At 67.9% G+C, this 55604-nt stretch carries 58 protein-coding genes and 1 tRNA gene (2 of these 59 only partly in view); 32 read left to right on the top strand and 27 right to left on the bottom strand.

Annotation, left to right across the window (positions count from 1 at the left end; genetic code table 11):
• A protein-coding gene (locus tag ALI144C_RS29150) for an endonuclease/exonuclease/phosphatase family protein (RefSeq protein WP_143230934.1) crosses the window boundary here: on the top strand, positions 1 to 335 show its final stretch. Its footprint begins 631 nt before the window's first position; the window shows 335 of its 966 coding nt (coding positions 632-966); the start codon falls outside the window, past its left edge; the stop codon is at positions 333 to 335.
• Here ALI144C_RS29150 and ALI144C_RS29145 read toward each other — a convergent pair.
• Positions 322 to 1134, bottom strand: a complete 813-nt coding sequence (locus tag ALI144C_RS29145) for an SIR2 family NAD-dependent protein deacylase (protein WP_076990363.1) — start codon at positions 1132 to 1134, stop codon at positions 322 to 324. The genes ALI144C_RS29150 and ALI144C_RS29145 overlap by 14 nt on opposite strands.
• A complete protein-coding gene (locus ALI144C_RS29140) occupies positions 1131 to 1439 on the bottom strand; it encodes an antibiotic biosynthesis monooxygenase family protein (RefSeq protein WP_076990362.1) in 309 nt (102 codons plus the stop codon). The genes ALI144C_RS29145 and ALI144C_RS29140 overlap by 4 nt, the downstream gene beginning before the upstream one ends.
• Positions 1440 to 1475: 36 nt before the next feature.
• On the opposite strand from ALI144C_RS29140, the gene ALI144C_RS29135 reads away from it, so the two are divergent.
• Positions 1476 to 1997 (top strand): 2'-5' RNA ligase family protein, encoded by a 522-nt coding sequence (locus tag ALI144C_RS29135; RefSeq protein ID WP_076990361.1) that lies wholly within the window; start codon positions 1476 to 1478, stop codon positions 1995 to 1997.
• On the opposite strand, the gene ALI144C_RS29130 is transcribed toward ALI144C_RS29135, so the two are convergent.
• Positions 1990 to 2733 carry an alpha/beta fold hydrolase gene (locus tag ALI144C_RS29130; RefSeq protein WP_076990360.1) on the bottom strand — a complete coding sequence of 248 codons (744 nt, stop codon included), beginning with the start codon at positions 2731 to 2733 and terminating at the stop codon, positions 1990 to 1992. The genes ALI144C_RS29135 and ALI144C_RS29130 overlap by 8 nt on opposite strands.
• Before the next feature lie 40 nt (positions 2734 to 2773).
• Between ALI144C_RS29130 and ALI144C_RS29125 the strand changes: the two genes are divergently transcribed.
• On the top strand, positions 2774 to 4237 hold the full coding sequence (locus ALI144C_RS29125) for a M1 family metallopeptidase (protein WP_076990359.1): 1464 nt from the start codon (positions 2774 to 2776) through the stop codon (positions 4235 to 4237).
• 40 nt (positions 4238 to 4277) lie between these two features.
• Here the strand turns inward: ALI144C_RS29125 and ALI144C_RS29120 are convergent, their stop codons facing one another.
• The 3 genes from ALI144C_RS29120 to ALI144C_RS53600 all read right to left on the bottom strand — a co-directional run bounded on the left by ALI144C_RS29120 (position 4278) and on the right by ALI144C_RS53600 (position 6090).
• Positions 4278 to 5147, bottom strand: coding sequence for an A/G-specific adenine glycosylase (locus ALI144C_RS29120; RefSeq protein ID WP_076990358.1), 870 nt, complete (start codon positions 5145 to 5147; stop codon positions 4278 to 4280).
• A 14-nt stretch (positions 5148 to 5161) separates the two neighbouring features.
• On the bottom strand, positions 5162 to 5653 hold the full coding sequence (locus ALI144C_RS29115) for a beta-class carbonic anhydrase (protein ID WP_076990357.1): 492 nt from the start codon (positions 5651 to 5653) through the stop codon (positions 5162 to 5164).
• Between the two features lie 149 nt (positions 5654 to 5802).
• Positions 5803 to 6090: a hypothetical protein gene (locus ALI144C_RS53600; RefSeq protein ID WP_083753474.1), complete on the bottom strand. Its 288-nt coding sequence runs from the start codon at positions 6088 to 6090 to the stop codon at positions 5803 to 5805.
• Here ALI144C_RS53600 and ALI144C_RS53595 point away from each other — a divergent pair.
• On the top strand, positions 6089 to 6460 hold the full coding sequence (locus tag ALI144C_RS53595; protein ID WP_083753473.1) for a hypothetical protein: 372 nt from the start codon (positions 6089 to 6091) through the stop codon (positions 6458 to 6460). The two genes, ALI144C_RS53600 and ALI144C_RS53595, sit on opposite strands and share 2 nt — an antisense overlap.
• Positions 6461 to 6478: 18 nt before the next feature.
• Here ALI144C_RS53595 and ALI144C_RS29105 read toward each other — a convergent pair whose 3' ends face one another.
• A complete protein-coding gene (locus ALI144C_RS29105) occupies positions 6479 to 7579 on the bottom strand; it encodes a LacI family DNA-binding transcriptional regulator (RefSeq protein WP_076990355.1) in 1101 nt (366 codons plus the stop codon).
• A 268-nt stretch (positions 7580 to 7847) separates the two neighbouring features.
• Between ALI144C_RS29105 and ALI144C_RS29100 the strand changes: the two genes are divergently transcribed.
• The 4 genes from ALI144C_RS29100 to ALI144C_RS29085 all read left to right on the top strand — a co-directional run bounded on the left by ALI144C_RS29100 (position 7848) and on the right by ALI144C_RS29085 (position 11626).
• Positions 7848 to 8948 carry an ABC transporter ATP-binding protein gene (locus ALI144C_RS29100; RefSeq protein WP_076990354.1) on the top strand — a complete coding sequence of 367 codons (1101 nt, stop codon included), beginning with the start codon at positions 7848 to 7850 and terminating at the stop codon, positions 8946 to 8948.
• 151 nt (positions 8949 to 9099) lie between these two features.
• Positions 9100 to 9993, top strand: coding sequence for a metal ABC transporter solute-binding protein, Zn/Mn family (locus ALI144C_RS29095; RefSeq protein ID WP_076990353.1), 894 nt, complete (start codon positions 9100 to 9102; stop codon positions 9991 to 9993).
• Positions 9972 to 10793 carry a metal ABC transporter ATP-binding protein gene (locus ALI144C_RS29090; protein ID WP_076990352.1) on the top strand — a complete coding sequence of 274 codons (822 nt, stop codon included), beginning with the start codon at positions 9972 to 9974 and terminating at the stop codon, positions 10791 to 10793. Before ALI144C_RS29095 ends, ALI144C_RS29090 begins: the two co-directional genes overlap by 22 nt.
• Positions 10793 to 11626, top strand: coding sequence for a metal ABC transporter permease (locus tag ALI144C_RS29085; protein WP_076990351.1), 834 nt, complete (start codon positions 10793 to 10795; stop codon positions 11624 to 11626). Before ALI144C_RS29090 ends, ALI144C_RS29085 begins: the two co-directional genes overlap by 1 nt.
• Position 11627: 1 nt before the next feature.
• On the opposite strand, the gene ALI144C_RS29080 is transcribed toward ALI144C_RS29085, so the two are convergent.
• A complete protein-coding gene (locus ALI144C_RS29080; protein ID WP_076990529.1) occupies positions 11628 to 12815 on the bottom strand; it encodes a DUF445 domain-containing protein in 1188 nt (395 codons plus the stop codon).
• Between the two features lie 157 nt (positions 12816 to 12972).
• Between ALI144C_RS29080 and ALI144C_RS29075 the strand changes: the two genes are divergently transcribed.
• The 3 genes from ALI144C_RS29075 to ALI144C_RS29065 are packed head-to-tail and all read left to right on the top strand — an operon-like array spanning position 12973 to position 15939.
• Entirely contained in the window at positions 12973 to 13911 is a 939-nt protein-coding gene (locus ALI144C_RS29075; protein ID WP_076990350.1) for an oxygenase MpaB family protein, read from the top strand.
• Positions 13912 to 13959: 48 nt separating this feature from the next.
• On the top strand, positions 13960 to 15135 hold the full coding sequence (locus ALI144C_RS29070; RefSeq protein WP_076990528.1) for a DUF445 domain-containing protein: 1176 nt from the start codon (positions 13960 to 13962) through the stop codon (positions 15133 to 15135).
• Positions 15136 to 15192: 57 nt separating this feature from the next.
• A complete protein-coding gene (locus tag ALI144C_RS29065; protein WP_076990349.1) occupies positions 15193 to 15939 on the top strand; it encodes an SDR family NAD(P)-dependent oxidoreductase in 747 nt (248 codons plus the stop codon).
• Positions 15940 to 15953: 14 nt separating this feature from the next.
• Here the strand turns inward: ALI144C_RS29065 and ALI144C_RS29060 are convergent, their stop codons facing one another.
• The 8 genes from ALI144C_RS29060 to ALI144C_RS29025 all read right to left on the bottom strand — a co-directional run bounded on the left by ALI144C_RS29060 (position 15954) and on the right by ALI144C_RS29025 (position 22659).
• Positions 15954 to 17387 carry an MBOAT family O-acyltransferase gene (locus ALI144C_RS29060; RefSeq protein ID WP_076990348.1) on the bottom strand — a complete coding sequence of 478 codons (1434 nt, stop codon included), beginning with the start codon at positions 17385 to 17387 and terminating at the stop codon, positions 15954 to 15956.
• Positions 17388 to 17560: 173 nt separating this feature from the next.
• Positions 17561 to 18523, bottom strand: a complete 963-nt coding sequence (gene rlmB, locus ALI144C_RS29055) for a 23S rRNA (guanosine(2251)-2'-O)-methyltransferase RlmB (RefSeq protein ID WP_076990347.1) — start codon at positions 18521 to 18523, stop codon at positions 17561 to 17563.
• 1 nt (position 18524) lies between these two features.
• Positions 18525 to 19916 (bottom strand): cysteine--tRNA ligase, encoded by a 1392-nt coding sequence (gene cysS / locus ALI144C_RS29050; protein ID WP_076990346.1) that lies wholly within the window; start codon positions 19914 to 19916, stop codon positions 18525 to 18527.
• Between the two features lie 31 nt (positions 19917 to 19947).
• Positions 19948 to 20613 (bottom strand): HAD family hydrolase, encoded by a 666-nt coding sequence (locus ALI144C_RS29045; protein WP_076990345.1) that lies wholly within the window; start codon positions 20611 to 20613, stop codon positions 19948 to 19950.
• A 54-nt stretch (positions 20614 to 20667) separates the two neighbouring features.
• Entirely contained in the window at positions 20668 to 21063 is a 396-nt protein-coding gene (locus tag ALI144C_RS29040) for a PPOX class F420-dependent oxidoreductase (RefSeq protein WP_076990344.1), read from the bottom strand.
• 10 nt (positions 21064 to 21073) lie between these two features.
• Complete coding sequence (gene ispF, locus ALI144C_RS29035) at positions 21074 to 21577, bottom strand: 2-C-methyl-D-erythritol 2,4-cyclodiphosphate synthase (RefSeq protein ID WP_076990343.1); 504 nt, start codon at positions 21575 to 21577, stop codon at positions 21074 to 21076.
• Positions 21574 to 22092, bottom strand: a complete 519-nt coding sequence (locus ALI144C_RS29030; protein WP_269086710.1) for an IspD/TarI family cytidylyltransferase — start codon at positions 22090 to 22092, stop codon at positions 21574 to 21576. Before ALI144C_RS29030 ends, ispF begins: the two co-directional genes overlap by 4 nt.
• Positions 22093 to 22164: 72 nt before the next feature.
• A complete protein-coding gene (locus tag ALI144C_RS29025; RefSeq protein WP_033392499.1) occupies positions 22165 to 22659 on the bottom strand; it encodes a CarD family transcriptional regulator in 495 nt (164 codons plus the stop codon).
• 275 nt (positions 22660 to 22934) lie between these two features.
• On the opposite strand from ALI144C_RS29025, the gene ALI144C_RS55790 reads away from it, so the two are divergent.
• A complete protein-coding gene (locus ALI144C_RS55790; protein ID WP_076990341.1) occupies positions 22935 to 23720 on the top strand; it encodes a hypothetical protein in 786 nt (261 codons plus the stop codon).
• Positions 23721 to 24144: 424 nt separating this feature from the next.
• The gene (gene radA / locus ALI144C_RS29015) at positions 24145 to 25512 is read left to right on the top strand and encodes a DNA repair protein RadA (RefSeq protein WP_076990340.1); all 1368 of its coding nucleotides are present in this window, start codon (positions 24145 to 24147) and stop codon (positions 25510 to 25512) included.
• Here radA and ALI144C_RS29010 read toward each other — a convergent pair.
• From ALI144C_RS29010 to ALI144C_RS28980, 7 genes are all read right to left on the bottom strand, one after another.
• The gene (locus ALI144C_RS29010; protein WP_076990339.1) at positions 25502 to 26725 is read right to left on the bottom strand and encodes a hypothetical protein; all 1224 of its coding nucleotides are present in this window, start codon (positions 26723 to 26725) and stop codon (positions 25502 to 25504) included. The genes radA and ALI144C_RS29010 overlap by 11 nt on opposite strands.
• A complete protein-coding gene (locus ALI144C_RS29005) occupies positions 26722 to 27312 on the bottom strand; it encodes an RNA polymerase sigma factor (protein ID WP_083753504.1) in 591 nt (196 codons plus the stop codon). The genes ALI144C_RS29010 and ALI144C_RS29005 overlap by 4 nt, the downstream gene beginning before the upstream one ends.
• An 88-nt stretch (positions 27313 to 27400) precedes the next feature.
• Entirely contained in the window at positions 27401 to 28489 is a 1089-nt protein-coding gene (locus ALI144C_RS29000) for a CU044_5270 family protein (protein WP_076990338.1), read from the bottom strand.
• Complete coding sequence (locus ALI144C_RS28995) at positions 28486 to 29052, bottom strand: RNA polymerase sigma factor (RefSeq protein WP_076990337.1); 567 nt, start codon at positions 29050 to 29052, stop codon at positions 28486 to 28488. The genes ALI144C_RS29000 and ALI144C_RS28995 overlap by 4 nt, the downstream gene beginning before the upstream one ends.
• Positions 29053 to 29103: 51 nt before the next feature.
• Positions 29104 to 31632, bottom strand: a complete 2529-nt coding sequence (gene otsB / locus ALI144C_RS28990) for a trehalose-phosphatase (protein WP_076990336.1) — start codon at positions 31630 to 31632, stop codon at positions 29104 to 29106.
• 67 nt (positions 31633 to 31699) lie between these two features.
• Entirely contained in the window at positions 31700 to 33124 is a 1425-nt protein-coding gene (locus ALI144C_RS28985) for an alpha,alpha-trehalose-phosphate synthase (UDP-forming) (RefSeq protein ID WP_237774360.1), read from the bottom strand.
• 99 nt (positions 33125 to 33223) lie between these two features.
• Entirely contained in the window at positions 33224 to 34600 is a 1377-nt protein-coding gene (locus ALI144C_RS28980; protein WP_237774378.1) for a threonine/serine ThrE exporter family protein, read from the bottom strand.
• A gap of 132 nt (positions 34601 to 34732) precedes the next feature.
• On the opposite strand from ALI144C_RS28980, the gene ALI144C_RS28975 reads away from it, so the two are divergent.
• A tRNA-Thr gene (locus ALI144C_RS28975) sits at positions 34733 to 34808 on the top strand.
• 90 nt (positions 34809 to 34898) lie between these two features.
• Positions 34899 to 35108, top strand: a complete 210-nt coding sequence (locus tag ALI144C_RS28970; RefSeq protein WP_076990333.1) for a hypothetical protein — start codon at positions 34899 to 34901, stop codon at positions 35106 to 35108.
• Positions 35109 to 35283: 175 nt separating this feature from the next.
• Here the strand turns inward: ALI144C_RS28970 and ALI144C_RS28965 are convergent, their stop codons facing one another.
• Entirely contained in the window at positions 35284 to 36552 is a 1269-nt protein-coding gene (locus ALI144C_RS28965; RefSeq protein ID WP_076990332.1) for an RNA polymerase sigma factor, read from the bottom strand.
• Positions 36549 to 36887 (bottom strand): YciI family protein, encoded by a 339-nt coding sequence (locus ALI144C_RS28960; RefSeq protein ID WP_076990331.1) that lies wholly within the window; start codon positions 36885 to 36887, stop codon positions 36549 to 36551. Before ALI144C_RS28960 ends, ALI144C_RS28965 begins: the two co-directional genes overlap by 4 nt.
• Before the next feature lie 167 nt (positions 36888 to 37054).
• Between ALI144C_RS28960 and ALI144C_RS28955 the strand changes: the two genes are divergently transcribed.
• The 12 genes from ALI144C_RS28955 to ALI144C_RS28900 all read left to right on the top strand — a co-directional run bounded on the left by ALI144C_RS28955 (position 37055) and on the right by ALI144C_RS28900 (position 50543).
• Positions 37055 to 37858 carry an alpha/beta fold hydrolase gene (locus ALI144C_RS28955; protein WP_237774359.1) on the top strand — a complete coding sequence of 268 codons (804 nt, stop codon included), beginning with the start codon at positions 37055 to 37057 and terminating at the stop codon, positions 37856 to 37858.
• A gap of 475 nt (positions 37859 to 38333) precedes the next feature.
• Positions 38334 to 39341 carry a metallophosphoesterase family protein gene (locus tag ALI144C_RS28950; RefSeq protein WP_076990330.1) on the top strand — a complete coding sequence of 336 codons (1008 nt, stop codon included), beginning with the start codon at positions 38334 to 38336 and terminating at the stop codon, positions 39339 to 39341.
• Between the two features lie 264 nt (positions 39342 to 39605).
• The gene (locus ALI144C_RS28945; RefSeq protein WP_143230932.1) at positions 39606 to 40331 is read left to right on the top strand and encodes an Abi-alpha family protein; all 726 of its coding nucleotides are present in this window, start codon (positions 39606 to 39608) and stop codon (positions 40329 to 40331) included.
• The gene (locus tag ALI144C_RS28940; RefSeq protein ID WP_076990329.1) at positions 40328 to 41566 is read left to right on the top strand and encodes a DUF445 family protein; all 1239 of its coding nucleotides are present in this window, start codon (positions 40328 to 40330) and stop codon (positions 41564 to 41566) included. The genes ALI144C_RS28945 and ALI144C_RS28940 overlap by 4 nt, the downstream gene beginning before the upstream one ends.
• Before the next feature lie 93 nt (positions 41567 to 41659).
• On the top strand, positions 41660 to 42370 hold the full coding sequence (locus ALI144C_RS28935) for a Crp/Fnr family transcriptional regulator (protein WP_168211370.1): 711 nt from the start codon (positions 41660 to 41662) through the stop codon (positions 42368 to 42370).
• A gap of 154 nt (positions 42371 to 42524) precedes the next feature.
• Positions 42525 to 43259 (top strand): hypothetical protein, encoded by a 735-nt coding sequence (locus ALI144C_RS28930; RefSeq protein ID WP_076990328.1) that lies wholly within the window; start codon positions 42525 to 42527, stop codon positions 43257 to 43259.
• 63 nt (positions 43260 to 43322) lie between these two features.
• Complete coding sequence (gene mgrA / locus ALI144C_RS28925) at positions 43323 to 44351, top strand: L-glyceraldehyde 3-phosphate reductase (RefSeq protein ID WP_076990327.1); 1029 nt, start codon at positions 43323 to 43325, stop codon at positions 44349 to 44351.
• 163 nt (positions 44352 to 44514) lie between these two features.
• A complete protein-coding gene (gene ectA, locus ALI144C_RS28920) occupies positions 44515 to 45030 on the top strand; it encodes a diaminobutyrate acetyltransferase (RefSeq protein WP_076990326.1) in 516 nt (171 codons plus the stop codon).
• Between the two features lie 29 nt (positions 45031 to 45059).
• Entirely contained in the window at positions 45060 to 46313 is a 1254-nt protein-coding gene (gene ectB, locus ALI144C_RS28915) for a diaminobutyrate--2-oxoglutarate transaminase (RefSeq protein WP_076990325.1), read from the top strand.
• Complete coding sequence (locus ALI144C_RS28910) at positions 46310 to 46705, top strand: ectoine synthase (RefSeq protein WP_076990324.1); 396 nt, start codon at positions 46310 to 46312, stop codon at positions 46703 to 46705. The genes ectB and ALI144C_RS28910 overlap by 4 nt, the downstream gene beginning before the upstream one ends.
• On the top strand, positions 46702 to 47613 hold the full coding sequence (gene thpD / locus ALI144C_RS28905; protein ID WP_076990323.1) for an ectoine hydroxylase: 912 nt from the start codon (positions 46702 to 46704) through the stop codon (positions 47611 to 47613). The genes ALI144C_RS28910 and thpD overlap by 4 nt, the downstream gene beginning before the upstream one ends.
• A 296-nt stretch (positions 47614 to 47909) precedes the next feature.
• Entirely contained in the window at positions 47910 to 50543 is a 2634-nt protein-coding gene (locus ALI144C_RS28900) for an AfsR/SARP family transcriptional regulator (protein WP_076990322.1), read from the top strand.
• A 93-nt stretch (positions 50544 to 50636) separates the two neighbouring features.
• Here the strand turns inward: ALI144C_RS28900 and ALI144C_RS28895 are convergent, their stop codons facing one another.
• The gene (locus ALI144C_RS28895; RefSeq protein WP_330359618.1) at positions 50637 to 51422 is read right to left on the bottom strand and encodes an SGNH/GDSL hydrolase family protein; all 786 of its coding nucleotides are present in this window, start codon (positions 51420 to 51422) and stop codon (positions 50637 to 50639) included.
• 211 nt (positions 51423 to 51633) lie between these two features.
• On the opposite strand from ALI144C_RS28895, the gene ALI144C_RS55785 reads away from it, so the two are divergent.
• The 5 genes from ALI144C_RS55785 to ALI144C_RS28870 all read left to right on the top strand — a co-directional run bounded on the left by ALI144C_RS55785 (position 51634) and on the right by ALI144C_RS28870 (position 55463).
• Positions 51634 to 52110, top strand: coding sequence for a hypothetical protein (locus ALI144C_RS55785; RefSeq protein ID WP_076990320.1), 477 nt, complete (start codon positions 51634 to 51636; stop codon positions 52108 to 52110).
• Between the two features lie 47 nt (positions 52111 to 52157).
• Complete coding sequence (locus ALI144C_RS55780; protein ID WP_269086708.1) at positions 52158 to 52661, top strand: DUF3558 domain-containing protein; 504 nt, start codon at positions 52158 to 52160, stop codon at positions 52659 to 52661.
• A 145-nt stretch (positions 52662 to 52806) separates the two neighbouring features.
• A complete protein-coding gene (locus ALI144C_RS58500) occupies positions 52807 to 53985 on the top strand; it encodes a hypothetical protein (RefSeq protein ID WP_076990318.1) in 1179 nt (392 codons plus the stop codon).
• Entirely contained in the window at positions 53982 to 54725 is a 744-nt protein-coding gene (locus tag ALI144C_RS28875; RefSeq protein ID WP_076990317.1) for an ESX secretion-associated protein EspG, read from the top strand. Before ALI144C_RS58500 ends, ALI144C_RS28875 begins: the two co-directional genes overlap by 4 nt.
• A gap of 24 nt (positions 54726 to 54749) precedes the next feature.
• Complete coding sequence (locus ALI144C_RS28870; protein ID WP_083753467.1) at positions 54750 to 55463, top strand: DUF3159 domain-containing protein; 714 nt, start codon at positions 54750 to 54752, stop codon at positions 55461 to 55463.
• Here the strand turns inward: ALI144C_RS28870 and ALI144C_RS28865 are convergent.
• Positions 55364 to 55604, bottom strand: the end of a protein-coding gene (locus ALI144C_RS28865) for an N-acetylglucosamine kinase (protein WP_076990316.1). The gene runs 713 nt beyond the window's last position; only the last 241 of its 954 coding nucleotides appear in the window; the start codon falls outside the window, past its right edge — the gene reads right to left on this strand; it ends in the stop codon at positions 55364 to 55366. The genes ALI144C_RS28870 and ALI144C_RS28865 overlap by 100 nt on opposite strands.

Here is a 55604-nt window from a genome sequence, read left to right as displayed (position 1 = left end):
CCGTGCCGGGGGTGGACGACGCGGCCACCTGGAAGGCGGAACTGGCCGAGATGCCCGGCGCGACCACCAAGGACAAGCCGAGGATGCTGATCGGCGATTTCAACGCCACGCTCGACCACCCGGACCTGCGGGACGTGATCAGCCGCGGCTACGTCGACGTGGCGCAGCAGCACGGCAGCGGGCTGACGCCGACGTGGCCGGCGGGGATCTGGCCGCCGCCGGTCACGCTCGACCACTTCCTCGTCGACTCGCGCTGTGCCGTCGTCGACTACCAGGTGTTCGACCTGCCGGGCAGCGACCACCGGGCCGCGGTGGCCGTGCTCAACCTGCCTTGACCAGCTCGTCCAGTGCGGTCAGCGCGGCGAGTGCGCCGAGCGGCAACGAGACCCCGCGGCCGTGCCGGATCTCCGGTTCGCGCGGGTTGACCCGGATCAGCGCGCCGGTGCGGGCCGACGCCAGTTCGGACATCCGGCGGACGGTCGGGACCGCGTTGCCCGCGCCGAGTTCGATCACCACGAGGTTGTCCTGCCGCGTCCGCCAGCGCGACACCTCCGCCAGCACCGCCTCGCTGCGCGCGGGCTGCCAGTCGTAGTCGCCGAACATCAGGATGTTCGGCCTGGCAAGGGTTCCGCACGCCGGGCAGCTGGGTAGGTCGCCGCCCGCCCGCATGCTGTCCTCGTCGATGCCGACGTCCGGCCCGGCAGGCCAGATCGGCTGTCCACAGTGGTCGAAGCACTGCAGGTGGTGGATCGAGCCGTGCACCTCGGCGACATGGTCGTCGGCGAACCCGGCGCGCTGGAACTGGCCGTCCACATTGGAGGTGAACACCCTGGTCGGTTTGCCCCAGGCGCGGATGATCCCAAACCCCTGGTGCGGTTGGGTTTCCCGGTACAGCCGCAGCCGGTGGCCGTAGAAACCCCATGCCAGCCCGGGATCTTCACGGAAGTGCACCGGGTCGGCGAGCTCGTGGAAGCTCATGCCGAGTCGCTCGTACGGCGGGTACGCGCGCCAGAAGCCTTCGTCACCGCGGAAATCCGGTAAGCCGGAGTCCACACCCATCCCGGCACCCGCGCACACCAGTAACGCACTCGCGCCGCGGATCAGGTCCGCGGCGCGTTCCAGCTCTGAACTCACTCCGGTTTGATCATCTCGACGACCTCGAACTCCAGCAGGCTCGACCCGGTGGCGACCGGCTTGTCGCTCGGCGGGCCCGAGTGCGCCTTCATCGACGGACCCGCACGCCACGCGTTGAACGCCTCGTCGCTCTCCCAGTGCGTCACCACGAAGTAGCGGGTGTCACCGCTGACCGGGCGCAGCAACTCGAACCCGAGAAAGCCGGGGGAGTCCTTGATGGTGCTGGCCCTGGCCGCGAACCGCTTCTCCAGTTCGGTGCCGTCGCCCTCGGGGACCTCGATCGCGTTGATCTTCACGACTGCCATGTGCCCCAGCGTACTGACACGGCATGATGGGCAGCTATGGCTCACACGGTGGCTGTGTTCTTCGACGACGAGGCGGAACGCGCGGTCAGGGCGCTGTGGCGCAGGCTCGACCAGGCCGGAGTGCCGAGCCTGGCCGGCCACCCGAACGGCCGCTGGGCGCCGCGTGTGACGTTCGCCGCCGCCAAGCAGATCCCGCGCGGAGCCCGTGACCTGCTCAAGGACGAACTGCGCACGCTGGCCATCCCCAACCTGTGGCTGTCCAACCTCGGCACGTTCCCGAGCACGGAGAACGTGCTGATGCTCGGCGCGGTCGTCGACGCGGAGCTGCTGGCCGTACACTCCGCGATCCACGACGTGCTCGCCGGGCGCGTGCAGTCGCCGCAGGCCTACTGGCTGCCCGGCTCGTGGACGCCGCACTGCACGCTCGCCCAAGGCGTCGAGCACCACAAGCTGACCGAGGGCTTCGCCGCGCTGCACCCCGTCGACCGGATCGAGGCGCGCGTGGACCACGTCGTGATCGTGGACACGCAGACCGCCGAGGTCGAGATCGTCAAGTGAGTGATGACAGGAACGCTTCCACCGCGCCCCGGTAGATCTCCGGCTGGTCGCGGTGCACCACGTGCCCCGAGCCGGGGACGACGATGTGCTTGCCGCCACCGGGTGAACGCAGCGGCATCTCGCTCATCTGGCCGGGCGGCATGGCGCTGGTCTCCGCCTCGATCGCCAGCATCGGGCACTGGACCTTCTCGACCAGGTCCCAGTAGTCCCGTTCGCCCCATTCGTTCGCGATCGGGTAGAGCCGCTCCAGGTCGGCGATCAGGTGGTAGCCGTCCGCGCGTTCCTCGAAGCACTCGACGAAGTGGTCGCCGTACCGGCCGAAGAACTCCTTGACGTGCGCGAGCGCCTGGAACGGCACCGGCCACGACTCGAAGTACGACTTCCACTCGTCCACGGTCTTGCCGGTCTGGTCGGGGGCCATGTCCTCGACCACGATGCCCTTGACCAGCTCGGGATGGGTCGCGGCCAGCGCCCACGCGTGCAGGCCGCCCATCGAGTGCCCGATCACCACCGACGGGCCGAGCTCACGCACGACCTCGGCCGCGTCGGCCACGAAGTCCTCGGTACGCCCGGTCTGGACGGGGTTGCGGCCGTGCGCGCGGGCGTCGATGCCGACGACGCGGCCGTAGCGGGTCAGCCACTGCGCGACCGGCCACCAGATGGTCGCCCGGCCCATCAGCCCGTGCAGCAGCAGGATGCCCTGGCCACGGCCACCGAACTCGACCACATTCCGCATTCGACCTCATCCTCACACCGCGTTCGTTACGTTAGGCCGCATGGACCACCCACGCCGCCGTTTCGCCGCGATCCTCGTCGCGACATCCATCTTGGTCGTGGGGTGCACCAGCTCACCACCGGACAACTCGGCGCAGCAGCCGCAACCGCAGCCGCAGCCGGGCCAGCCCCCCGCCGCCTCTTCGGCGGACGGCGCCGGTGACCCGTACTACCCGAAGGACGGCAACGGCGGGTACGACGTCGCCGACTACAACGTCTCGATCAGCTACGACCCGGCGACCGGGATCCTCGACGGCGACACGACCATCTCCGCCAAGGCCACAGCCGAGCTGACGAAGTTCAACCTCGACCTGATCGGCTTCGAGGTCACGGCGGTCGACGTGGACGGCAAACCCGCGAAGGCCGGCCGTGAGGGCGAGCACGAGCTCGTGATCACGCCGCCGTCGCCGGTGGCCAAGGACGCCACGTTCAGCACCCGCGTGCGCTACAAGGGCAAGCCGGAGATGCAGGACGACGGTCAGCTCGGCACGAACGGCTGGCAGAAGACCAAGTCCGGCGGGGCGTTCGTGGCGGGCGAGCCGCACTCGGCGACGTTCTGGTTCCCCGCCAACGACCACCCGCGCGACAAGGCCACGTTCCGGCTCAGCGCGCGCGTGCCGTCGGCCTGGTCGGTGGTGTCCATCGGCCGCGAGGAGCCCAGCACCACCGACAACGGCTGGACCACGTTCCGCTGGGTCGAGCAGACGCGGCTGGCCACGTACCTGACCACGGTCGCGATCGACAAGTGGACGTTCGACCGCTCGGCGCTGTCCGACGGCACACCGGTGGTCAGCGCGTACGCACCCGGGGTGGAGAACAAGAAACAGCTCGAATCGCGGCTGCCCGAAATCCTGGAGTTCCTCAGCTCGAAATTCGGCCCGTACCCGCAGAAAGCGGCGGGCGGGATCTACCTGAACGAGGACATCGGGTTCGCACTGGAAACGCAGGGCAGGCCCATCTACGCCAAATGGTCGAACCTCGAGACCGTCGTGCACGAGAACGCGCACCAGTGGTTCGGCGATTCCGTGTCGGTGGACACGTGGGCGGATATCTGCCTGAACGAGTGTTTCGCCAGTTATGCGCAATGGCTGTGGGCGGAGGCGAAGGACAGCAAGCAGAACCTGGACCAGCGTTACCGCTCGGCCGTCGACAAGGTGCGCACCCGTGAGGCGTACTGGGCCAACAAGCTGTACGGAATGGGCGCGGGCAACGAGTTCCACGGCGTGTACGACAAGGGCATCCTCGCGATGCACGCCCTGCGCAGGCAGCTCGGCGAGGACGCCTTCAACCGGGTGCTGAAGGAATGGCCTGCCACGCGCAAGGACAGCAACGCGTCCTGGCCGCAGTTCGAGGAGTTCGTGCAGAAGATCGCCAACCAGGACCTGCGCGGCTTCTTCGACGCCTGGTTTCGCGGCGACAAGATCCCCGCCGACCAGTACCTCTACCCCGGCTCCCTGCGCGGCTGAGCTCGGGAGTGTTACCGGGGTTCCAACCCGGATAAAACACTCACGAGTGTTCGCCTGGGAGGGCGAAGAGGCCGCTGGTTGTCTGCTCCATCAGGCCGTCGACCAGCAGTGAGTCCAGGCAGCGGTCGCGTTGTGACGAATCCGCCCACACCGCGTCCAGCCTGGCGCGTTCGACCGGGCCGTCGGTGCCCCGCAGGACGTCCAGCAGCAGGCCGCGGACCTGGCGGTCGGTTCCGGCGAACCGCTGCACCGGCTTGAGCGGGCCCGCGTACTCGGGCCTGCCTGCCAGCTGCCACGCGCAGTCTGCCAACAGTGGACAGTCGACGCAGCGCGGGTTCTTCGCCGTGCACACCAAGGCGCCGAGTTCCATCAGCGCGATGGACATCGTCGCGGCCGGTTGGTCCTCGTGGGGGAGGAGTTTCTCCACGTCCGCCATGTCGCGGGCGTTCGACGCCGGGCCCGCGTCGCCCGCGCCGTGCACCGCGCGGGCGACCACGCGCCGGACGTTCGTGTCGACGACCGGCGCGCGCTGACCGTAGGCGAAAACCGCCACCGCGCGGGCGGTGTACGCCCCGATTCCCGGCAACGCGAGCAGCGTGTCTACATCGGACGGAACCACGTCGCCGTGGTCACGGGCGATCACGCCCGCGGCCTCGTGCAGCCGCAGCGCCCTGCGGGGGTAGCCGAGTTTCCCCCACGCCCGCACGACTTCACCCTGCGAGACGGCGGCGAGCCCGGACGGCAGCGGCCACCGCGCCATCCACTCCAGCCAGATCGGCTCGACCCGGGAGACCGGCGTCTGCTGCAGCATGATCTCGCTGACCAGCACGCCCCACGCGGTCGTGCCCGGCCGGCGCCACGGCAGGTCACGCTTGTTGTTCAGGTACCAGTCGATCAACAGTTCGTCCATCGACTGGAATTCTCTCAGACGACCTCGGTGAGCTCGCCGGTGTGCACGTCGTAGACGAAGCCGCGGACCGTGTCGGTGTGCGGGAGGTAGATCGCGTGCCGCACCCGGTTCATCGACGTCCGGACGCTGTCCTTGACCTCGCGGAACGCCTCGACCGACCACGTCGGCCGCAGCCCGCTGGCTTCTTCGAGCTCGTCCTTGAAGCCGTCCTCGGTGACCGTCTGCAGCCCGCAGTTGCTGTGCTGGACGATCATCACCTCGCGGGTGCCGAGTTTGCGCTGGCTCAGCGCCAGCGACCGGATCACGTCGTCGGTGACCACACCGCCCGCGTTGCGCAGCACGTGCGCCTCGCCCTCGGCCAGCCCGAAAATGGCGAAGACCCGGATGCGGGCGTCCATGCAAGTCAGCAACGCGACGCGCATCGACGGCTGCGGTGTGGAGCGGTCGCCGAGCTGACGCTCAGTGAGTCCGGCATTACGGCGCAACAACTCATCGATGGCACTCATACCCTCGATGGAACCCGAGTCGGCCCGGCGGCGCAATTGTCTGTAGATGGACATCACGCGACGAACTCAACCCGATCTAGTGAAGGTAAGATCCACAACTCACGCGAGCCGTGGAGTTAGTTTTCCCACATGAATGAGCCAACGTCTATCTATTGGCGTCGGCGCATGGTCGCTATCGGCGGCGTGGTTGTCGCGCTTATGGTGCTCGGCTGGGCCGCCGGTGGATTCTTCGGCGACGGGACAGAGGTCGAGGACACGAACGCGAGCGCGTGGAATTCACAGCCGCCGTCCAGCCCGCCACCGCCGCCCCCGCCGGGGTCGACGGCCGGGTCGTCGACCAGCTCGGCGCCCGCTCCGACGGTGAGCACCCCGGCGACGACCACGTCACCGCCCCCGCCTCCGCCGGACCCCACTCTGCCGTGCGCGGACACAGCCATGCAGGTCACCGTGGAACTGGGCGCGCCCCAGTACAGAGTCGGCCAGCGGCCGGTGCTGAGACTCGTGATCGCCAACGCCGGTGCCGTGCCGTGTACCCGCGACATCAGCCGGGCGCTGCGCGAGGTCCTCGTGACCTCTGTGGACGGTGTGAACCGGCTGTGGTCGAGCAAGGACTGCTACGGCTCGAGCCAGCCGGACCTGCGGATCATGCAGGCGGGCGAACGCCAGCAGTTCGAGGTGAAGTGGGCGGGCAGGACGTCCGCGCCCGGGTGCCCGGCGAAACGCACGACAGTCCAGGCGGGCACGTACAGCGTGATCGGCAAACTGGGCCCGCTGACGAGCCCGGCCGTGCCGCTGGCGTTGGTCTAGGTCGCTTCAAGACACGACTTAGGGCCCGAACCACCGCTCCTCGGCGGTCCGGGGAGCGGCGGCGGTCGTGCCGGTCAGGAACTCGGTCTCCAGAGTGATGCTGCGGGGCCGGGTCCGCTCGGACGGGCTCAGCAGCAGGCGGCCCGCGGCCTTGCCCTTCTCCAGCACGGGCTGGCGGACGGTCGTCAGGCCGACGCGCTCGGCCTCGGCGATGCCGTCGAACCCGGTGACCGTCAGGTCCTGCGGGACGCGCAGGCCCCGGCGCCGCGCCTCGGCGAGCGCGCCAAGGGCGAGGATGTCCGAGGTGCAGATCAGCGCGGTCAGTTGGGAGTCCGAGTCCAGCAGTTGGGCCGCGGCCGACGCGCCCATCGCGCTGCTGTGGTCGAAACGCTCGACGACCGGGACCGAAGCCCACTCCACGCCGACCGTCGCGAACGCCGCCGCCAGCCCGCCGAGCCGGGTGCGCTGGACGTGGAAGTGGGCGTTCTGCTGGCGGTCGACGGGCGCGAACCCGTCGTTGCGGTCGCGGGCCAGCCGCATGCAGACCACGCCGATGCGGCGGTGGCCGAGTGCGATCAGCTTCTTGGCCAGTTCGGTGATGGCCGTGCCGTCGTCGATGCCGACGCGGTCGACGCCTTCGATGTGCGGCTGGTCGGCGATCACTGTCGGTACAGGGCGGGAGAGCACGGCGGCCAGGTGCGGGTCGTCGTCGGGCACCGAGTAGACGACGAAACCGTCCACTCCGGCCCGGTGCACTGCCGCGACGTCTTCGCGCTCGGGGTTCACCGGCACCAGGTGCAGGCCCTGGCCCGCGCCTTCGCACGCCAGCGCGAGCCCTTCGAGGAAACCGAGGGCGGCCGGGTCGCGGAAGGCGTACGAGAGGTTCTCGGTGAGCAGCAGGCCCACCGCTCCGGCCTTGCGGGTGCGCAGTGATCGGGCCACCGGGTCGGGACCCGGGTAGCCCAGCCGTCTGGCGGTCTCGAGGACCCTTCTGCGAAGCTCTGGAGACAGCTGGTCGGGCCGGTTGTAGGCATTCGACACCGTTGTCCGGGAGACCCCCAGTTCGGCCGCCAGCGAGGCCAGCGTCGCCGGTCGCCGTACATGTATTGACCGCGCCATGCGGTGACGGTAACGGTTCAGAACCAATTGCAGAAGTCCGCCGAGGGGTGACTAGATCACTTCGTTGTTTCCCGAGGTCCCGGCCGCGAAATTCCACCTGTTGGTCTAGACCATTTGAAAGGCTCATCGAGCCTGGTAGGAACCTCGCGTAGCAGTGGGTAACCGGTTACTTTGGTCTACACCACTTCGATACGCGCTGATGGCTGACGTTTTCCCAAAACCCAGCTACGGTGAGCGAGAACACAGCAGTAACCGAAGGGAACAACACATGGCCGAGGTCTCGTACGTGGGCGCGTCCAGGGTGTTCGCCGGCAGTCCGCCGGTGCGCGCCGTGGACCAGCTAGACCTGGATGTCGCCGACGGCGAGTTCCTGGTTCTGGTCGGACCGTCCGGGTCTGGCAAGTCGACGGCGTTGCGGATGCTCGCCGGGCTCGAGGACGTCGACGAGGGGACGATCCAGATCGGCAGCAAGGACGTCACCAACGTGCCGCCCAAGGGCAGGGACATCGCCATGGTGTTCCAGTCCTACGCGCTCTACCCGCACATGACGGTCGCCGAGAACATGGGCTTCGCGTTGAAGCTGCGCGGCACCCCCAAGCCGCAGATCAAGGAGAAGGTGGCCGAGGCGGCCGCCATGCTCGACCTCACCAAGTACCTCGACCGCAAGCCGAAGGCCCTCTCGGGTGGCCAGCGGCAGCGTGTCGCCATGGGTCGCGCGATCGTGCGTGAGCCGAGCGTCTTCCTGATGGACGAGCCGCTGTCCAACCTGGACGCCAAGCTGCGCGTGGAGACCCGCGCCAACATCGCGGCACTGCAGCAGCGCCTCGGCACGACCACCATCTACGTCACCCACGACCAGGTCGAGGCCATGACGATGGGACACCGCGTCGCGGTGCTCAAGGACGGCCTGCTGCAGCAGTGCGACACCCCGCGCGCTCTGTACGACAAGCCCGCCAACGCTTTCGTGGCCGGGTTCATCGGCTCACCCGCGATGAACCTCAAGACCGTGCCGCTGGCCTCCGAGGGCGCCAAGCTCGACGGTGTCGTCGTCCCGCTGGAGCGCGCCGCGCTGTCCGCCGCACAGAGCGCGGGCCTGACCACCGTGACGTTCGGCATCCGTCCGGAGTCGCTGCGCCTGGCCAGTGTCGAGGAGCAGGGCATCGACATGACCGTCGAGCTGGTCGAGGAGCTCGGTGCCGACGCGCTCGTGCACGGCGCTGTGAAGATCGGTGACGGCTCCGAGCGCTTCGTCGTGCGTGTCGACGGCCGTACGCCGCCGCAGCTGGGCCAGAACGTCAAGATCGCGGTGCGCGACGCCAGCGAGGTGCACCTGTTCCACCCGGAGACGGGCGAGCGTCTCGTCGGCTGAAACAGCCTGACAGACCCCTGAGCGACCCCCGCCGACCTGGCGGGGGTCGCTTTCTGTAGTGGGCATCACTCGAATGGCGGAATCCTTTCGGCCGACGTGTTGTAGTCTGGGTGAAGACGACAACGGTTTCCATTTCCATGCAGGAGTACGCATGAGCGCCCGACTCATTGGTTCGATAGCGGCAGTGGCTCTGGTAGTGGCGGGTTGCGGGTCGTCACCGGGCGCCGATCCCCAGCAGCCAGGCGGCAAGGTCGCCGTGGTCGCCTCGACGAACGTGTGGGGCAGCGTGGCGCAGGCGGTGGGCGGCGACCAGGTCGACGTCAAGTCGATCCTCAAGGACCCGTCGGCCGACCCGCACTCGTACTCCAGCAGCGCGACCGACGCGACCGAGCTGAAGAACGCCAAGGTCGCGGTCTACAACGGCGGCGGCTACGACGACTTCTTCACCGGGATGGTGAACGAGTCCGGCAAGGACGCTCGCAAGGTCGTCGCGTTCGACCTCTCCGGCAAGCCGGAGGGCGGCAACGAGCACGTCTGGTACGACCTGCCGACGGTCAAGAAGGTCGCCGACAAGATCGCCGAGGAGCTCGGCGCCGTCGCACCGGACCGCAAGGACGCGTTCACCAAGAACGCGCAGGCGTTCAACGGCAAGCTCGACGAGCTGACCGCCAAGGCAGCGCGGATCGGCAAGGCCAAGCCCGGACTCCAGGTCGTCGTCACCGAGCCGGTGCCCGAGTACCTGCTGCAGGCCGCGGGCGTGAAGGACGCGACGCCGGAGGCGTTCACCAAGGCCGTCGAGGAGGAGACCGACCCGCCTGCCACGGCCATCGCGCAGACGACCGACTTGGTCAAGAACAAGCAGGTCGCCGCGCTGGTCAATAATGAGCAGACCGAGACGCCGGTGACCAACCAGCTGGGAGACGCCGCGAAGGCGGCCGGGATCCCGGTCGTGCAGGTCACCGAGACCTTGCCTGAGGGTGTCGGCGGCTACGTCGACTGGATGACGAAGCAGGTGGATGACCTATCCAGCGCGCTGACGAGGTAACCAAGACGCAGGCGCCCTCGCGCGTCGCTCTGCGGGGCGCGCAGCTGTCCTACGGCAAGCGTGAACTCTGGTCCGGCCTGGACCTGCGGCTCGAGCAAGGCGAGTTCGTCGCCGTGCTCGGACCGAACGGCTCAGGAAAGACAAGCCTGTTGCGCGTGCTGCTCGGCTTGCAGAAGCTCACCGGTGGCACGATCGACATGCCGGAAGGCACGGGCATCGGCTACATCCCGCAGCAGCGGGCGCTCGACCCGACGATCACACTGCGTGGTCGTGACCTGGTGTCCCTGGGCTACGACGGACACCGCTGGGGCGTCGGCCTCAAGGGCAGGCGCGACCGAAATCGCCGCGTGGACGAGGCGATCGAAGCGGTCGGCGCGGAGCAGTTCGCCAACCGGCCCGTCGGCCTGCTCAGCGGCGGCGAACAGCAACGACTGCGAGTAGCCCAGGCGCTTGTCTGCGACCCCGACGTGCTGCTCTGCGACGAGCCACTGCTGTCGCTCGACCTCGCGCACCAACAGGCCGTCAGCCAGCTGATCGACAAGCGCCGCCGGGACGCGGGAACGTCGGTGCTGTTCGTGACACACGAGATCAACCCGATCCTCCCGCTGGTCGACCGAGTGCTCTACCTGGTGGACGGGAGGTTCCGGATCGGCACGCCGGACGAGGTGATGACCACCGAGGCGCTGACCGAGCTCTACCGGACGAGGATCGACGTGGTCAGGGTCCGCGGGCAGATCATCGTGGTCGGCGCGCAAGGAGTGGTCGAGTCCGACCAGCCACATCACGTGCAGGTGGACTGATGGACAAGTTCTTCGACTTCGACAAGACCATCGAAGTGCTGCAGTACGACTTCGTGCGCAACGCGCTGATCGCCGCGGCGATCCTCGGGCTGCTCGCCGGAGTGCTGGGGCCGTTGATAGTCAGCCGCAACATGGCGTTCTCGGTGCACGGAACCAGCGAGCTGGCCGTGACGGGCGGAGCGGCGGCGTTGCTGCTGGGAATAGGTGTCGGCTACGGCGCGCTGGCCGGATCGATCATCGCGGCACTGGTGCTCGGCGTACTGGCACGCAGGGGTTCCGAGCACGACTCGGTGATCGGCGTGGTGCTGGCCTTCGGTCTCGGCCTCGGTGTGCTGTTCCTGTGGATGTACCCGGGACGCGCGTCGAACAGGTTCGGCCTGCTGTTCGGCCAGATAGTCAGCACGGACTCGACATCGATCGTGCTGCTGTCGGTGTGCGCGGTGGTGGTGCTCGCGGTGCTGGCGGTCATCTACCGGCCGTTGATGTTCGCGTCGGTGGACCCGGACGTGGCGAAGGCACGCGGTGTGCCGACAGGTGTGCTGTCGCCGATCTTCGCCGTGCTGGTCGGTGTCGCGACCGCGTTGGGCGTGCAGACCGTGGGCGCGTTGCTGGTGTTGGCATTGATGGTGACACCTGCGGCCGCTGCCTGCCGGATAACCGCAAGCCCTTTGCGGGCAACGATTCTCTCGGTGGTGTTCGCCGAAGTGGCGGTGCTCGGCGGAATCGTGCTGTCACTCTCGCCCGGTGTGCCGGTCAGCGCGTTCGTCACGGCGATCTCGTTCCTGATCTACGTCGGTGCACGAGTGTTCTCGAAGGTCCGCGCCGCGGCCTGAGCTAGTGCAGTAGCAGGACCTGCACCTCGCCGACAGCGAATCCGATGATCGCGCCGACCGCGATGAGCTTCCACTCGTCGCGGCGGAACGCGGGCCGCAGCAGTTCCTCGTACTCGACGCGGGTCAGGTCACGCATCTTGGTGGCGATCGTGTTGCCCACGTCGAGCGTTTCGGTCAGGTAGTCCTCGGCGTGCTTGATCGTGTCGGGCAGGCGTTCGATCGCCAGTGCTGCCGCTTCCTGCTTCATCGCGTCGAGACGGCGCTGACCGATCGCGGTGGCCACCAGTGGTTTGGCGAGCCTGGCCTGGTTGTCCACCGCCTCACGGACGACTCGTTCCACCAGTGTCCTCAGCCGGTCCGCTCTTGGTCCATTGAGGATGGATTCGAGGATGTTCGGCACCGTCACGACTTCGCGGGCCACCAGCGCCCCGTACTGCTCGGCCACCTCGTCCCGGCGCTTCTGGAAGACGCCCTGGAGCCCGAGTCTGCGCTCTCTCGGGAAGAACACCAGTTTGATCGCCAGCCAGTCGGTGAACCAGCCGATGCACATCCCGAACAGCGGCAGCACCAGCGGTTGTTTCGTCAGGGCCCACACCAGGGTCTGCACGACACCGAGCGCGAACCCGAACCAGATTCCACTGCGGGCGATGAACGCCATCTCCGGCCTGGACACGTCCTTGATCAGCCGGACCATCAGCGCGGGATCGCGGCGCAGCACGTCGACCGCGAGTTCCTTGATGTCCAGCACCTGGTCGACGGTGTCCTGCAGCGTCTCGACGATCCTGCGGACCGCGTCCGGTGCCCCGGCCTGGACCTGCTTGACGATCACGTCCTGGGCCAGCACCGGCAGCGTCTCCCACAGCCCCGGGTGGTGCTTGGCCATCACCGTGCGGGTGATCGCGTCCACTTCGATCAGCAGCGCGGTCTCGAGCTCTTCGGCGAGCCGGACCGCGTCGACCCGGGCGAACACCTCACGCGCGTCGACGAGCCGGGTGGTCAGCATCTCGGCGGCGATCCGGATCATCCGTTCCGCGTTGCGCGGGACCACCCCTTGCCAGCCAAGGAAAGTGTGCGGGATGCCGACGAACCGCAGCGGCCGGAACATCATCTCGATGGCGATCCGTTTGGTGACGTAGCCCAGCGCCGCCGCGACGAACGGCATCGCCACGTACACCACCCAGTCGGCCATGGTGATCACCGTAGCGACTCGGCCTCACGGCAGCCTTCCGGCGGCATGTACACCCCCGCGTGTCACCGTTGACACAACCGTTCTCGATCCGTTGACACCACCCGGCACGGATGAGACATTGAAACAAACATGGCCACTTTGTCTCAGGGAGGCCTCAGTGCTGGTTTCACGACTGCTGGATCTCGGCGACCTGGTGACGATGGGCAACCTCAAGCGGGGCATAGCTGTGACCTGGGCCAAGTCGCTCAACGCGGACCAACTGCCCGGCGAGCAGTACACCGGCCCACCAGGCGACCCCGGGTTGTTCGGCCCCGAGTCGGTCATGTGGTATGTCCACGACGACCCGTCCGGAGTGGTCGGTGGCGTGATGGGCCTGATCCTCGGCTCCCTGCACGAGCCCACCATGCACGGCACCAACAGGCACTCGGTGTACAAGGACGACCCGCTCGGCAGGCTCGGGCGCACGGTCTCGTTCGTCAACACCATGTGCTGGGCCAGTACCCCGGTTGCCGAGAAGATGGCGCAGACCGTGCGCCGCATGCACAAACACGTGCACGGCACAATGCCCGACGGTCGTCCGTACGACGCGTCCGCGTCCCCGCACCTGATCTGGACCGGCGTGACCCAGGCATACGGGATCATCCAGGCCCACCTGCGCTACCACCCGGACCCGGTGTCAGCGGCCGACGTCGACCGGTACTTCGCGGAGTACGCCGTGATCACCGAGATGCTCGGCGCGACGGACGTGCCCAAGACCGCAGCGGACGTGGAAACGTACTTCGAGCAGATGCGCCCGCAGTTGACCTTCTCCGAGGAGACGGCCGAGGTCGTCGACTTCTTCACCGGCCCGATCGGCCGCACCCCGGTCGCCCGCGCGGGCAGCAAACTGCTCAACAAGGCCGCGTTCGACCTGCTGCCGCCATGGGCCAAACGCCTCTACCGGTTGCCGGACGACCCGGTCGACCAGGCGGTCAGACGCCGTTCACTCAAGGTGTTGCTGCAGATGCTGCGCGACAGCGTCGGCGAGTCGCAGATCAAAACCGAAGCACTCGCCCGTGCCCGGGCCCGCACGCGGGTACTGTCACACACCGGGTAGCACGCGGAGGAGGCCGTCCTGATTCCACAGTGGGTGGTCTACGTCTCGATGCCGTTCATCGCGGCGGTGATCGGCTACGTCACCAAGCGCGTCGCGATCGAGATGATGTACCGGCCACTGGAGTTCGTCGGCGTCAGGGGCACGTTCATCGGCTGGCAGGGCGTGATCCCGCGCAACGCGCACCGGATGGCCAGCGTCGCGATGGAACTGCTGACCACCAACCTGATCCGGCCGAAGGAGATCTTCGCGCGGCTCGACCCCGAGCGCGTCGCCGAGGAGTTGCGTGAGCCGCTGCTGCGCGCGGTCGAGGACGTGACCCGTGAGCTGATGGCCGAATACCAGCCGCAGCTGTGGGAGATGCTGCCGACGGGCGCGCAGGAACGGCTGATCCGGCAGATCCAGGCGGACGCCCCGCGCGTGGTCGAGAACCTGATGCGCCAGATCGCGGGCAACATCGAGGAAGTACTCGACGTCCGCGACATGGCCGTACGAAACCTCGTGCGCGACAAGGCATTGCTCAACCGGCTGATCAGGGGCACCGCCCAGCCGGAGATGCGATTCATCGCGCACTCGGGGATATATTTCGGTTTCGTCATCGGTCTCGTGCAGCTCGGCGCGTGGGCGTTGACGCACAACCCGTGGATCATGCCGATCTTCGGTGGGCTGACCGGGTGGCTGACCGACTGGCTCGCCCTGAAGATGATCTTCTTCCCGCGTGCGCCGAAGAAGTTCCTGTTCCTCACGTGGCAGGGGATGTTCCAGCGCCGCCGGATGGAGGTCGCCCGCGACTACGGCGACATGATCGCCCGCGAGGTGCTGACCGTCCAGAACGTCCTCGAAGCCGTGCTGACCGGCCCGAAGTCGGACAAGCTCTTCCTGTTGGTGCAGCGCGAGGTCCAGCGCGCGATCGACACGCAGGTCAGCCTCGTCAAGCCGTTGGTCGTGCTGACTGTGGGCTCACGCCGGTACCAGGAGATGAAGAAGCGGGCCGCCGCCCGGGCCATCGAGCTGCTGCCGGCGACCGTGCAGCACGTCGAGGAGTACGCCAGCAACGCGTTGGACGTACGCAACACGATCATCACGCAGATGCAGCAGCTCACCCCGATCCAGTACGAAGGCCTGCTGCGGCCCGCGTTCCGGCAGGACGAGTGGAAGCTGATCGCGGTGGGCGCGGTGATCGGCTTCCTCGTCGGTGAGCTCCAGGTGCTGTTCCTGCTGCACTGAAACGCCGTGGCGGAAAGGCGCCAGCACTCCTTGCCTGAGCAAGCTTCTATTGAGGACATGAACACAGCAGCAGGCAAGGTCGCACTGATCACGGGCGGCAGCAGGGGAATCGGCGCGGCGACCGCGATCCGGCTCGCCGAGGACGGCGCCGACATCGCGTTCACCTACTCGCAGAGCGCGGACCGGGCCGCCGAGGTGGTCGATCGGATCAAGGCAGTCGGCCGTCGCGCACTGGCGATCCAGGCCGACAGCGCGTCGTCGGCAGCCGTGCGGGACGCGGTTTCCCAGACCGTCGCGGAGTTCGGGCGGCTCGACATCCTCGTCAACAACGCGGGCATCGGCGTGCTCGCGCCCATCCACGAACTGACGCTCGCGGATGTCGACCGCACCTTGGACATCAACGTGAAAGGCGCGTTCGTCGCATCACAGGCAGCCGCCGAGCACATGGCCGACGGCGGCAGGATCATCACGATCGGCAGTTGCGTCGGGCCACGCGTGGCCGGACCGGGGGCGTCGCTCTACTCGCTCAGCAAGACCGCGTTGGTCGGCCTGACCAAGGGCCTGGCACGGGACCTCGGCGGACGGGGGATCACCGCGAACCTGATCAACCCCGGCCCGATCGACACCGAGATGAACCCGGCCGGTGCCGAGAACCCCACGGCCGACTGGCAGCGCGGCTATGTCGCGCTCGGCAAGTACGGCGAGACCGAGGACATCGCAGCCGCGGTGTCCTACCTGGCAGGCGAATCCGGCCGATACGTCTCCGGCGCCGAACTCGCCGTCGACGGCGGTTTCGCCGTGTAAGAGCTCGTGAGTGCCTAGAATTGGTTGTACAGGAACGGGCTGAACGTTCCGGAGGCGACCAGGATGGCGGCGTAGGCCAGACCCACGGTCATCACGCCGACGCGCACGATGGTGGCGGGCCTGCTGCGGGAGGACTCGATCAGCGGTCCCGTCACCGGCTGCGCGGGCATGAACAGGATCGCCAGCGCGGCGATCATGACCAGCAGGCGCTGGTTGGTCAGCGCGCTCTCGGCGATGTCGGTCAGCCCGTCGAAGTCCGGCAGGAACATGTGGCCGACCATGGCCGACGCGCTGGTCATGTCGTCCGCGCGGAAGTACACCCAGCCGATCACCACGAGGAACATCGTCAGCGCGCGGCGGGCGATCCGGGGGCCGCGGCGGGCCGGGGCGTGCTCGAGGTTGAAGCCCCGCTCGACGATCAGCAGCGCGCCGTGGAACAGCCCCCACACGAGGAACGTCCAGTTCGCGCCGTGCCAGAACCCGGTCAGTACGAACACGACGCACAGGTTGCGGTACGTCTTCGCGGCGCCGTGCCGGTTGCCGCCCAGCGGGATGTACACGTAGTCGCGGAACCACCGCGACAGCGACATGTGCCAGCGCCGCCAGAACTCGGTGATGGTCACCGACGAGTACGGCCGGGCGAAGTTCTCCGGCAGCCGGAAACCGAGCATCCGCCCGAGGCCGATGGCCATGTCCGAGTAGCCGGAGAAGTCGAAGTACAGCTGCAGCGTGTACGCGATCGCGCCGAGCCACGCGATCGAGAACGTCATCTGGTCGTCCGGCGTGGCGAAACAGGCGCTCACGAACGGCGACAGCGAGTCCGCGATGATCACTTTCTTGCACATGCCCAGCGCGAAGCGGGGAAAGCCCGACGCGATGTCGTCGAGCCGGTGGCTGCGCTGCTGCGGCAGCTGGTCGGCGATCTCCCTGTACCGCACGATCGGGCCCGCGACCAACTGCGGGAACATCGCGATGTACGCCACGAACGACACCGGGTTTCGTGCCGCGTGCCGTTCACCGCGGTAGATGTCCACCGCGTACGAGATGTGGTGGAACGTGTAGAACGAGATGCCGATCGGCAGCGCCAGGTGCGTGACCGGGAAGTCGCCGCCGAAGACCCGCGCCAGCGCGGCGAGCTGCTCGGTGGCGAACCCGGCGTACTTCCAGATCGCCAGGATCGCCAGGTCGAACGCGATCACCGAGAACAGGATCGTTCGTCGCCGCCTGCGGTTGCGATCCCACTGGTCCGGTTCGATGAACGGCCCGGCGACGAAGTTGACCACCATCGTGGTCAGCAGCAGCCAGGTGTCCGCGCCCGCGGCGGTCGCGTAGAAGAACAGGCTCGCGACCGCGATGATGCCGTTCCGCCAGCTGCGTGGCGCCACCAGGATGGCGACCAGTACCACTGGCATGAAGTACCAGAGGAACAGCGGCGTGGCGAAGGACATCGACAACCTCGTTGGTAGGACAGGGCCTCGGTGACCCTATCCGACCAAATGGGTGAACGGTGCGGTGTTGGATAGCCTCGCTGTGCGCGGGTGGGCCGTGGGTGGGTGCAACAAAGGCCACATTGGTTGCACCCAGCGCACCGAAGGCCACATTGGTTGCACAGGTCAGCGTGCTAGACGCGTCCCGCCATTCGGCGCCTGCGGGCCACTTCGGCGAGGACGACGCTGGTGGCGACCGAGGCGTTCAGCGACTCGACGTTCGCGGCCATCGGGATCGACACCGTCTCGTCGCAGCGCTCACGGACGAGCCTGCTCAGGCCGCGTCCCTCGGAGCCGACGACGACCACGAGCGGGCCGTTGGCCAGTTCCAGGTCGTCGATGGTGATGGAGCCGTCCGCGTCGAGGCCGACGACCATCAGGCCGGTGTCGGCCCAGTCCTTCAGCGTCCGCGTGAGGTTCGTCGCAACGGCAACCGGCAGCTTGGCCGCCATGCCCGCGCTCGTCCGCCACGCCACAGCGGTGATGCTGGCGCTGCGCCGCTGGGGCACGACCACGCCGTGCGCGCCGAACGCGGCGGCGGAGCGGATCACGGCACCGAGGTTGCGCGGGTCCGTGACGCCGTCCAGCGCCACGAGCAGCGCGTCCTCGCCGGAGTTCTTCGCCGCTTCGAGCAGGTCGTCCGGGTGGGCGTACTCGTAGGGCGGGATCTGCAGCGAGATGCCCTGGTGCACGGCGTTGTTCGTGAGCTTGTCCAGCTCGGGCCGGGAGACCTCCAGCACCGAGATGCCACGGTCGGCCGCCATCCGGACCGCCTCGGTGACGCGGTCGTCCGCGTCCACGCCGAGCGCCACGTACAGCGCGGTCGCGGGGACCTCGGCACGCAGGCACTCGAGGACCGGGTTGCGCCCGGCCACCAGTTCCGACGTGGGGCCGCTGTCGCGGCGGTTGTCCTGGCGCTTCTGCTGTGTCGGCGCGCCGGGCTTGCGGTACGCCTTGTGGTTCGGGCGCTCGTGCGCCTTGGGCGTCGGGCCCTTGCCTTCCAGGCCCTTGCGCCGCTGGCCACCTGAGCCGACAACCGCGCCCTTCTTGGTACCCGCCTTGCGCATCGCGCCTTTACGCCTTGAGTTGCCGGCCACGCTAACTGTCCTTCAATGTCCAGAGTGGACCGTCGGGGGTGTCCTCGACGGTGATGCCGGCGGTGAGCAGGCGGTCGCGCACCGCGTCGGCGGCGGCGAAGTCGCGCTCCTTGCGGGCCCGCTGCCGCTCCTCCAGCAGGGCGTCGACGAGCGACGCCAGCGCGTTGCGGTGCGCGGCGTCCGTTGTGGACTCCTCCGACCACTTGTCCGACAACGGATCGAGCCCGAGGACGCCCATCATCGCGCGCACGGCCGAAGCCGATGCGCTGGCCTCGTTGTCCTGATTGGACGACAACGCGATGTTGCCTTCCCTGACCACCTTGTGCACGACCGCGATCGCCGCGGGTGTGCCGAGGTCGTCGTCCATCGCCGCCGCGAACTCCGCGGGCACGGCGCCCGGCTCGACCGCGCCGAGCCTGCCGGTCACGTTGCGCACGAACGTCTCGATCCGCCCGTACGCCGCGACCGCCTCGTGCAGCGCGTCCATGGAGTAGTCGATCATCGACCGGTAGTGCGGCGTCACCAGGTAGTACCGCAGTTCGGGCGCGCGGACCTGGTCGAGCATCGCCGGGATGGAGACGACGTTGCCCAACGACTTGGCCATCTTCTCGCCCGCCATGGTCACCCACGCGTTGTGCAGCCAGTACCGGGCGAACCCGTCCCCGGCCGCGTGCGACTGGGCCTGCTCGTTCTCGTGGTGCGGGAAGATCAGGTCGATCCCGCCGCCGTGGATGTCGAACTCGCCGCCGAGGTAGGCCGTGGCCATCGCCGAGCACTCCAGGTGCCAGCCGGGACGGCCCGGTCCCCACGGCGTCGGCCACGACGGCTCGCCGGGCTTGGCGGACTTCCACAACGTGAAGTCGCGGCTGTCGCGCTTGCCCGTCGCCGCGCTCTCGCCCTGCTGGACCTCTTCCAGCTTCTGCCCGGACAACGCGCCGTACTGGGGGAACGTGCCGACCGCGAAGTAGACGTCACCGGCGGCGGCGTACGCGTGCCCCTTGTCGATCAGCCGCTGCATCAGCTCGACCATCTGGGTCATGTGCCCGGTCGCGCGCGGCATGTACGACGGCGGCAAGCAGCCGAGCGCCTCGTACGCGTCCTCGAACGCGCGCTCGTGCGTCTGCGCCCACTCCCACCACGGCCTGCCCGCGTCGGCGGCCTTGGCCAGGATCTTGTCGTCGATGTCCGTGACGTTGCGAACCATCGTCACGTCCAGCCCGCCATGGGCCAGCCACCGGCGCAGGACGTCGTAGTTGAGGGCGCCGCGGACATGACCTATGTGCGGAATGCCCTGCACAGTGGCCCCACACACGTAGATGGACGCCGTTCCGTTCCGCGCGGGGTGGAACTCCCGCGTGCTCCGGGTCGCCGTGTCATACAGGTGAAGGCTCACGCACAGATGGTACGGGAGCGCCCGAACGGGTTTACCAACCGTTCTCCGCGAGAACATCCAGCAGGGCGTGGGGGCGCTGCCCGATCGGCAACGGGTCGACGAACGCGACCGCACAGCCGATCTTGGCCGCGCCGCCGTCGGCTTCCTCGCTGTCGCCGATCATCAGCACCTGCTCCGGCGCCACCCCGAGGCGCTGGCACGCCACGGTGAACAACCGGGCGTCCGGCTTGATCGAACCCTCCTGATAGGACAGTACGAACTCGCTGACCAGGTCGGCTATCCCGATCCGTTCGAACGTCGGCCGGATGTCCCACGCGATGTTGGACACCACGCCGACCGGGATCCCGGCGTCGGCCAGCTTCCGCACCGCCGCCGCTGTGTCCGGGTACGGCTCCCAGTTGGCGGTGTCCAGCATCCGGTCGTAGAGCAGCTCCGGGTTGCCCACACCGGACGCGGTCAGCACCGCGAGGTAGAGCTCCCGGTGCAGCGGCGGGTCGAGGTCACGACGCTCCCAGCCGTCGTACAGGTGCTCCGGCAGTCCCTCCGGACGGCCGGTCGGCGCCGTCATCCGGCGCATGATCTCGGCCTGCCGCTCGCCGTCGAGCAGGTTGCCGTCCCTGTCGGTCAGCCCGGTCAGGTCCGGCTCCAACCGGAACAGCGTGCCGGAGAAGTCGAAGAGCACCGCGTTGATCGTCATGGTTTCCAGGCTATGCGCCGGGCGGTCGCGACCGCCCGGCCTTTTCGGCACGATTCAGAGCGCGTAGCCGGTCAGCTTCGCCGGGGTGATCCGCACGATCACGCGGACGTTGTCCGTGCCCTGGTCACCCGTGTACTCGTCACCGGTGTACTTGTGGGACAGGGCGTTGATCAGCTCGGGCCCGCCTTCCTCGGTGAACGTCACCGTGCCGCGCGCCTCGAAGTAGTTGTACGGGTTCTCGTGGTCGACGACCGTGATGCTCACCCGCGGGTCGCGGCGCAGGTTGCGGTCCTTCAACCGGCCCTTCACCGTCGACACGAGCAGGTCGTCGCCGTCGCGGCCGACCCACACGACGGAGGTCTGCGGGCTGCCGTCGGCGTTGATGGTCGCGATCGTCGCGAAGTTCTTGCCGTCCACGATGGTCTTGACTTTGTCTGGGAGTGAGGCCATGGCGGTAAGCCTATGGCGCTTGTTCGTCGTCCACAGAAGTTCCCACACTGGGGACGACCAGCGCACTCGCGATGGCCGCGATGCCCTCACCACGCCCGGTCAGGCCCAGTCCGTCGGTCGTCGTCCCGGATACCGACACGGGCCCGCCGACGGCTTCGGACAGCACCCGTTCGGCCTCCGCGCGGCGCTTGCCGATCCGGGGCTGGTTGCCGATGACCTGCACCGAGGCGTTGCCGACCTGGAACCCGGCGTCGTCGAGCCTGCGGCGGACCTCTGTGAGCAACTCAACGCCGTGCGCACCGGCCCAGCGCGGGTCACCCGTGCCGAACACAGCACCCAGGTCACCGAGACCGGCGGCGCTGAGCAATGCGTCACACAACGCGTGCGCGGCGACGTCGCCATCGGAATGACCTTCGCAACCGTCGACGCCGTCCCACAACAAGCCCGCCATCCAGCAGTCACGACCTGAGGCGATGGGATGGACGTCAGCGGCGGTTCCTACCCGTGGGATCACGGGGTCACGCTAGCGACGTCGATCTCCGTCCGGATGCGCAGCCCGTGGGGGTGACCGTCGACTGTGGTCAGCGGCACGCCCGGGTTGCGCGGGTCCTCAGCCTGGCGGAGCACCTCGATCGGCGCACCGAGCGGCGACTGCATCACCCGCAGCTCGGAGCGGTCCCTGGTGCCGAGGATCCGGCCGTCCGGGCCGACCTGTTTGACCGTGTCGGTCAGCGGCAGGACGGGGACGACGGCCTGCGCGCCACGCTCGAGTTCGGCGACGACCGCCGCGACGACCTCGGGTGGGGTGGCGGCGCGTTCGACGTCGTGGACCAGCGCGAATCTGACGTCCGGGAACATCTCGACGGCTCTGGTGAGCGCGTCATGTGGACTGCCGACGACAACCGTGCAGCCGTCGATCGTGATATCAATGGGGTCAGGCGTACAAACAAAAACGTGCCGCACGCACCCAGCCTGCTGCAAGGTGCGTACGGCACGTTCTGTCAATGGCATGCCTTGTACGGAAATCACGCCGGTCGCCGGCACGACCGCAAGCGCGACGGAACTCTTCCGCACTGTGTGTTTCCCGTACTGCGGGGTGGACTAGACCGCCGCGGCTGTGGCCAGGACCTCGTCGAGGAGGACCTCGGCCTTGTCCTCGTCGGTGCCCTCGGCCAGTGCCAATTCGCTCACCAGTATCTGTCGAGCCTTGGCCAGCATCCGCTTCTCACCCGCGGATAGACCACGGTCCTTCTCACGCCGCCAGAGGTCTCGCACCACTTCGGCAACCTTGTTCACATCGCCGGAGGCGAGCTTCTCCAGGTTGGCCTTATACCGCCGTGACCAGTTGGTCGGCTCCTCGGTGTGAGGAGCACGCAAAACATCGAAGACGCGGTTGAGACCCTCTTGGCCGACGACGTCACGCACGCCTACGATCTCGGCGTTGTCAGCGGGTACGCGAACCGTGAGATCACCCTGCGCGACCTTGAGAACGAGGTACTTCTTCTCCTCGCCCTTGATCACGCGTGTCTCGATTGCTTCGATGAGAGCGGCACCGTGGTGCGGGTAGACGACGGTCTCTCCGACCTTGAAAACCATGTGTCCTCTGCCCCTTTCGCTGACCCCATTCTAACACGTCCCGCAATCCCCATCAGCTCGGTGTGAGACGGGTAAGCGCAGGTCAGCGGCCCGAGGATGGACCGGCTGGGGGTTGACAAAATACGTCTCCCCATGCATCGAAGTGACAATTAACGATCTTGATGGGATACTGCGCGATCCTTTGTGGACATCAACTCGGCGAGGCCCCCGCGAGCGGCCGGTGACCGCCGGATACCCTTCCGGCAGACGCGTTTTCACCAGGAGGGACCGGCAACGTGAGTCGTCAACGGCACAGCCTGCGCTTCACCGCCGCGACGGTAGGGGTGACGGCAGGAGTCGCGCTCGCTCTCGCGGGGTGCGGCGCCGGCCAGATCTCGCAGACCGCCGGCATGGAACCCGCGGTGAACGGCAGCCAGGGCAACGTCGGCCTCGTGGCCGTCCGCGACGTCCAGTTCGCCTACCCGGACCACGGCGTGTACGAGAAGGGCGAGAGCGCGGCGCTGACCGGCACGCTGGTCAACAGCGCGCAGAGCGACGACGAGATCGTCTCGGTCACCAGCTCGGTCGGCCAGGCCAGCATCAGCGGGGACAAGAAGCTGGCCGCGGGCCGTGCGCTGATCATCGAGGTGCCCCCGGGTGGCGTGCGCCCCTCGTCGTCCTCGTCGTCGGCGCCGACCACCACCTCCGGTCCGGCCACCACCTCCGGTCCGGCCACCTCCGGCTCCCCTTCGGGCTCGGTGAGCCCGGGTACCCCGACGTCCGGTGCTGCCTCCGGCTCGCCGACGTCCGGTGCTGCCTCCGGCTCGCCGACCTCCGGTGCTGCCTCGGGCTCGGCCACGTCCGGCTCGGCGACCACCACGTCCCGGCCGACCACCACGTCGTCCCAGCCGACCGAGATCGGCAAGGTGACGGTCGTGCTGACCGGGCTGACCGAGGACATCCGCTCCGGCAAGACCGTCGAGATCACCTTCACGTTCCGCAGCGGCTCGGTGACCATCCCGGTGCCCGTCGCGGTCCCGACCACACCCCGCAAGCCCGCGGCAGGCGGCGAAGGGCACTGACCGAGCATTCTCGGTGAACGCCCGGCACCCCACGGTGCCGGGCGTTTCGCTTGTACCGGCCCTGGTCGGCTGGTTTGGTCGCGCTGGTCGTTGACGCCTCGCAACGCGCCCGACATCGCCCCAGCCACGCTGATCAGCAGGTCACGGCGAAGATGTCGGTTGCGTGGGGCGGGGTGGCAATGACCGGCTTTTGGCGACCAAACCCGTCCGAGCGGAGCGAGGGCCGTCAACACTGTTTGGTCGCGCTGGTCGTTGACGCCTCGCAACGCGCCCGACATCGCCCCAGCCACGCTGATCAGCAGGTCACGGCGAAGATGTCGGGTGCGTGGGGCGGGGTGGCAATGACCGGCTTTTGGCGACCAAACCCGCCCGAGCGGAGCGAGGGCAATCCAACACTGTCGGTGGTGGGCGCTAGGTTCTGCGGGTGGTCAAGAAGTCGGGTCCGGCGTACCGGTGTGGTGAGTGCGGTGTCGTCGTCAACAAGTGGTTCGGGCGGTGCCCCGAGTGCCAGGCGTGGGGGACGATCGAGGAGGTCGCCGCCGCCAAGCCCGCGTTGGCGAAGGTCGTCGCCGGTGCGCCAGCGTCGCCCGCGAGGCCGATAGCCGAGGTCGACGTCGAGTCCGCGCGGGCGCAGAAGACCGGCGTGCCCGAGCTGGACCGGGTGCTCGGCGGGGGACTGGTGCCCGGTGCTGTCGTCCTGCTGGCCGGTGAGCCCGGGGTCGGCAAGTCGACCCTGCTGCTCGAGGTCGCCTACCAGTGGGTCGCCAGGGAGGACTCGCCCGGTCGCGCCCTCTACATCACCGGCGAGGAGTCCGCGGGCCAGGTGCGGCTGCGCGCCGAACGGACCGGGAACGTGCACAGCGAGATGTTCCTGGCGGCCGAAAGCGATCTGGCGACCGTCATCGGGCACGTCGACGCGGTCAAACCGGCCATGCTGGTGATCGACTCCGTGCAGACCATGTCGTCTCCCGCCGTGGAGAGCTCCGCCGGTGGCGTCACCCAGGTCAGGGCCGTCACCGCCGCGCTGGTGGCGTTGGCCAAGGAGCGCAGCCTCCCGGTCATCCTCGTCGGGCACGTCACCAAGGAAGGCTCGGTCGCCGGGCCCCGGGTGCTGGAACACCTCGTCGACGTCGTCCTGCACTTCGAAGGCGACAAGTACTCCTCGCTGCGGCTCGTGCGCGGGGTGAAGAACCGGTTCGGAGCCGCCGACGAGGTCGGCTGTTTCGAGATGGTCGAGGAAGGCATCGTCGGTGTGCCGGACCCGTCCGGGATCTTCATGAGCAACCGGGTCGAAGGCGTGCCGGGTACCGCGGTGACCGTCATCCTCGAGGGCAAACGTGCCCTGCTCGGCGAAGTCCAGGCGCTCGTGTCCAGTACCGAGGCGCCGATGCCGCGACGCGCGGTCAACGGTCTTGAGGCGTCCAGGGTCGCCAAGGTGCTCGCCGTGCTCGAACGGCGGGCCAGCCTGCCCTTGGGCAAGTCCGATGTGTTCACCGCGACCGTCGGCGGCATGCGGATCATCGAACCGGCCGGTGACCTCGCCCTCGCCATGGCGGTCGCCAGCGCCAAGCTCGACATCCCGCTGCCCAACGACATGGTCATCATCGGCGAGGTCGGTCTCGCCGGTGAGGTCCGCCGGGTCGGCAGCGTCGGCAGGCGGCTCGCCGAGGCCGCGAGGCTCGGTTTCAAACGCGCGCTGATCCCGCCGGACTCGGGCCGCCTGCCCAAGGAGATCAAGGCGACGGTCGTCCCGGACCTGCGGACGTTGGTGGACACCCTTTCTAAGAGGTAGCCCCGACCCTGTCCACGACGGACCAGTGGACGATTGTCTCGTCGGTGGGCTTGTTGGGCGGGTAGAGCTGGGTGCTCCTGGTCCCGATCAGCTGGCCGGTCGCGCCGTCGACGAGCACCTCCTGCAGGTGGTCGATGAACCGGTCGTCGATCTGCAGCGACACCGCGGGGCGGCCGTCCCGTGTCTTGGCGTTCCAGTCGATCCGCAGCCAAGGGTGGTACGCCAGCGCCTGCAACAGGCTGCGTCGCAGGTCGGCTGGGAGCGGACGGCCGAGCAGTTCGCCGACGAGGTCCAGCGCTTCCGCGGTCGGGTCGTACGAGTCTGCCGAGTCGTTCACCAGGCGCTGGTAGAGGGCCTTGGGATCACGCGGCAGACCCGCGACGAACTCCGGTGTCGGGTTCCGCCAGCTGGTGTACGGCGGGAAGTAGACGCCGCCGACGGCCTCGAATGTGCCCTCCTGCCTGGACCGTCCGGAGATCATGCTCGACAGCGGCGCCTCGCCGTCGATCGGCCCGTTCTCCATGCCGGTCGCGACGTCCCGGTCGAGCCGCCACACCCCGGACCGGTCAGCCGGGACCCATTCGTTCCAGTACCCGCCCAAGCCGGGCGTTCCGGTGAGTTGCTGGTTCCTGTTGACCTCGATGGGCTTGCCCCACTCCTGCCGGGCCATGAACAGGTACTGGCCGGGGGAGACAGGAAGGTCGGCGACGTTGACCGCGAGCTCACCCGCCGCGTTGTAGACCACCGTCGGCGCCGGCAACCGGACACCGGTGTGGCTTTGCGGCCCGCCTTTGGCCGCGGCCGGGCGGCGTGGCGGCGCCGGGTACGACGTGCTCGGCCTCGGCGTCGACAGCGGCACCGGAGCCTGGGTGACCGCGGAAGGCGTCTGCGCGACCGACATCTGGTGGACCCCGGGGACGGGGCCCTTGTCGCCACTTGACTTGACCACCAGGGTCGTCCCGACTGCCAGAACCGCGCACGCAGCGGCGGCAGTCAGCCACAGACCAGGGCGCCGAGATCGTGGAACGGACTGCCCGCGCCCGCCGACCACCTCGAACCGCACCGCCAACGGCTCCGGCTCGGGCAGTGGTTCGATGGCCGGTTCGACCGCCGCCTCCAGCCGGATCTTGCCGAGCAGGAACATCTCCTCGCTCATCTCCGGCACGTCGTCGCGGAACCCGGCCAGCGCCTCGTCCAGTTCCAGGTCGTTCATCGCTCTGCTCCCAGGTGTCGGCGGAGTGCGGAGCGGGCGCGGTGCAGCCGCGTCCGGACGGTGACCGCGTCGATCTTCAGCGCCTCGGCGACCTCGACCGGTTTCAGACCGGCCCACGCCACGAGCAGCAACACGTCCCGTTCCTCCTGGCGCAAGTCGGCGAGCGCGGTGCCCAGCCTGCGTGCTTCCACGCTGGCGTCAGCCCTGGACACGGCCACGGTGTCGGTGCCGTCGGCGGCGTGTGCCCGGCCCACGTCACGGGCAGCCGCCCGCAACCCCCGAACCTCACTGCGGGCGTGCCGTCTCAACAGGTTCGTGGCGATGCCGAAGAGCCACGCGCGGACAGTCGCCCGTTCAGGCTCGTACCGGCTGCGTTGTTCCCACGCGAGCAGGAACGTGTCGGCCACGAGATCGTCAGCTGTCGCCGGATCCAACCGTCGCGCGAGGTATCGGTGCAGACCACGCGCGTGGTCGTCGTAGAGCCGCGCGAGCACCCTGCCCGCGTCGGGGCCTTGGAGATCCGGCCGTTCCACGCTCGCCATCGTCACAACGGCTATTGCCCGCAGCCACCGAAAGCGTTCCGACATGGGGGCGAACGAAAAGGTCCGCACGCCCCCGACAGGCATGCGGACCCGGCTGGATCAGCCGTTGTATCGATTCAACTGCCCTATCGGTTCACTGGCCGGGTTTGTCACCCATCTTCTCCACGACCCCGATCTTCACCGCTGTGGAAGTCACCGTGCCCGGCGGTGTTCCCCCCTCGGCCGCCTTGATCTGCGTCTGCCGGGTGCCGATGTACTGCCCGGTCTTCGGATCGACGAGCAGCTCCCACTTGACGCCCTCGGCTTCGATCCCCAGGGCGACACCCCTTCGCCCGTCCAGGTTGACGGCGTCCTTGTCGCTGATCACGAGTCCAGGGGTCAACGCCAGTGCGCGGTACAGGTTGGCCCGGATGCCCGCCGGTGCCACGCCGGGCTTGACCAGATGCGAAACCTGCTGGAAGACCTGCGACTCGAAGAAGTTCGCAGGCATCCCTGGTGGGTACGAGCGTGCCGAAACTTCCTTGTAGATCACGTCGTAGAGCTGGCGAGGGTCGGTCGGCAGCGAGGCGAGGAACTGGGGGGTCGGCCTGTACCAGGAGCCTGCCACTTCGCACGGCTTCTCGCTCTGGCTGATGGTGAAGTCGCCGCATCTGGCCCGCTGGTCCGGCAGCGGGGAATTCGTGATCGCAGGCGCCTGCTCCGGGCGACCGACGATCCACTTGCGGTTGCCCGTCTCCCGCATCCGCCACAACCACTCCTGGGTGCGGTCCGCGGGAATCCACGTCTCGTTGAACCGCTCGTCCAGGTAGAAGAAGTTGTTCGCCGGAGCGGACGGGCTGAAGAACCCCATCCCGCCCCAGTTGTGCTCCTCGACGTACAAGTACTGGCCCGGCCCGACCACCGGATCCGACGCGCCGATCTTGTCAGCCGCGTTGATGAGCAACTCCGCCGCCGCGGCGGTGGGCACCGATGACTCGTCACCGAACGGGACCACCTGCAGGCTTGCGAAGGCGGCCGCGATGACCGCCACCGCAGCCGCCCACCTCCCCCAATGACGCCTCGCCTTCGGCGGCTGGACAGCCTGCGGTGCCCCCGACGCGGCCAGCAGTTCGGCCCGTGCCCTGGCGAGCGCGGTGTCACCGGGTGGCACATCGGCGTTCAACACCGCCAACGCCCGGTCGAGTTCTTCCTCCGACCACACCTCGTGCACGTTTTCGTTCATGCTTCACCGCCCTTGCGCAGTTGCTTGCGGACGCGGTGCAGCCGTGACCGCACGGTGCCCGCGGGAATGTCGAGTGCTTCGGCGACCTCGTTGGTGTCCAGGCCCGCCCAGGAGATCAACAGCAGGACGTCCCGGTCGCCGGGGGACAGGTCGGCCAGCGCGCCCGCGAGTCGCTGGGCGGCGGCCTGCGCGTCGACGCGTTCGGCGACGCGGCCCGCGTGCCCGTCGACCGGTGTTTCCGCCGAATGCGCCTTCAGGTGACGGACTTCGTCGCGCAAGTGCCGTCGCATCAGGTTCGTGGCGATCCCGTACAGCCATGACCGCACGGCCGCGCGGGCCGGGTCGTAGCGGTGTCGCTGGTGCAGAGCCACCAGGAACGTCTCGCTGACGATGTCGTCCGCTGCTGTCTCGCCGATCCGGCGCACCAGATAGTGCCGCAACGCGGCGGCGTGGGTGTCGAACAGCCACTCAAAGACCAAGCCGGGATCGGGCCCGCTCAAGTCGGGCCGATCCCGGCCAAGGGGCGGCTGCCCATCGGCTTCGGTGTTGGTCAAAGTCCTCACACCGACTATTGCCGACGGGCAGCCTTCGTGTTCACGTCACCGCTTCATGTGTCACTGGGCGCTCAGCAGTTGGGCGCAGCGGATCAGACCCAGGTGGCTGTACGCCTGCGGGTGGTTGCCCAGCGACCGTTCCGCGATCGGGTCGTACTCCTCCGGCAGCAGACCGGTCGGTCCGGCGCAGTCCACCATCTGCGCGAACAGGTCCTCGGCCTCGGTGCGACGGCCGCACATCAGGTACGCCTCGATCATCCACGCGGCGCACAGGTGGAAGCCGCCCTCGTTGCCGGGCAGGCCGTCGTCGCGGTGGTAGCGGTACACAGTGGACCCACTGCGCAGCTCGGCCTCGATCGCGGTGACCGTCGAGGCGAACCGCTCGTCCGACGGGTCGATCAGACCGGCGAGCCCGACGAACAACGACGCCGCGTCCAGGTCCGTACCGTCGTAGGCGGTGGTGAACGACTTGACCTCGTCGTTCCAGCCCTTGGTCAGGATGTCCTGTGCGATCTTGTCGCGCAGCGCGTGCCAGTCCGGGCTCGGCGTGCGGCCGTACGTCTCCGCCAGCGTGATGGCGCGGTCGATGGTCAGCCAGCACATCACCTTGGAGTACACGTGGTGGCGCGGGCGGTGCCGCTCCTCCCAGATGCCGTGGTCCGGTTCTTCCCACCGGCGTGCGACGGCCTCGGCCATCGCGTTGGTCATCTTCCAGTCGTCGTCGGTGAGCTTGCCCCTGGCCAGCGACAGCGCCGCGACCAGGTCGACGACCGGACCGAACACGTCGAGCTGGACCTGCTGGTTGGCCAGGTTGCCGACGCGCACCGGCCGCGAACCCGCATAGCCCGGCAGGGTGTCGATCACGGCCTCGGGCCCGAGACCCGTGCCTGCCAGCGTGTACAGCGGGTGCAGCCGCTCCGGGCCGGGCACCGTGGCCAGCACGCCGTGCACCCAGTTCAGGAACGCTTCCGCCTCGGTGGTGGAACCCAGCGACACCAACGCTTTCGCGGTCAGCGCGCCGTCACGCAGCCAGCAGTAGCGGTAGTCCCAGTTGCGGATGCCACCGATCTCCTCCGGCAGCGAGGTCGTCGCGGCCGCCATGATGCCGCCGGTCTCGCTGTGGCACAGGCCACGCAGCGTGAGCGCCGACCGGATCACCAGTTCCCGCTCGACCTCGGGGAACTTCAGCGACTCCAGCCACCCCGTCCAGTACAGGTTGGCGCGCTTCTTGCGCTCGGCCTCCGGGATCGGGTCCGGCGACAGGTCGTCCGTGCCGCAACGCAGTTCCAGCAGCACCGACCCGCCGTCCGGGCTGACGACCGCGCGGGCGGTGTCGTGCATGCCGTCCGACGTGATCTCCCAGTCCACGCCGGGGGAGTGCAGCGCCATCGGGTCGGACGTGCCGACCACGCGCAGGCCGTTCTCGTTGCGCACCAGCTTGACCGGCACCTGCCCGAACTCGGGGCGCGGCGCGAACTCGACGACCGTGCGGCTGCTGCCGGAGATCGTGCGGATCAGGTCCGTGCGGTGCGGCTGCGCGTAGTGCTCCAGGTAGTCCGTGACCAGCAGGCCCGACCAGCGGGTCTCCACAGTCATGGTGCCCGGCAGGTACCGCTGGCCCAGCGGCAGGCCGCCGCGCTCCGGCGTGATCGACAGGTGCCCGGCGCTCGGGCCGCCGAGCAGGTCGGCGAACACCGCCGCCGAGTCCGGCTCCGGGTGGCACAACCAGGTGACACGGGCGTCCGGCGTGAGCAACGCGACCGACCGCTCGTTGGCCAGCATGGTCAGCCGCTCGATCGGGGTGGCCTGCTCGCCGTACAGCCAGTTGCGCCGCTCCTCCAGCAGGAAGGCGAGCATCGTGGCCACCGCGGGGGTGTCGTCGATGCGGTACTGGGCCAACGTCTCGCCGCCGCCGACCTTGACGCCGAGATCCGGCCCGGACAGCCGGGCGAAGGCCTTCTCGTCGGTCACGTCGTCGCCGACGAAGATCGCGGCCGTCGCGCCGATCTGGTGGCGCAGCACGTCCAGCGCGTGGCCCTTGTCGGTCTGCACGACGGCGAGCTCGATCACCGCCTTGCCTTCGGTGACCTGGATGCCGTCCCACTTGCACGGCCCGTTGCGGATGGCCTCCGCGACGTGGTCGGCGACGGCCTGCTCGGCACGCCGGTAGTGCACGGCGATGCTGGCGGGCTTGACCTCGAGGTGCACGCCCTCGGCGCCGTCGACCAGCCGCTCGAGCTCGGTCTCGACGCGCGCGTGCAGTTCCCGCGCGGGTCCGTTGAGCGAGTGCACGAAGCCGATGTCGAACTCGGATCCGTGGCTGCCGACCAGGTGGACCTCGGCAGGCAGCCGGGACATCGTCGCGAGGTCACGCAGCGCACGGCCGGAGATCACCGCCGTGGTGGTCTCGTGCAGTCCGGCGAGCGAACGCAGCGCGTGCACCGATTCCGGCTGGGGCCGGGCCTTTTCCGGGTCTTCGACGATCGGTGCAAGCGTCCCGTCGTAGTCGCACGCCACCAACAGGCGGGGGGTGCGAGCGAGCTGAACGATCGCCCGCCTCAGTTCGGCGGGGAGAGCCTCGGCAGTCACGCCTTCTCCTCGTGCTCCAGCGTGGCAGCCATTGCCACTATTGGGTGAAGTTACGATCTGAACTGATTCAGTTCAACCCCTGTGACCCCAGAGCCTCGAGGAACGACCGTGCCCAACGGTCGACGTCGTGGGTGAGGACCTGGCGTCGCAGAGCGCGCATCCTACGGCGACCCTCCGCTGGGTCGATCGTAAGGGCCGCATGCAGCGCGTTCTTCACCCCGTCAAGATCATGTGGGTTGACCAGGAACGCGCTGGTGAGCTCGGCGGCGGCACCGGCGAACTCACTGAGAACGAGTGACCCGCCCAGATCGTGCCGGCACGCCACGTACTCCTTGCACACGAGATTCATCCCATCGCGCACCGGTGTGACCACCATGACGTCCGCCGCGGAGAAGAACGCGACCAGCTCGCGCCGGTCGACGGACTGGTGCAGGTAGTGCACAACGGGGTGACCCACCTTGCCGAACTCGCCGTTGATCCGGCTGACGACCTGTTCGATGCCCTGGCGCATCCGCTGGTAGTGCTCGACCCGTTCACGGCTCGGAGTGGCCAACTGGACCATCGTCACCTCATCGGGGTCGACTCTTCCCTCGATGAGCAACTCGTGCAACGCGTGCAGCCGGACGTCGATGCCCTTCGTGTAGTCGAGCCGGTCGACGCCGAGAAGGATCTTCTTCGGGTTGCCGAGGTCGGCCCGGATCTGCTGCGCGCGCTGGATGGTGTCCCGTTTGCGGGCCATCCCGTCCAGCCCTGCCGAGTCGATCGAGATGGGGAACGCGCCGACCCGCACCGGCCGGTCGCCGACGTGGATGAGGCCGGGTCTGGTCCGCACACCGACCGCGGCCCGGCTCGGTTCGAGGCCGACCAACCGGCGAGCCAGCCACAGGAAGTTCTGGGCACCACCCGGTCGGTGGAACCCGACCAGGTCGGCGCCGAGCAGCCCGCGCACGATCTCCGTCCGCCACGGCAGCTGCATGAACAGCTCGACAGGCGGGAACGGGATGTGCAGGAAGAAGCCGATCCGCAGGTCCGGCCGCTGCTCGCGGAGCAGCGACGGGACGAGTTGGAGCTGGTAGTCCTGGACCCACACGGTGGCGCCCGGTGCGGCGATGGCGGCCGCGGCCTCGGCGAACCGGTGGTTGACCTTCACGTAGCTGTCCCACCACGCCCGGTCGAAGACCGGAGCCTCCACCACGTCGTGGTACAGCGGCCACAGCGTGGCGTTGGAGAAGCCCTCGTAGTAGTCACGGACGTCGGTCGCCGACAACGTGACAGGGACCAGCCGCAGGCCGTCGTCGTCGAACTCATCGACGTCGACGTCCGCGACTCCCGGCCAGCCGACCCACGCGCCGCTCTTGGAGCGCAGGAACGGCTCGAGCGCGCTGACCAGCCCGCCGGGGCTGTGCTTCCAGCGCTGCGTGCCGTCAGGTGCACGCTCGAGGTCAACCGGCAGCCGGTTGGCCACGACAATGAAGTCCGCACCACTGTTCACCGGGAGAGAGCCTCCTTGTGATGACACTGACCAAAGAAAGACAGTAGTCAGTAATGCCGCCTGCGCGCGTCCGGCAAACGGTCAGGTGGTAAGTCTCACTTAGACGGCGTTGTCGTGAGCCTCGAGTCGCTGCCAGCCCGGCCCGACAAGTCTGATGGCGCCGAGCCGACGTTCCAACCTACCGAGACTGCTGCGTACAGGTTGTGCCAGGTACTCGCCAAGCACAACACCAGCGCCCAACGCCAACGCGATGCCGAGGGCGGTCATCAGCGTCACCACACCAGTGGCCGTGTGGTCGACGGCGAGTTCGTACAACGAGCGGTAGGTGGTCAGCCCAGGAAACAGGGGTGTCATACCCGACACGGCGACCACCAATGGAGTGATGCGCAGCCGCCGGGCCAGCAGCCCACCGCAGAACCCGATCCCGGCAGCGGCGACAGCCGAAGCCACGATCGGCCCGGCCCCGGACAGCACGAGCGCGCCGTAACCCAACGCCCCCAGCGCCCCGGCCGCACTCGCCACCATGAGCGAGCGCATGGTGGCGTAGCTCGCAAGCGCGAAGCACCCAGCCGCCGCGGCCCCAGCCAACGCCTGCAACGGCAACCGCAGCGCGGTCGGCGGCAACGCCTCAGCCATCGGCACCCGAGGCAGCCCCAGCGAGGACGCCATGTTCAACGCCAGCACAACCCCACCAATGAGGCCCGCCGTCATCAACGCGACCTCCATGGCCCGACCGGCGGCGGTGACGTTGTAGCCGGTGATGGCGTCCTGCACAGCGCCAACCACACTGAGCCCGGACAGCAGAACGGTGATGGCAGCGGCAACGACAAGCGTCGGCGACTCACCCAGCCAGCCGGTGGACACGACAGCGAGCGACCCGCCCGTGGCCAACGCCCCACCGATGACCTGCTGGAAGAAGAAAGGCAGGTTGCGCCGGTTGAGCATCCGCCCGATCCGGTCGATGACAGCGGTGATGACAGCGGCAACCAGGGCAACCAGCGGCCCACCACCGAGCAGCACGGTGACACTGGCAGCCATCCCGGCCCAGGCACCGGTCGCGACCCAACGCGGATAGGGGTGCTTGGCGGTGGTGATCCGCTCAAGCCGCTTGAGCGCGTCGACAGGTGTCACCTTGAACCGAGTGATGTCCCGAACGAGGCGCTCGACAGCAGCGAGCCGCGTGTAGTCCAACCCCCGCGACCGCACAACACGCATCGACGAAACAGGCGCATGCTCCGGCCCACGGTGACAGCACGCGGTGATGGAGGTGAAGGTCACATCCACATCACATCGATCAAGACCGCAAGCGTTTGCGACAGCAATGATCGTCGCGGTGACATCAGACGCCCCAGCACCAGAGCTCAGCTGTACCTCACCAATCCGCAAAGCCAGGTCAAGCACCAGATTGACCACTGACTCGTCGGGCACGAACTGCGCCACCACTACACCTCCTGCCACGTGTTTCCCGCGTGGCATCGCACCGATCGACAACGGTGTTGCAGTGGCGTGCATCACAAACAGGTTTAGCGTGAGATGGCCGACCGGAGAGCAACCAGGAGTCGGTGTGAATAACGCCTGGGCCCCTTGTTTACGATGTCCGAGAACAACGCCGGTGTAGCTCAATTGGCAGAGCACTCGCCTTGTAAGCGAAAGGTTACGGGTTCGAGTCCCGTCACCGGCTCCATGTTCTACCAGCGAAGACGCTGGGATGGAAGATCATAAATGCTGGTCAATGACTGCGGCGATGACTGCGAGGGGTGCTAGCTTCGCAGTCATGGCACGCGGTGACACCGACATGAGCCAGATCCGGCAGCGGGGCAACTCCTACCAGGTCACTGTCTACGCGGGCGTGGATCCGGTCACCGGCAAGCGCCGCTACCTGACCGACTCCAGCACCGAACTGGCGGAAGCGAAGCGGATCCGCACGGCGTGGATGAGCATGAAGTGCCGCGCTGAGATGGCTCGCAGAAGCGAGCGTTTGTAGAGGACGGCTTAGGCGTTGACGACGTTCTTCGCGTTCCTTGAACGTGTCCGGACCTACGTTTTGGGACTGGTTTCGGGTGTGCGGATCTCCCCTTCGGGTCGGCGCTGGCTACACCGATGACCGCACGGTCGCTCACCAAGCCAATGGCGTTGGATCTCCTGCTCGGGAGCGGTGTTCAGGGCCGTCGAGGACCAGGACAGGTGAGTTCTCCGAGGCGGCGCCGCAGGTAGGCGCGCTCCGCCTCGTTCGATGTCTGGGCGAGCGCGGTCCGGTACGCGTCGGCGGCAGACCCTACCCTGCCGGCTCGGCGCAGCAGATCGGCGCGCGCCGCGTGCACCAGGTGATCACACTCGCCGTGGCGGGTGAGGTCGTCCAGCAACGTCAGCCCGGCGTCGGGTCCCGCCGACATCGCCACCGCGACTGCCCGGTTCAGTGCGACTGTCGGCGATGGGACCTGAGCCAGCAGTGCGTCGTACAGCATGGTGATACGTGCCCAGTCGGTGTCGGCCGCGGTCGGCGCGGTGACGTGGCAGGCGGCGATCATCGCCTGGAGCTGGTACGGGCCGACGTGTTCGCGCCGCGCGGCGCGACGCAGCTCCGTCAGCCCAGCGGCGACGAGGGTGCGGTCCCACCTGGTGCGGTCCTGTTCCTCCAGCGGAACCAGCACCCCGTCGGGTGACATCCGCGTCGCCGCCCGCGCGTGCTGGAGCAGCGTGAGCGCGTGCAGGCCCCGGGCTTCCGGGTCGTCGGGCATCAGCTCGACGACCAGTGCCGCCAACCGGATCGCCTCGTGGGCCAGGTCTGGCCGGTGCAGGTCCGCGCCGGAGGTGGCGACATACCCTTCGTTGAACACCAGGTAGATCACGGCGAGAACGGAACGGGTGCGTTCCGGCAACAGATGCGCGGGCGGCACCCGGTACGGGATCCCCGCGTCCCGGATCTTCTGCTTCGCGCGGACCAGGCGCTTGGCCATGGTCGCCTCCGGCACGCTGAACGCGCGGGCGATCTCGGCCGTGGACAACCCGGTGAGCGTCCGCAACGCGAGCGACACCCGCGCCTCGAACGCGAGCGCGGGGTGACAGCAGGTGAAGATCAGCCGCAGCCGTTCGTCGCCGATCCCGCTGTCGTCCGGATCGGCGTCCGGCAGTTGCCCGGTCACGGCGAGCTGCCGGAGCTTCGCCTCACCGAGCGTGGCCCGACGCAGCCGGTCGATCGCGTGCCGACGGGCCGCGGTGAGCAGCCACGCACCGGGACGATCAGGCACCCCGTCACGCGGCCAGCTGCGCAAGGCCCGCGTGAACGCCTCCTGCGTGCATTCCTCGGCGAGGTCCCAATCACCCGCCCAGCCGATGAGCGTGGCGACCACCCGCCCCCACTCCTCCCGGAACACCGTGGTGAGAGCGTCAGCGACAGTAGGGCTAACCGGGGAACCGTCACCGGTCATCGCTCAAGCACAGGCCGGATCTCGACCTGCCCGACCGCGCAGGCCGGGTGCCCGGCGGCGATCTCGATCGCCTCGTCGAGGTTGTCGACCTCGATCAGCGCGAACCCACCGATCTGCTCCTTGGCCTCGATGTAGGGCCCATCAGTCAGGAGCACCTCGTCGTCGCGCACGCGCACGGTCGTCGCGGTCCGGCTGGGCCGCAGCCCCTCATGTGCGCGGATCACGCCCCGCTCGACCAGGTCATCCATCCACACCGCGAAGGCCTTCATGCCCTCCTCACTGACCACCTCCTCGACCTCGGTCTCGTCCGCACTGATCATCAACAGGTATCGCACCGTCGTCCTCCTTGCGTGTCAGTCACCCGGTCGACGAGCGAGGCGACGGCGAATGGACAAGTTCCCGGGGAAGTTTCTCAAGAAATGTCGGCGAGGTGTCCATCCCGGTCACAGTGGTGCGTCGTCGTGGCGAGACCATAGAACACTCGATCAAGGGAGACCTTGCCATGCGTACCGTGACCTCCGCCGACGGCACTGCCATCGCCTACGACCGGGCAGGCAGCGGGCCACTGCTCGTGTTCGTCCCCGGTGTGTTCAACGACCGCACCACCTGCGCAGCCCTCGCGGAACAACTGCGCGACCGCTACACCGTCGTGTGCCCCGACCGGCGTGGCCGCGGCGACAGCGGGGACGCCATCGCGCCGTCCGACGCGGCGTCCTACGACGTCCAGCGGGAAATCGAGGACCTGGACGCGGTCATCGCGGCCGAGGGCGGCACCGCCGCGGTGTTCGGCTTCTCCTCCGGCGCGATCCTGGCACTCATGGCCGCGGCCGCCGGGTCGTCGATCACCAAACTGGCTGTGTACGAACCACCGTTCGCGCTCGGCAGGCTCACCGGTTCAGCGCCAGACGGCCTCCCCGACCGGTTGGCCGCCCTCATCGCGGACGGACGGCCCGGTGACGCGGTGGCCACCATGCAGCTCGAAGGCGTCGGCCTGCCACCGGAAATGGTGGAGCAGATTCGGCAGTCGCCGATGTGGCCCCGACTCGAAGCACTGGCGCAGACCGTGGTCTACGACGCGACCATCACCCGCGCACCGAACCTCCCGACACCCGAGATGGCCAGGCTCGACCTGCCGACGCTCGTGCTCAGCGGCGCCGAGTCCTGGGACGGAGTACGCGACGCGACGAAAGCGCTCCCTACGCACCTCGCACGAGCACACCATGTCGAGGTGCCCGGCGGCGCGGGCCACGAGATACCGGCCGAGGCCACCGCCAAGCTCGTCGATGCCTTCCTCCGCGACTCGTGACGGGTCGGCACGACCAGGTGACGTGTGTGGAGTGTTGTCAGGCAGGCCACCGCCATCGCGGTGGCCTATTGACCCACGCTCGTCGGGCCACGCGTCGCAGTTCGCAGCATGGTGCACGCAGGAGCTGGCGATGGCGCACGGCGAACACCAACGCACCGGCATGATCCGGCCAGGTGACACATGGTCGGACCCGTCGGCTACGGCTGGGACAACCTCAACGACAGCGTGGTTCCCTGGGGCAGGTCGACGGGCAGGAGGCGCCCGCGCCTCGCAACCCCGGGACATGAAAAGCATGCGCTGGGAAGAACGCGGCGCGAAGACCTCCTGCCCAGAGGTCTGCCACCCGGCGAGGGACCAATCCTGAAAGACCCGAAGTTCAACGGGAGTACACGCCCAAGAAGACCAGAGGACACGATCACTCGGGATTACCGACTTACGTTGCGCAAGAAAGTAAAACGTAAGGAGTCCTCAGGTTATGGATCGCAGGGTGTTCATGACGGCCGCCGGAGCAACGGCAGCTGCGGCGTTGGTGCCAGGAGAAGCAGCGGCACAGGTGGATGCGCAGGGGATGTGGGGACCGGCAGTCCGGTTCAACATCATCAGCGACATCCAGGGGGACCTGGCCGACTTCGGACGCGCCCTGGACGACCTGGCGGCGATCAACCCGGGCAGCGCCGGGCTGGGGATCGCCGGAGACATCACACCGCGTGGCTACGACTTCGAGTACGCCCAGGTTCGGCAGACCCTGGACAGGCACCCCCACCCGCGCAAGGTGGCGTGGGCGATCGGCAACCACGAGTTCTACGTGCCGAAGTGGCGAGACCCGGACACGCTCGCGCAGGAGACCTGGCCCAACGGCACCACTGAGGACTCACTGTTCCGCAGCTTCTACAACTTCGCCGCACGCAACACGGTCTACTCCGAGACCTCGTTCGGCGGGATTCCGGTGCTGTGTCTCGGAACCGAGCGTTACGCCAAGTACCACGACCCGAAGCTGTGGGACGAGGTGTGGATCAGCGACCAGCAGTTCACCTGGCTCGAGCAGCGGCTGCGGTACTGGGCGACGTGGCGCAAACCGGTGATGGTGCTGACGCACCACCCGTTGCCCAACACGGTTTCCGGCACGCACAACAAGCTGTACCGGTCCGACTACCTGCAGGCTGATCGGCTGCTGTCGATCCTCGGCCGGTACCGCGACGTGTTCCTGTTCTCCGGGCACACGCACTGGGACCTCAACCTGTCCGACTGGGTGGTGCGCCGGGTCGTCCCCGGTACCGGGAATCTCGAAGGCTTCACTGTGGTCAACACGGCCGCTGTCCAGGTCGGGTGGGTCGACGACGGCAAGGGCGGCGAGGTCTCTCTCGGCGGCGCGTTCAACCAGGGGCTCCAGGTCGAGGTGTCGAACCGGTCCGTCGTCATCAAGGCCAGGGACTTCACCACCCGGACGTGGCTGAAACAAATCACCGTGCCGCTGCACTTGTAAGTGGATGGATGCGGGTTCGAGTCCCCTTGCGGACATCGCGAGCCCTGCGAAATCGATCAGCGCGTTTCCACCGGCGGATTCGACAGCCCGGTCCAGCCGGAAGAAATGTGCGGTGAATATCGGCACCCGAGCCACGGGGTGCCGCCGGAATATCGCGACTGAGATCACGGGGGATCTTGGCCGTGGTGCTGGTTGCGCTGAGTATCATCCTCTGACCAGCGGGGACGCGTGGTACACGTGGCCGCTGAAGGGGCGGGAGGCGTCGTGGCCGGAGAGCAGGACCCGGTTGACCGGGTGATGTCGCAGGCGGGCAAGGTCGCGGGCTGGCTGGCCAGAACGAGTTGGCAGGCCGCCGGTCGCCTGCCCGGTGGCGAAGCCGCCCAGCGCCAGTTCCGGAGAGCCGAGAAGGCCGTTCTCGAGCAGTTCCGCAAACGCCTCGACGAGGAAGGCACGTTCACCGGCCCGCTGATCGAAGCCGGCCCCGGCGTGGTCGACGGCGAGGTGGACACCGTCCGGTCGGCCATGGCCGACCTGCTGCGGCTGTCCGCCGAACTGGACCGCGACCAGGGCCGCCACCACCTCTTCATGGCGATCGTCCGCCAGCTCGTGCCGGACGAGGCCAGGATCCTCGCGGCGCTGAGCGACGACGGGGTGTACGCCCTCGTGCACGTCGCGGGCCGTCCGGCGTTGGGTGGGCCGCAGCGGATCGTGCTGCGCAACGCGTCGTCGGTGGGCCGTGCGGCCGGGGTGATGCTGCCGGATCTCGTGCCCGAGTACGTCACGCGGCTGATCGGCCTTGGCGTGGTCACGGTCGGCCCGGACAACCCCGCACTGTCCACGCAGTACGACATCCTGCTGACGGACGACCGGGTGCGCGCCGCCGAAACCGAGGTCAGGACCGTGCACAAGCTCACCCCGCGGTACGTGCGGCGGACGTTGCGGCTGTCCGCGCTGGGCACAGTCTTCTGGGACGCGGCGCAGCCGCGATGATCAGCGAGATCCTCGCCGACTTCCAGCGCAACTGGCTGGTCTACGCCTCGATGCCGGTGATCGCCGCGCTGATCGGGTACGTCACGAAGGTCGTCGCCATCCGGATGATGTTCCGGCCGATCGAGTTCCGCGGCATCCGGCCGTTCTTCGGCTGGCAGGGCATCGTGCCGCGCAAGGCCGCGAGGATGGCCGCGATCGCGTGCGACACCATGACCGACCGGCTGATCACCGCGGGCGAGGTCGTCCGGCGCCTCGACCCCGACCGGATCGCCAAGGAGCTGGAACGGCCGCTGCTCGAAGCGGTCGAGGAGATCACGCGGGAGATCGCCGAGGAGTACCAGCCCGCGCTGTGGGAGTCGCTGCCGCAGCAGGTCCAGGACCTGATCGTGCGGCGGGTCCAGGCGGAGGCGCCCAAGGTCATCAGGGGCATCCTGGCCACCATCCAGTCCGATGTGGACTCCGTGTTCGACCTCAAGGGCATGGTGGTGCAGAACCTGGTCAAGGACAAGGAGCTGCTCAACCGGATCTTCCTCCAGGCCGGCCGCAGGGAGTTCCAGTTCATCGCCCGCTCCGGCATCGTGTTCGGGTTCGTCATCGGGCTGGTCCAGATGTTCGCGTGGGCGACGCTCAAATCGCCGTGGATCATGCCCGTCTTCGGCGGGCTGACCGGCTGGTTCACCGACTGGCTGGCGCTGAAGATGATCTTCTCGCCGCGCGAGCCGAAGCGGTACTTCGGCCTGTTCACCTGGCAGGGGCTGTTCCTCAAACGCCGCAAGGAGGTCGCGGCGGACTACGGCGCGCTGATCGCCAAGGAGATCATCACGCCGGACAACGTCCTGCAGGCCGTGCTGCGCGGGCCGCTGGCCGACCGGCTGTTCGTGGTGGTGGAACGGCACATCACCAGGTCGTTGGACCGGCAGACCCGGCTGGCGCGCCCGCTCGTCGCGCTGACCGTCGGCAGCAGGCGCTACCAGGAGCTCAAACACAGCGTCGCCGAAAAGGTCATGCGCCGGATGCCGGACACGCTCGCGTTCATCGAGGACTACGCCGAAGAGGCGATGGATATCCGCAACACGCTGGTCCAGAAGATGCAGGAGCTGACCGCCGAGGAGTTCGAGGAACTGATCAGGCCCGCCTTCAAGCAGGACGAATGGATGCTGATCACCGTCGGCGCGGTGCTCGGCTTCGCCGTCGGGGAGCTGCAGGTTTTCCTGGTCGAGCACCTGGCCAACTGACCCGCCTTATCCGTGTGCCACTATTGCCGCGGTCCGCGGAAACGCGTCAATGGTCCGGTAGTCGTATTCGAGACGTGCTCGACAATCGGCGAGGTGGGAAAGATCATTCCAAGAAGAGTGGCCGGTGGGGCCCCGCCGTACCCACAGGCCAGCCTGCTCGGCCGGCTGAGCGAGCGCACCAGGGAGGAATTCCTGGCCGTCGGCGTTTCGGAAAGCAAACCGACGGGGGCGACAATCATCAGCCAGGGAGAGGCCGATTCCTCGGCGCTGCTGTTGCTGCACGGATCGGTGAAAGTGCAGGCCACGGACCCGGCTGGGGAGCGCACGCTGCTCGCGATCAGGGTCGGTGGTGATCTCGTCGGGGAGATGGCCGCGCTGGACGTCGGGCCGAGATCGGCGACCGTGATCGCCTGTACCGACATTTTCTACAAGCGGATGACGAAGGCCGAGTTGCGGAACTTCCTCGCCCGGCATCCGGATGCGGCGATCGAGGTCGCCACGATGTTGAGCGAACGACTGCGGTGGGCCGACCGCCGGAGAATCGAACACGGCCGTCCGGCGAACGTGCGAGTCGCACGTGTTCTCGTCGACCTGTACGAGGCATATGGCACAAGATCGGCCGGTCATTGGGACCTGACCGTTCCATTGACGCGGGAAGAGCTCGCGTCGATCGCCGGTATCAAGTTGTCGACCGCTGAGAAGATAATTCGGACATTCCAGCAGGAAGGGCTGGTCAGCGGCCGTTACCGCGGCATCGCTGTCCTGGATATGGCCAGACTGCGGCTGCGCGCCGAAATAGTGTGACCCCTGTACTGTGAAAAATTGGCCCCACATGGACTTGGATGTGTGGTCAAAACCTGGCGAACCCGTACCAGTGCCGCTTTCAGCCGGACGACCTACTGCATGATTACGCAGAGCACCAGCTCCCCTCGGATCCGTCCTCGAAGGGTCTATTTGTATGGCAGATACCGGCTTCCGGCGGTCGCTCTACGTCGGAGTTGATATTCGTGGGTATGGCGCCGCACCGGAGCAGCGCCAGCAGAAATGGCAGGAGATCCTGTTGCGGTCGCTCGACCGCGCCGCGTCGTCGGTCGGCCTCAACCGGGCTCGTTGGGCCCGCCAACAGCAAGGTGACGCGGAACTGGCCGTCCTGCCCCATGACGAACCCGAACCGATGATCGTCGACGGGTTCACCCGGCGACTGGAGGCCGAACTGCGCCAACACAACCAGGATGTGCTGCCGTGGGCCCGGCTGCGACTGCGGATGGCCGTGCACCACGGCGTGGTTGTCAACGGCCCCAACGGGTATCCGTGCCGGGACGCGGTCGTGGTGAGCAGGCTGCTCGACTCGAAGCCGCTGCGCGGGGTGCTGGAGCAGTGGCCGGAGGCCAATCTCGCGGTGATGCTGTCCGACCTGGTCTACCGGTCGGTCGTCGAGGCGGGCCACACCTCGCTGCGGACCGACCAGTTCCGCAGGCTTGCCGTGCGGGAGAAGGAATTCAAGGGATACGGGTGGCTGTGGCTGCCCGGGTGCTCGGACTCGATCGACATGTACGCCCGTCCGATCGTGCCGAGCTGGGACTCCGCCGTTGTGCAGGCGCGGCCCTACGTGGTCCGTGCCGAAGAGGTGTCCGAAGTTGTCGTCCGAGGGCGGCACAGGGCCACGGTCCAGCGCGGGTACATCGGCGGGTGAGGTCGAGGTGGCCTTGCCCCTACTGCCGGGCCACCTCGCCTTCATTGTCCTATATTCGCGACCGTGGTGTACCGAGCCGACGAGCGGCGATACGACAATGCGAAATTCCGGCGCAGCGGGCGCAGCGGCCTCAAGCTGCCGCGGATCTCGCTGGGCCTGTGGCAGAACTTCGGTGGCGCCCGTCCTTACGAGCAGGGCAGGCAGATCGCCAGGCGCGCGTTCGACCTCGGCGTGACGCACTTCGACCTGGCCAACAACTACGGCCCGCCGTACGGCTCGGCCGAGGAGAACTTCGGCCGGATCCTGCGTGACGACCTGCGGCCGTACCGCGACGAGCTGCTGATCTCCACCAAGGCGGGCTACGACATGTGGCCGGGACCGTACGGCGACCTCGGTTCACGCAAGTACCTGCTCGCCTCGCTCGACCAGTCACTCGGCCGGATGGGCCTCGACTACGTCGACATCTTCTACTCGCACCGGTTCGACCCGGACACGCCGCTGGAAGAGACGATGGGCGCGCTGGTCAGCGCGGTGCAGCAGGGCAAGGCGCTGTACGTCGGCATCTCCTCCTACTCGCCGGCCAAGACCAAGCAAGCCGCCGAGCTGCTCAGGCAGGCAGGTGTGCCGCTGCTGATCCACCAGCCGTCGTACTCGCTGCTCAACCGCTGGATCGAGCCGGAACTGCTGGACACGCTCGAGGAGGTCGGCGCGGGCTGCATCGCGTTCTCCCCGCTCGGCCAGGGGCTGCTGACCGACAAGTACCTCGACGGGGTGCCGGCGGGGTCGCGCGCCACGCAGCAGGGGTCTTTGCACCAGGCGCACCTCTCGGAGGAGAATCTCGACCGGGTCCGTGGGCTGAACGGGATCGCCCGGCAGCGTGGGCAGAAGCTCTCGCAGCTGGCGCTGGCCTGGGTGCTGCGCGACCAGCGGGTCACCTCGGCGCTGATCGGCGTGAGCTCGGTCGAGCAGCTCGAGGAGAACCTCGCCGCGCTGGACTCGGCGCCGCTCACCGCGGACGAGCTGGCCGAGATCGACGAGTACGCCGTCGAGTCCGGACTGGACCTGTGGCGGCCGTCACGTGTAGCGGGCTGACGTTCCGGGAACGCGCGTGCGCGCGACGCTAGGCAGGCGCGCACGCGTTGATCCACTCTCTGTTCCGATTCACACAGGGCGTTTCACGTTCCCCCAGGTGCAGGCGTCCGAACCGGACTCGGTGACCTGACCGGGTGAAACACCTCTGTTACGTTCCCTTGGCATGTCCGGAAAAACCCTCGGCCAGGCAGTGGTGGATGTGCCGTCCACATTGGACGGTGCCGGAATGTGGCGGCTGGCGCGTGATTCGCGCTCACTGGACCTGAACTCTTCGTATTCCTACCTGCTGTGGTGCAGAGATTTCGCCGGTACCTCCGCGGTCGTGCGCGTCGACGACGAGGTGATCGGTTTCGTGACCGGCTATCTGCGCCCCAACCAGCCCGACACGCTGGTGATCTGGCAGATCGCGATCTCCGAGGCGCACCGGGGCAGAGGCTTCGCGGCTACCCTGCTCGACAACCTCGTGCGCCGGACCGGTGCGAGACACCTCGAAGCGACTGTCACCTCCGACAACGACGCGTCCATCGCGATGTTCCGGGCACTCGCGACGCGCTGGGGTACGGGACTCACCGGGAACCAGCTGTTCAGCGCCGAACAGTTCCCCGACGACCACGCGCCCGAGTTCCTGTTCCGGATAGGGCCGTTCCTGTCCGTCAGCGCGCCCTCGCAGACCTTCTGAACGACCCCTTTGAGCACACACGGAGAACCGTGAGCATCTTCGAGACACTCGAATCCGAGGTCCGCAGCTACTGCCGTGGCTGGCCGACCACCTTCGACAAGGCCACCGGCAGCGTTCTGCACGACGAGTCCGGCAAGGAGTACCTCGACTTCTTCGCCGGTGCGGGCGCACTCAACTACGGCCACAACAACCCGCTGCTCAAGCGAGCCGTGATCGACTACATGCTCGCCGACGGCGTCACGCACTCGCTCGACATGAACACCGCGGCGAAACGCGATCTGCTGGAGTCCTTCCAGGACATCGTGCTCAAGCCGCGCGAGCTCGACTACAAGGTGATGTTCCCCGGCCCGGCCGGTGCGAACGCCGTCGAGGCGGCGCTGAAGCTGGCCCGCAAGGTGACCGGCCGCGAGTCGATCATCAACTTCACCAACGCGTTCCACGGCATGACGCTCGGCGCGTTGTCCGTCACGGGCAACTCGATGAAGCGCGGTGGCGCGGGAATCCCGCTCGTGCACGCCACGCCCATGCCGTACGACAACTACTTCGACGGCCAGACCCCGGACTTCCTCTTCTTCGAGAAGCTCCTCGAGGACAGCGGCAGTGGTCTGAACGAGCCCGCGGCGGTGATCGTCGAAACCGTCCAGGGCGAGGGCGGCATCAACGCGGCCCGCGTGGACTGGTTGCGCGGGCTGTCGGACCTCTGCAAGCGGCACGGCATCCTGCTGATCGTCGACGACGTCCAGATGGGCTGCGGCCGCACCGGACCGTTCTTCAGCTTCGAGGTCGCCGGGATCCGGCCCGACATCGTCTGCCTGTCCAAATCCATTGGCGGGTACGGACTTCCGCTCGCGCTCACGCTGTTCAAGCCAGAGCTGGACGTGTGGGAGCCCGGTGAGCACAACGGGACGTTCCGCGGCATCAACCCGGCGTTCGTCGCCGCGACGGAAGCGCTGAAGGTCTACTGGCAGGACGACAAGCTGGAGAAGAGCACCCTGGCCAAGGGCGAGCAGGTCGGCCGTGCGCTGACCGAACTCGTCGAGTCCTATGCGGACAAGGTGCCGATGCGCGCCAAAGGCCGTGGCCTGGCAAGGGGTTTGCAGTTCGAGGACGCGGCACTGGCCGACCGGGTCTGCCAGGTGGCGTTCGACCGCGGTCTGCTGATGGAGACGTCCGGTCCGGACGGCGAGGTCGTCAAGCTGATGCCCGCGCTCACCATCACCGACGACGAACTTGAGCAAGGGCTCGCCATCCTTGCGCAGTCCGTGAAGGGAGCACTGGTTTGATCGTTCGCACGACGCACGAGATCACCGACACCGATCGGGACGTGCAGACGCCGAACTGGCGCAGCAAGCGGATCATCCTCGCCGGTGAGCAGGTCGGGTTCTCCGTGCACGAGACGACGCTGTACGCGGGGACTGTCAACGACTTCTGGTACGCCAACCACGTCGAGGCCGTCTTCGTCGTCGAGGGCGAAGGCGAACTGGAGGACAAGGAGACCGGCGAGGTCCACGCCCTCTCGCCCGGTTCGCTCTACCTGCTCAACGGCCACGAGCGCCACCAACTGCGGCCGCGCACGCTGATGCGCACGGTCTGCGTGTTCAACCCGCCTGTGACCGGCCGCGAAGTCCATGACGAACACGGTGTCTACCCCCTCATCGTGGAAGGAGCGAAATGACTCTGACCAGCACCCGACCCGTTGACCGGTACCCGACGCGCGTGATCGGCGAGCCGGGACTGATCGACCGGACCGACCCGACGGTCTGGACCGACCGGCCCGGCCCGGTCGACGCCGCGACGCTCGCGTCACACGACGCCAAGGGCTACTCGATCGACGAGGCCGTGCTCAGCAAGCACGAGGTCCAGACGTACTGGCAGGAGCTGGTCCGGCTGACCGGTGAGCCGGGGCTGCGCGGCGACGAACGCACGGTCATCGAGAAGGAGTCCCAGGAGATCCGGTCGATCTTCGAGGTGCACAGGATCAGCGCGCTGATCGCCGAACTGATCAGGGACCCGCGCATCCTCGACCGGGCACGGCAGCTGCTCGGCTCGGAGGTGTACGTGCACCAGAGCCGGGTGAACTTCATGCCCGGTTTCAAGGGCAAGGGGTTCTACTGGCACTCGGACTTCGAGACGTGGCACGCCGAGGACGGCATGCCCGCGCCCCGGGCGGTCAGCATGTCGCTCGCGCTGACCGACAACTACCCGTTCAACGGCGGCCTGATGGTCATGCCGGGGTCGCACCGGACGTTCGTGCCGTGCATCGGCGAGACACCGGCCAACCACTACAAGGAGTCGTTGAAGGAGCAGGAGATCGGCGTCCCCAGCCGGGAGAACATCACCCAGCTGGCCGCCAAGCACGGCATCGACCAGTTCACCGGCGAGGCCGGATCGGCGCTCTGGTTCGACGCCAACATCATGCACGGCTCGGGCAACAACATCACCCCGTTCCCGCGGTCGAACATTTTCGTGGTGTTCAACAGTGTCGAGAACACCTTGCAGGAGCCGTACTCGGCACCGGCGCCGCGGCCGACCTTCATCGCGGCACGCGATTTCACCCCATTGGCGAGGTCGGCCCGGGTGTGATGGATCACATGCGCTCTGTTACCTTAGGAGCGTACAGATCTCGCTCAGCCGGATGACGGTCGCGGGCAAGCCGGTCCTCCACTCGGGGTGGGGTCGGCGAACTCCGTGATCAGGCCGTGTGAGTGTGGCCCCTTGCCAACCGGATCGGGACCGGGCGGCAAGGGGCCGACTTGTGTATGGACCTTCCGGATGAATGGTGAGTAAACCTTTACTTCACCCCCAGGTGACGACTTACTTTGGTCACTCAGTGTCAGGGGGGCTCGATGTGCGCCCCCCAAAACCCGGGGGAGGGTGACATGGGTACGGGGGAGACTGGCGAGGAGGATCATGCCGTCGTCCGGTTCGGGGTGCTCGGACCGGTGCAGGCGGTGGTCGACGGTGAACCGGTGGCGCTCGGCGGGCCGGGCGTGCGCGGGCTGTTGGCGATGCTCCTGTTACGTCCCAACGAAGTTGTCCCGGTGGAGGACATCCTCGACGGGCTGTGGGGCGAGGACCCACCGCTGACCGCGAGAACCATCGTGCAGAACTACGTCTCGCGGCTGCGCAGACAGCTGCGGCTGGTCGACCCCACCGGGTCGGTCTGGATCGACACGCAGTTGCCCGGCTACCAACTGATCGTCGACGAGGACCTGATCGACGTCACCCGCGCCACCCGGCTGCTCACCCGCGCCCGGCACGAACATCCGGTCCGCCGCGCGGAAATGCTGCGCGAAGCGCTCGGGTTGTGGCGCGGTCCCGTGCTCGCCGACGTGTCACCGCGGATCAGCGCGCCGGAGCTGGACGACCTCCGGTTCGCCGTGCTGGAGGCGCGGGTCGAGGCGGACCTGGAGCTCGGCAGGCACGCCGAGCTGATCGGCGAACTGGCGACGTTCGCCGAGGCGTACCCGTTCCGGGAGCAGATGGTCGCGCATCTACTGCTGGCGTTGTACCGCACCGGCAGGCGCGCGGACGCCCTTGAGGCGTACCAGCGGTTTGCCCGCCGCGCCGCGGACGACCTCGGCATCGATCCAGGCCCGGCCCTGCGTGAGCTGCACGAGCGCGTGCTCAACGACGACTCCACTTTGCTGCTGCCCGCGCCCGCACCGCTCGTGCCACCGAAGGTCGGAGTGCTCGTGCCCGCGCAACTGCCGCCCGCCCCGGCCGGGTTCCGCGGCCGTGACGAGGAACTGGTGTGGCTCGACCAGCTGCTGGCCGAGGACCACGGCGAGGCCACCCCGATCGGTGTGCTCAGCGGGCAGGCGGGAATCGGCAAGACGGCGCTGGCCACGCTGTGGGGCCGGATGGTCGGGCACGAGTTCCCCGACGGCCAGCTCTTCGCTGGTCTGCGCGGGTTCCACCCGACGCACGCGCCGCTGGACCCCGGCGACGTGCTCACCCAGTTCCTGCTGACGCTCGGCGTCCCGGCCACCGAGGTCCCGGCGGAGACCGACGACCGCGCGGCGCTCTACCGTTCGCTGCTCGCGCACCGCCGGGTGCTGGTGCTGCTCGACGACGCACGGGATTCCGCGCAGGTCCGGCTGTTGCTGCCCGGCGGGTCGCAGGCACTCGTGCTGATCACCAGCCGTGTCCGCCTCGAAGGCATGGTCGCCCGCAGCGGTGCGCGATTACTGGATCTGGCACCGCTTCCGGCGGCGGACTCGGTGCGGGTCATCGACTCGATCACCGGTCCCGGAATGGACAGGACCAGACTTGAGCAACTCGCTTCCCTCACCGGTGGTCTGCCGTTGGCGCTGCGCGTCGTCGGCGCCCGTCTCGCCGCGCGCCAGGACTGGATCGCCGACGAGCTGATCGCCGAACTCGGCGACGAGACCACGCGCTTGTCCGCGTTGGCGGCCGAGCAGGCCGACCCCAGCGTGCGTGCCGCGTTCGACCTGACGTACCGGCGGCTCGCCGAGCCGGACGCCTACCGGTTGTTCGGACTGGTGCCCGGCCCGTCGGTCAGTCCGGCCGCGATGGCCGTGCTGCGGTCGGTCGACGTGGCCACGGCCCGCCGAGAGCTCCGTCAGCTGGCCGACGCGTTCCTCGTGTCCGAGACCAGCCGGGACGTGTTCGTGATGCACGACCTCGTTCGGTTGCACGCCAAGGAACTCGTACCGCTCGGCGAGGAGCGGTCGGCCGCGCTCGACCGGCTCGTGACGTACTACGTCAACGCCGCCGACGCCGCGCGGCGATTCCTGGGGCCGGTCGCGTCCCCCGCCGGGAAACCGGACAACTCGGACGTCGGATCGGGTGCCCAGGCGGTGGGGTGGTTCGAACGGGAATGGGCGAACCTCGTGGCCGTGATGGACGTCGCCGCGGCGGGCGACGTGTGGCGACTCGCCCGCATGGCTCACGACTTCCGGGTGGTGCGCCCGTTGTGGCAGCCCTGGCACACGGTCGTCCACAAAGGATTGTCCAGTGCGGTGCGCGCGGGCGACATCGAGGGCGAGGCGTGGTCGCGGCACAGCCTGTGCGTCCTGCACGCGCAGTTCGGCCGTGCGGCGGAAACCCTCGCCGACGCGACCCGGGTCGTGCGGATCGCGGCGGAACTCGGCGACGCCCGGCTCGCCGCGATCGGCGAGGAAGCGCTCGCATCAGCCCACTGTGGACTCAAAAGGTACCCGGAAGCCGTTGCGGGATACGAAAAAGCCGTCAAACTCCACCGCGATGCAGGCGATCATGCGCTCGCCGTGTACGCCGTCGGGCAACTCGCCTTGCTGTACGTGGAAACGGGCGACAAGGACATCGCCGAACAACACGCCCGTACGGCGGTCTCGCTCGCCAGCGCGGTGTACGCCGAGGCGGTCAGCCGCGAAATCCTCGGCACGGTGTTGTCGGCACGCGGCGACGAATCCGCTGCACGGCAACAATGGGCGCGGTCCGCCGACCTGTACGCGCAGGTCAACTCGGCCAGAGCGGAAGAAATGCGGGATTTGATCGACGGCGTTTAGCGCACGGTTAGTGATGTTGTTCGCCGAACTGGCAGGCTACCCGCGGCCACCGGGGGCGGCCGGCACGCCGAGGGGGAGTGCCGGCCGGGCTGGTCAACTCTTCTGGTAGTCGGACATGTCCCCGAGCGGACGGAGCTCGGGCCGCTTGGGCAGCACACCGTCCCCCATGGACTCGCCACGCAACTGGCGCTTGACCCAGGGAACGAGGTGCACACGCGTCCAGTCCAGATCGGCCTTGCGCAGCTTGAACCAGGACGTGTCCCGCACCTGCGGCGGCCACGGCTCCCGCCAGTCCTCCTCGGTCGGGATGCCGAGCACCTCGGCGGTGCGCAGCGCGATCCGCCGATGCCCCTCCGGGGAGAAGTGGAGACGATCATCACTCCAGGCCCGCTCGTCACCGAGGACGTGCATGGCCCACAGGTCGACGATCATCGCCCCGTGCCGGTCCGCGATGGCGTGCAGGTGCTCGTTGTAGATCGCCACCTTGGCCCGGACCCGGCGCACCATCGGCATCGCCTTGGGGTCGGGACCAGCGAAGATCACCACGTCGATGCCCGCGCTCCTGAGGTCCACAATGGCCCGCTCGATCCGCTCGGCCAACTCGTCGGCATCACTGCCGGGCACGATCAGGTCGTTGCCACCCGCGCAGAACGTGACGAGCTCGGCGTTGGCCGCGATGGCCAGTGGCACCTGCTCGTCGATGATCTCGTCCACCATCTTCCCGCGAACCGCGAGATTGGCGTACCGGAAGTTCGGATCCCGGTCACCCATCAGCTCGGCGAGGCGATCCGCCCAGCCCCGAAAACCCCCAGCGTCGTCGACGTCGTTCAGCCCTTCGGTGAAGCTGTCCCCCACCGCGACCCAGCTGCCCCATCCCACGCCATCCCTCCCGAAGGCCGTTGTCATCCGCAACTAACCATGAGGATGCCTAATGGACACCAACCTACGCCACCGTCGGTTGCGAAAAGCGACATGGGTGTCACACACTGTGTAAGGTCACTGTCCCATCACGACTCCATGTGCATGTGGGAACCGATCACGCGATTCTCACATCACAGTTACCATGCGGGGTTGGAGAAGGTACGCCTAAATGGGGGACACGATGCCGGACGGTTCGCAGCAACCGGTCGATCCGCGCTCGCAGCGTGCGAGCGAGAAGATGGACGACTGGAACGCCCAGCACCCAGACGGGGGTGGTGGCTGGCTGGGCGGGATCTTCAGCACTGTGAACGACATGATGGCCGCGGCCAACGCGGGTGCGTTCGCCGTGTCGCCGGACGTCGCCAACGAAGTCGTGAAACAGCTCACCAAGATCCAAGACCAGGTCGCCGAGATGAGAATGAGCGGTTTCCTGGGAAACCAGCAGCAACGCCTTGGCGGTGGATATGCGACCGACATCGCTGCCTTCAACGGCGAGGTGAACAGGGAAGGGCCGGCCCGGATGCTGGACCAGTTCACCGAGCAGCTGGTTCAGCTCAAAGAGGCGGTCACGAAGAGCATCGCCAACTACTCCAGGTCGGACAGTGGCAACCGTCAGCGCGTCGACGGTGCCGGAGGGGGTCTGTGATCTTGAAGGCTTCACCTGTCAAGCTCGGGCTGGCAGCGGTGGGATGCATGACATTGGCTGTGTTGGCTGGTTGCTCTCAGAAGGAGCCAGGGGTGGCCACTGGGCCTTCCACCGAGCCGGAACAAACCAGTACTTCCAAACGTCCCACTTCCACGCCTTCGAGTGGAGTAGCCGGCGACAAGATCGATCCGTGTTCGTTGTTCCCCGATGCTGACGCCGAGCGCCTCGGGCTCTCCACTCCGGGCAAAGCCAGGACAGGAAACTTCGGGATACCTGAGTGCCGGTGGACCGCGTCGGGAAAGTTCATCGCAGCTGTCTCGTCCGCCAACAACGGCTTGGCCAAGTTCAAGGGTGAGCCGGTCACGCTTCCCAAGCACAAGGCGCTGCAGATCGTCGATTTGGCCGAATTCCGAGGGTGTTCGATCGCCTTGGAGATGTCCGCGGACTTGATCTATGTCGCCAACGTGTCACCGGCGGACAACACGCCTGGGGCGCAGATGTGTCCGCATGCGCTCGAAATCGCCAAAGTCGTGGATTCAAAATTGCCGTAAGGGGGCGGGTGTCATGGGTGATGGGGGACCTCAGGTACCACATCCCAACCAGAATCTCGCAGGTCAGAGCCATGCAGCCCTGAAGGGGTGGACCGATACCGGTCAGGCTGGCGACGCCGAGCAGATGGCGCAATCCTGGAAGGAAATGGGGCGGGGCTTCAACGAGGCTGCCGAAGGCCTGATGATCGCGGTCTTCGGCTCCGAAGAGGGCTGGAAGGGGCAGGCTGCCAACGCGATGCGTGGGCACCTGAAGAAGGTCGCCGAGTGGAGCCGCAAAACTGGGGACGGCGTCAACAGGGCGAGCGACGCGTTCGTGCAGCAGGGCGAGGCAGTGGGGACTGCCAAGAACGCCATGCCGGAGCCGGTGGAGTACAACCCGGAGAAGATGATCGTGGACGCCGCCAAGGGCGGCATCATCGACCTGATCAAGCTGCCGGGGGCGATGCAGGAGCAGCACCAGGCGCAGCAGCAGGCTCACCAGGAGGCGATCCAGGTCGTCGCGCAGCGGGACGCCACGCTGGCCGCGGCTGCCGCGGCGATCCCTGCTTTCGAACCGCCGCCGACGTTCGCCAGCGGTGAGGTCAACAAGCCGGGGCCGGGTGACCCGAAGATGCCGGGCGACGGTGGTTTTCAGCCGCGTCCGCCTGGGTCGGGCAGCCGGGGCGGTATCGGGGGCAGCCAGAACAACTTCCAGAGCGGGAACAACGCGGGCAACAACAGCGGCAACAACGCGGGCAACATCCCCGGTTTCCGCGGCAACCCCAACGGCCCGAACAACAACACCGGGCAGAACAACTTCCCCGGCAGCAACGTTCCGCCGCCGTCGATCAACACCGGGACGTCCGGTTACGTGCCTCCTCCGCCGCCGTCGAACACCAACTTCGGCAATGGCAACCAGCCTCCGTTCGGCGGTGGTGGTCAGAACATCAGCAACGGCTTCGGTGGTCCGATGGGCGGTGGCTTCGGCCCCGGTGGTGGTCCCGGCGGCGGTGGTGGTGGAAGCGGTATCGGTGGGGCACGGCCAGGCGGTGGGTTCGGTCCCACCGGGTCCGGGTCTGGTGGTCCTGGCGCTGGTTCCGCTGCCGGTTCGGCTCCGCCCGGGTCCGGTGGTCCTGGTGCTGGTGGCATGGGCGGTGCCGGTCGTGGGGGTGCCGCCGGTGGCCGTGGTGGCATGGGCGGCATGGGTGGCGGCATGGGTGGCGCCGGTCGTGGTGAGGGCGGCGACGACGAAGAGCACCAGCGTCCGTCGTACCTCGTCGAGCCGGATCCCGATGCCACGTTCGGTACCGACCAGATGACCGCACCCCCGGTGATCGGCGGATGATTCGTGAGCTTTCGCTGCCCGCTCTCGACGCGGTCTGGGAGGACCTGAAACTCGGGGCCATCCCCTTCCCGCTCGAGGTGCGGTCGCACGGCGAGACCATCGAGGAACGGCTGCGGATCAAGGCCGCGGTGTACTCCGACCTGGAGACCCGCGGCCTGGCCCGGCGGCATCGTGCCGAGCCCGAACTGGAGGACGCGCTCACCCTGCTCGCCCGGCCGACGATCTGCGTCGACAACGTCGCCATGCTGGACATGCGCGACCGGAAGTCGCTCAAGGCCATGGCCGTCGCCACCGGGCGGCAGGCCATGCTCGTCATCCAGCGCGATCTCAAGGTCAGCTTCACGCCGATCAGGGAGACCGCGCTCGCCTCGTCCATTGTGGAGGTCCTGCCGCACGTCAAGGCCGGGCCCGGGCAGCCGATGACGATCCCGGTCGAGATGCTCGGCGGCGGCAGCCACCGCAGGCCCGATCCCGAGCACCGGATGACCATGCAACGCCTGCAGGGCGTGATGCAGCGCCCGGTGCTGCGCGCGGGTCAGTTCGGGATGACGGTCCGCGACCGCCAGGGTCGGACCACCCGGCTGCCCGGCATCGGCTGGTTCGACACGGACGCCGGTCGCTTCATGAACGTGGTCCGTTCGGCGCACGGCGCTGAGGCGTGGCTCACGCTCACCCCGGCGGACGGCCCGAGGATCGCACACCGGATCTCCGAAGAGCTGCTCCGGGCGCTACAAAATTAGGCATGCCTAAGGCAGGCTGGAGGGGTGAACAAGCGGGAGTCGCTCGGTGATGTGCTCGGCGGGCGCCGTGGTGCGTTGGACGCGAGCATTCCGCCGTTGGCCTTCGTCATCGGGTGGCTGGCGGCGGGCCAGGACATCGGGATCGGCGCGGCGGCGGCCTTGGGTGTCAGCGTCCTCGTCGGTGCGTATCGCCTGATCAAGGGCGGCAAGATCACCAATCTGGTGGTGAGTGTCGCACTGGTCGCCGCGGCGGCCCTGATCGCGCTGCACACCGGCCGGGCGGAGGACTTCTTCCTGCTCAGGTTGATGTCCAACGTGGCGAGTGCGCTGCTGTGGTCGGCGAGCATCGTGATCCGCTGGCCGCTGCTCGGTGTCGTCGTCGGCGTGGTCATCGGGCAGAAGACCGCCTGGCGCAAGGACCCCGACCTGCTGAGGGCCTATTCGCGGGCGAGCTGGGTCTGGGTGCTGCTGCAGTACACGCTGCGGGTGGTCGTGTGGGGCCTGCTGTGGTGGGCGGGCGAGGTTGTCGCGTTGAGCGTGGTCACGTTCGTCATGTCGTGGCCGCTGGTCGCGGCGACGGTCGCGGTGAGCGGAGTGGTGCTGTTCCGCTCACTGCCCAAGGACCACCCGGGTTTGCGTCACCCGCGGACGAGCTCCGACGGCCGCGGCGCCGACGGGCCGAGCACGTCGACCGCGGCCAGCCAGACCGCGCCGGTCGCGCCCTCGGTCGAGAAGTAGATCGGCAGGGCGCCGAGTCGTTCGCGGAGCAGCACGCCGACCGGGCTCTCCGGCCCGGCCACGCTGCCGATCATCACGACCGGGCTGCGGTCGTCATCGCCGACTCGGGTGTCCGCGACCATTCCGGCGAGGACGTCGACA

Origin of the sequence: Actinosynnema sp. ALI-1.44, from assembly GCF_001984155.1 — a bacterium.
Lineage (GTDB): Bacteria > Actinomycetota > Actinomycetes > Mycobacteriales > Pseudonocardiaceae > Kibdelosporangium.
Note: the sequence above shows the minus strand (reverse complement) of the source record. Positions and strands in the feature narration are given on the sequence as shown.

Excerpts from the sequence above, each read along its gene's own strand:
- ALI144C_RS29140 (WP_076990362.1), bottom strand. The coding sequence starts at position 1,439 with ATGGCAGTCGTGAAGATCAACGCGATCGAGGTCCCCGAGGGCGACGGC.
- ALI144C_RS29135 (WP_076990361.1), top strand. The coding sequence starts at position 1,476 with ATGGCTCACACGGTGGCTGTGTTCTTCGACGACGAGGCGGAACGCGCG.
- ALI144C_RS29130 (WP_076990360.1), bottom strand. The coding sequence starts at position 2,733 with ATGCGGAATGTGGTCGAGTTCGGTGGCCGTGGCCAGGGCATCCTGCTG.
- ALI144C_RS29125 (WP_076990359.1), top strand. The coding sequence starts at position 2,774 with ATGGACCACCCACGCCGCCGTTTCGCCGCGATCCTCGTCGCGACATCC.
- ALI144C_RS29120 (WP_076990358.1), bottom strand. The coding sequence starts at position 5,147 with ATGGACGAACTGTTGATCGACTGGTACCTGAACAACAAGCGTGACCTG.
- ALI144C_RS29115 (WP_076990357.1), bottom strand. The coding sequence starts at position 5,653 with ATGAGTGCCATCGATGAGTTGTTGCGCCGTAATGCCGGACTCACTGAG.
- ALI144C_RS53595 (WP_083753473.1), top strand. The coding sequence starts at position 6,089 with ATGCAGGTCACCGTGGAACTGGGCGCGCCCCAGTACAGAGTCGGCCAG.
- ALI144C_RS53600 (WP_083753474.1), bottom strand. The coding sequence starts at position 6,090 with ATGGCTGTGTCCGCGCACGGCAGAGTGGGGTCCGGCGGAGGCGGGGGC.
- ALI144C_RS29105 (WP_076990355.1), bottom strand. The coding sequence starts at position 7,579 with ATGGCGCGGTCAATACATGTACGGCGACCGGCGACGCTGGCCTCGCTG.
- ALI144C_RS29100 (WP_076990354.1), top strand. The coding sequence starts at position 7,848 with ATGGCCGAGGTCTCGTACGTGGGCGCGTCCAGGGTGTTCGCCGGCAGT.
- ALI144C_RS29095 (WP_076990353.1), top strand. The coding sequence starts at position 9,100 with ATGAGCGCCCGACTCATTGGTTCGATAGCGGCAGTGGCTCTGGTAGTG.
- ALI144C_RS29085 (WP_076990351.1), top strand. The coding sequence starts at position 10,793 with ATGGACAAGTTCTTCGACTTCGACAAGACCATCGAAGTGCTGCAGTAC.
- ALI144C_RS29080 (WP_076990529.1), bottom strand. The coding sequence starts at position 12,815 with ATGGCCGACTGGGTGGTGTACGTGGCGATGCCGTTCGTCGCGGCGGCG.
- ALI144C_RS29070 (WP_076990528.1), top strand. The coding sequence starts at position 13,960 with ATGCCGTTCATCGCGGCGGTGATCGGCTACGTCACCAAGCGCGTCGCG.
- ALI144C_RS29065 (WP_076990349.1), top strand. The coding sequence starts at position 15,193 with ATGAACACAGCAGCAGGCAAGGTCGCACTGATCACGGGCGGCAGCAGG.
- ALI144C_RS29060 (WP_076990348.1), bottom strand. The coding sequence starts at position 17,387 with ATGTCCTTCGCCACGCCGCTGTTCCTCTGGTACTTCATGCCAGTGGTA.
- ALI144C_RS29045 (WP_076990345.1), bottom strand. The coding sequence starts at position 20,613 with ATGACGATCAACGCGGTGCTCTTCGACTTCTCCGGCACGCTGTTCCGG.
- ALI144C_RS29040 (WP_076990344.1), bottom strand. The coding sequence starts at position 21,063 with ATGGCCTCACTCCCAGACAAAGTCAAGACCATCGTGGACGGCAAGAAC.
- ALI144C_RS29025 (WP_033392499.1), bottom strand. The coding sequence starts at position 22,659 with ATGGTTTTCAAGGTCGGAGAGACCGTCGTCTACCCGCACCACGGTGCC.
- ALI144C_RS29010 (WP_076990339.1), bottom strand. The coding sequence starts at position 26,725 with ATGAACGACCTGGAACTGGACGAGGCGCTGGCCGGGTTCCGCGACGAC.
- ALI144C_RS29005 (WP_083753504.1), bottom strand. The coding sequence starts at position 27,312 with ATGTCGGAACGCTTTCGGTGGCTGCGGGCAATAGCCGTTGTGACGATG.
- ALI144C_RS29000 (WP_076990338.1), bottom strand. The coding sequence starts at position 28,489 with ATGAACGAAAACGTGCACGAGGTGTGGTCGGAGGAAGAACTCGACCGG.
- ALI144C_RS28980 (WP_237774378.1), bottom strand. The coding sequence starts at position 34,600 with ATGCCACGCGGGAAACACGTGGCAGGAGGTGTAGTGGTGGCGCAGTTC.
- ALI144C_RS28970 (WP_076990333.1), top strand. The coding sequence starts at position 34,899 with ATGGCACGCGGTGACACCGACATGAGCCAGATCCGGCAGCGGGGCAAC.
- ALI144C_RS28965 (WP_076990332.1), bottom strand. The coding sequence starts at position 36,552 with ATGACCGGTGACGGTTCCCCGGTTAGCCCTACTGTCGCTGACGCTCTC.
- ALI144C_RS28955 (WP_237774359.1), top strand. The coding sequence starts at position 37,055 with ATGCGTACCGTGACCTCCGCCGACGGCACTGCCATCGCCTACGACCGG.
- ALI144C_RS28950 (WP_076990330.1), top strand. The coding sequence starts at position 38,334 with ATGGATCGCAGGGTGTTCATGACGGCCGCCGGAGCAACGGCAGCTGCG.
- ALI144C_RS28940 (WP_076990329.1), top strand. The coding sequence starts at position 40,328 with ATGATCAGCGAGATCCTCGCCGACTTCCAGCGCAACTGGCTGGTCTAC.
- ALI144C_RS28930 (WP_076990328.1), top strand. The coding sequence starts at position 42,525 with ATGGCAGATACCGGCTTCCGGCGGTCGCTCTACGTCGGAGTTGATATT.
- ectA (WP_076990326.1), top strand. The coding sequence starts at position 44,515 with ATGTCCGGAAAAACCCTCGGCCAGGCAGTGGTGGATGTGCCGTCCACA.
- thpD (WP_076990323.1), top strand. The coding sequence starts at position 46,702 with ATGACTCTGACCAGCACCCGACCCGTTGACCGGTACCCGACGCGCGTG.
- ALI144C_RS28900 (WP_076990322.1), top strand. The coding sequence starts at position 47,910 with ATGGGTACGGGGGAGACTGGCGAGGAGGATCATGCCGTCGTCCGGTTC.
- ALI144C_RS55785 (WP_076990320.1), top strand. The coding sequence starts at position 51,634 with ATGGGGGACACGATGCCGGACGGTTCGCAGCAACCGGTCGATCCGCGC.
- ALI144C_RS55780 (WP_269086708.1), top strand. The coding sequence starts at position 52,158 with ATGACATTGGCTGTGTTGGCTGGTTGCTCTCAGAAGGAGCCAGGGGTG.
- ALI144C_RS58500 (WP_076990318.1), top strand. The coding sequence starts at position 52,807 with ATGGGGCGGGGCTTCAACGAGGCTGCCGAAGGCCTGATGATCGCGGTC.
- ALI144C_RS28875 (WP_076990317.1), top strand. The coding sequence starts at position 53,982 with ATGATTCGTGAGCTTTCGCTGCCCGCTCTCGACGCGGTCTGGGAGGAC.